Here is a 50983-nt window from a genome sequence, read left to right on the forward strand (position 1 = left end):
GGCGGGGTGGGTCCGGTTGCGGGGGACGCCGTAAATACGTCCCTGTAGGCTTGGCCGGCGGGGTGGGTCCGGTTGCGGGGGACGCCGTAAATACGTCCCTGTAGGCTTGGCCGCGGCATCCATGCCGCGGACACCCCCGCAACCGGACCCACCCCGCCTTCGACAGATCTCCGCAATCTGTTGGGATGGCATGACTTGCTCTTGGTGGGTGTCGACCTTGGTCGACACGTAGATCCACGCCATGCGTGGATGCTCTTCAATCAATTGTCGGAATGTTCGATTTCGATGGAGATTCATCCACGCATGGCGTGGATCTACCCGATCGCGGAGATCTGTCAGAGGTGGGGTGGTGTCGGATTGCGGGGTGTCAGCCGCATGGATGCGGCTGCCAAGCCTCCATGGACGGATTCACGGCGTCCCCGCAATCCGACACCAACCCGCCATCCCACGGAATGCCCGCTGTTGCCGTTGCTGTTGAGGTTGCCGGCCAGCGGCCGGCACTACCACGGGTGCCGGGCGCAGCCCGGCCGGACCTCTTACTCTGCCGGCTTGGCCGCTGCGCTCGCGGCGACGCTCGCTGCACGCCGTGAAAGCACCGCTTCGCGATGGGCGATGTAGGCGTTGGCGGCGAGGATGATGCCGGCGCCGATGATCGTCCAGCGATCCACCGTCTCGGCGAACAACAGCCAGCCACACAAGGTCACCAGCGGCAGTTGCAGGAAGCTGATCGGGGTCAACGCGGAGACTTCGCCCAGGCGCAGTGCGCGCGTCCAAAGCAACTGGCCGATGGTGCCCAGCACGCCGGTGGCCAGCAGCCAGAGCCAGGCGATGCCGGTGGGCCAGACCCACACGAACAAGGCCGGTATCAGCGACAGCGGTACCCAGAACACGTAGGTGTAGAGCACCACGGTGTCGGCACTGTCGATTCGGGTGAGCTGCTTGATCTGGATCGCCACCAGCGAGCTGAGCACGGCGGCGGCCACCGCGATCAGGCTGCCGGACGTGAAGCCGGCCGTGCCCGGCCGCACGATCACCAGCACGCCGATGAAGCCGACCACCACCGCTGCCCAGCGCCGTACGCGTACCGTTTCACCCAGCCACAGCACCGCCGCGATGGTGACGAACAACGGGGTGGAGTAGGACAGCGAAACGGCCTGTGCCAGGGGCAGGTGGCCCAATGCCCAGAACGCGCACAGCATCGACCCCAGGCCGATTGCGCTGCGCAGGAAATAGCGCGGCAGCTGCTGGGTCTTCAGCGGTGCATGGCCTGGGCGCAGCAGCATCGGCAGCAGGGCGAGCAGGCCGAAGGCATTGCGGAAGAACGCCACTTCCTGGGTCGGCACGTAGCGGGTGGCGTAGCGGATCGCCACCGCCATGAGTCCGAACGCCATGGTGCTGCCGAGCATCAGCAGCGCCGCCCGCAATGGGGTGGCGCTGGCGGGTAGGGCGGGTGTGCTCACCACTGTGCGCCGAGCAGGCGGGGCTCCGGTTCGATCGGCACGCCGAACTTCTCCAGTACCGAAGCGGAGATCCGCCGTGCCAGCGCCAGCAGTTCAGTGCCGGTGGCGTTGCCGTGGTTGACCAACACCAGCGCGTGGCTGGGCGCAACGCCGGCATCACCTTCGCGGAAGCCCTTCCAGCCACAGGATTCGATCATCCAGGCGGCCGAGACCTTGCGGCGGTCGTCGCGGTCTGCCGGGAACACCGGCAGCTCGGGGAAGTGCTGCAGCAGCACTTCCACCTGTTCCAGCGGCAGCACCGGGTTCTTGAAGAAACTGCCTGCGTTGCCCAGTACGTCGGGGTCGGGCAGCTTGCGGCGACGGATCGCGATTACTGCATTGGCCACGTCCACCGCGCTCGGCAGTTCCACGCCCTGCGCCTGCAGTTCTTCGCGGATGCCGGCGTAGCCCATGCGCAGGTCGTGCAGCAGCGGCAGTTTCAGTTCAATGGCGGTGATCAGGTAGCGGTCCGGCTGCTGCTTGAACACGCTGTCGCGGTAGGCGAAGCCACACTGTTCGTTGTCCAGCCGTACCCAGGTTTTTTCCTGGCAGTCCCAGGCCTCTACGGTCTGGATGAACTCGCCGACCTGCGCGCCATAGGCGCCGATGTTCTGGATCGGCGATGCGCCGGCGGTGCCGGGAATCAGCGCGAGGTTTTCCAGGCCGGACAGGCCTTCCTGCAGCGACCACATCACCAGCCCGTGCCAGGACACGCCGGCGCCGGCGCGGATCACCGCATGGTCCGCACGGTGTTCGAGGAAACTGATTTCGCGGTTGCCGAACACCAGCACGGTGCCGGGCAGGTCCTCTGCGATCAGCACATTGCTGCCGCTGCCGAGCACCAGCAGCGGGCCATTGGCCACTTCCGGCAATGCCAGAACCTCCGGCAGCAGCGCGGCATCGTGCAGTTCCAGCAACTGCGCTGCGCTGGCCTGCACGTGGAACGTGTTCAGGGCCTGCAGCGGCGCGTTGTGGGTGAGGGTCCAGCGCAGCGGTGCTGCAGCGTTGTTGGTGTCGTCCATGGGCGTGCTCACAGGGGTGCCACCGCGCCGCGGCTGGGCGCCTCGCGTCGGCGACGGATCGCCTCCACGCACTCGGCGACCAATGCCGGGCCCTTGAAGATCAGGCCGCTGTAGCACTGCACCAGCGCCGCACCGGCAGCCATCTTGGCCACGGCGTCGGCACCGGACAGGATGCCGCCGACACCGACCAGCGGCACCGATTCGGGCAGGCGTGCACGCAGGCGGCGCAGTACCAGGGTGGACTGTTCCAGCACCGGTGCGCCGGACAGCCCGCCGGCTTCATTGGCCAGCGGATCGCCGGCAACCCGGCTGTGGTCGATGGTGGTGTTGGTGGCGATCACGCCGTCCACCTGCAGTTCGCCAAGTACGCGCGCGGCGGCATCGATGTCGCGCTCGCTGAGGTCCGGGGCCACCTTCACCAGCATCGGCACGCGCCGGCCATGCTGCGCGGCCAGTGCTTCCTGGCGCTCACGCAGCTGGCTGACCAGCTGCCGCAGCGCGGTCTCTTCCTGCAGCTCGCGCAGGCCGGCCGTGTTGGGCGAGGAAATGTTGACGGTGATGTAGTCGGCCAGCGGGTACACCTTGTCCATGCAGGCGATGTAGTCATCGGCCGCCTGTTCGTTGGGGGTGTCCTTGTTCTTGCCGATGTTGATGCCGAGCAGGCCGCGCCGGTTGCGCGCGCGTTCGACGTTGCGCACCAGCGCATCCACGCCGGCGTTGTTGAAGCCCATGCGGTTGATGATCGCGTTGTGCGCAGGCAGCCGGAACAGGCGCGGCTTGGGGTTGCCGGCCTGCGGTCGCGGCGTGATCGTGCCGATCTCCACGAAGCCGAAGCCCAGCGCGAACAGTGCATCGATGTGCTCGCCATTCTTGTCCAGGCCGGCAGCAAGGCCGACCGGATTGGGGAACGTCAGCCCGAACACCGTGCTGGGCATCGGCGCGATGCGTGCGGCCACCAGCGGCGTGGTGCCGGTGCGATAGGCCAGGTCCAGAGCGGACAGGCCGAGGCCGTGGGCGCGTTCGGCGTCGAGCGAGAACAGGAAGGGGCGGGCAAGCGAATACATGCGTTGGTTTCAGTCCAGCGTGCCGAGGAAGGCTCGGGTTCGATATTCAAAAGCGACCTGGCCGTCGACCGCGTGGGCGGCGAACAGGTCCTGCAGCGCAGCCAGCATCGGCGCGTGGCGCGGATGGCCGGGCTGCGGCGCGTAGGAAGAAGACAGCAGGCGCCCGCGCAGGGCGTCCAGGTCCAGATGCTGCACGTTCGGCAGCTGCACCATGCCGCGCAGGCCGGAGCCGAACCAGGCCTGCATGGTGGCGTCGTCCTGGTAGCGTTCGGCCACGGCGGTGTAGTCGGTGCCGTAGTCCAGCAGCAGTTGTTCGTAGCCGACCAGGAACGGGCTGGCATCGAGCAGGCGCGAATTCCAGTAGATCAGCGCCAGCCCGCCCGGGCGCAGGATGCGCTGCCACTCGGCGCGCACGGCCACGGTGTCGAACCAGTGGAAGGCCTGCGCGGCGCCGACCAGGTCCACGCTGGCCTCGGCCAGGCCGGTGGCCTCGGCGCGGCCATCGACGGCGGAAAACTGCGGATACTGCGGCGCCAGCCAGTGCTCGGCGGCCGCGCGCATCGCCGCGTTGGGTTCGACGGCGACCAGTGGATGGCCGGCGGCCAGGAACTGCCGGCTGGAGATGCCGGTGCCGGCGCCGATGTCAGCGACACGCGCGCTGGTTGCCACGGCCATGGAGCCATGCAGCCAGTCCATCAGGGCAGGCGGATAGTCCGGGCGGTAGCGGACATAGTCCGCGACCCGGCTGCTGAAGCGTTCAGTGCTGTCGGCGGAGGTCATCGTGCTTTCACCAGCGCAGTCCAGGTTTGGCGTCGGCGCCGGCGGCCACCATTGCGAAGATCAGGATGGCCACCAGGCCCACCGCAGCGAGGATGTTGAGCCAGCCCATGATCAACCCAGCCAGGGCCATGCCATCGCCGTCCTGTTCGCCAGCGCGGCGGCGGATCTCGGCGCGGGCCAGGTGCCCGGTGATGATGGCAACGAGGGCGGCGACACCCGGCAGCACGGTCCAGCTGCAGATGCCCGCGATCAGGCTGACCACGGCCAGGGCGTTGCTCTGTCGGGGTGGCACGCTCATCGAGTCCTCCGTGGCAGTGCTTACATGATAGTGCCTCTGCCCTGGCAATCCCATGGTCCGGCCAATGCAAGGCTGCCAGGCAAGGTTGGCAACCATCGGAGCCGGGAGCGGGGTGGCTCTGGTAGGCGTCGACCTTGGTCGACGAATGCGGCGCAAACCAAGGTTGGCCGCTACCGAGGGATCGGCGCTAGCCCATCAATACCTGGCCGCCATCGACATTGAGCACGTGGCCGGTGATCCAGCGCGCCAGCGGCGAGCACAGGAACAGCGCGGCATCGGCTATCTCGCGCGGCTGCCCGAAGCGGCCGAACGGAATCTTCGCCAGGGTGCCGTGGTACAGGGCGGGATCTTCGACACGACGTCGATCCCAGAGGCCATCGGCAAATTCGATCGAGCCCGGTGCGATGGCGTTGACCCGGATACGGTCCGGCGCCAGTGCCAGGGCCTGCGACGTCGTGTAATGCGACAGCGCGGCCTTGGCCGCTGCATACGGTGCGCCGCCGGGACGCGGTTGCTGCGCGGCGATCGAGGACAGATTGAGGATGCAGGCATCGGACGAGGCACGCAGCCACGGCAGCGCAAGGCGCGAGGCGCGGACCGCCGCCATCAGGTCGATCTGCAGGCTGGCGGCCCAGCCGTCTTCGTCATCGGCCATGCCGTAGCCGGTGGCGTTGTTGACCAGCACATCGATGCCGCCGAGCGCATCGGCAGCGGCCTGCAGCCAGGCGCCGATGCGGCCGAGGTCGCCCAGATCGGTGGCGAAGGTGTGCAGCTGCGTGGCCTGGGCCTGCGCATCGGCCTGCAGGGCGTCAAGCCCCGCCTGCCCGCGGGCGCAGGCCGACACCTGCGCACCGGCGCGAGCGAAGGCCAGCGCCAGTTCGCGGCCGATGCCCTTGCTGCCACCGGCGATCAGCACCCGGCGGCCGGTGAAATCGATCACCGGCCGGCCGTCGCGCGGGGAGGCGCTCTCCGCCATCACAGGTCGAACTTGATGCCCTGTGCCAGCGGCAGCGAATCCGAATAGTTGATGGTGTTGGTCTGGCGGCGCATGTAGACCTTCCATGCGTCCGAGCCAGATTCACGACCACCGCCGGTGTCCTTCTCACCACCGAAGGCGCCACCGATTTCCGCGCCCGAGGTGCCGATGTTGACGTTGGCGATGCCGCAGTCCGAACCGGCCGCCGACAGGAAGCGCTCGGCGGTCTTCAGGTTGGTGGTGAAGATCGAGGACGACAGGCCCTGCGGCACGCCGTTCTGCATGTCGATGGCTTCGTCCAGCGTGCTGTACTTCATCACGTACAGGATCGGCGCGAAGGTCTCGTGCTGCACCACTTCATCGCTGTTCTTCAGGCCGGTGACGATGGCCGGCAGCACGAAGTTGCCGGCGCGGTCGATGCGCGTGCCGCCGGTTTCGATGGTGCCGCCGCTGGCCTTGGCCTTTTCGATGGAGGCCAGGAACTGCTGCACGGCGCCGTCGCTGTTCAGCGGGCCCATCAGGTTGGCCGGGTCGGTCGGATCGCCGATCTTGCCTTCCACCTGCTTGTACGCCTTGACCAGCGTGGCCAGCACGTCGTCATGGATGGATTCGTGCACGATCAGGCGGCGGGTGGTGGTGCAGCGCTGGCCGGCGGTGCCGACCGCACCGAACACGATGCCGGGAATCGCCAGCTTCAGGTCGGCGGTTTCGTCGAGGATGATCGCGTTGTTGCCGCCCAGTTCCAGCAGGCAGCGGCCGAGGCGGTGCGCGACCTTCTCGGCGACCGTGCGGCCGACCTGGGTGGAGCCGGTGAAGCTGATCAGCGGCACGCGCTTGTCGGCCACCATCTTTTCCGACAGCGCGGTGCCGGCGTCGTTGATCAGGAAGAACAGATCCGGGAAACCGGCATCGCGCAGCGCTTCATTGCAGATGCGCATCGAGGCGATGGCGGTCAGCGGGGTCTTGTTGGACGGCTTCCACAGGCAGATGTCGCCGCAGATCGTGGCCAGGAACGAGTTCCATGCCCACACCGCCACCGGGAAGTTGAACGCGCTGATGATGCCGACCAGGCCGAGCGGCTGGTACTGCTCGTACATGCGGTGGCCGGGGCGTTCGGAATGCATGGTGTAGCCGTACAGCATGCGGCTCTGGCCCACGGCGAAGTCGGCGATGTCGATCATCTCCTGCACTTCACCGTCGCCTTCAGGCTTGCTCTTGCCCATTTCCAGCGCGACCAGCGAACCGAGGGCGTCCTTGTTCCTGCGCAGCGCTTCGCCACACAGGCGCACGGCTTCACCGCGACGCGGGGCCGGCGTGGTGCGCCAGACCTTGAAGGCTTCCTGGGCGCGCGCGATGACGGTTTCGTACTCGGCTTCGGTGGTGGCGCGGACCTGCGCGATCGGCTCGCCCGTGGTCGGATTGATCGGGGTGATCAGTTCACCACCGGTAGCGCTCGACCACTCCCCGTTGCCCAGGTAGGTGCCAGCGTTGATCGCGTCCAGACCAAGGGACTTGAGCAGCTCGGAAGACATGCAGACTCCTGTGTTTCGTTACGTTGTGTTTGGTGCCGCCGCGGGCAGGTGGGGGCGCGACGAACTGAGCCGCCGATGGTAGCAGAGCGCCCGGACTGGCCATGGTGCGCCGCGCCAGTGGCTATGGTGTGGCAGATGAAAGCTTGGAGGGCAGGGCGGCTTGCCTGTAAACTTGGCGGCTGCATGGCCCCGTAGCTCAGCTGGATAGAGCGTCCCCCTCCTAAGGGGAAGGTCGCCCGTTCGAATCGGGCCGGGGTCACCATCCACGTCGGGTGCATCGGCTCGTGCCCGCCACAATGCCGGCGCCATGGATCACGTTCTGCAGCCCGTCCACCCTTCGCATTTCGCGGTCATCGCTGGCTGGCTCGACTCGCCAGGGGCGACCCTGCGCTGGGCCGGCCCCGGTGTGCCGTTTCCCTTGCCTGCCAACGTTTTTGCCGCTGCGCTGGCGTTGTCTGATCGCCCGGGCCGGGCACTGCTGGACGCCGACGGCACCTGCGTGGGCTTTGGCCAGTACTGGCAGACGGCCCCTGGCAGCACCCACCTTGGGCGCATCATCGTGTCGCCGCAGGCGCGCGGCCGTGGCCTGGGCCGGGTGCTGATGACCGCACTGTGCGCCGAAGCCACTCGCCGCACCGCTGCAGTGCAACTGACGTTGAAGGTCTATAGGGACAATCAGGTGGCCGTGGCGCTGTACCGCGACCTCGGCTTTGTCGCCAGCGAAGACGCATCCACGCCGGAGCTGCTGTTCATGGCCCGCCGTACAACCTGAGCGGGAAAGGGCACGGCTCTGCACTCCCGCTGCACATCCTGTGCACGCGCTGCTGCAAGCGGACTCGGCAGTCTGGTGCCGTCCCCACCGGTTGCCAAGGAGCGCCCCCATGAATACCCCCGGCACCCCCAAGCCTTCGTGGCGCCAGCGCAACGTGCTGCTGACCGTCGCCGCCGTGCTGCTGGTGATCGTGCTGATCCTGCTCTTCGTGCCTTGGTAGCAGCGCGGCACGCCAAGCCATGCCTGGCGTCGCAGCGGTGACTCAGGCCTGCCTGAGCAGCTCCACCAGCTGTCGCAACCGGTAAGGCTTGGGCAGGAATTCCACCTGCTCGGGCAACGGCGGCAACTGCGAGCGTGCGTAGCCGGAGGAAAGGATCATCCGCGCCTGCGGCTGGTCCCGTGCCACATGCTCGCTCAGCTCGATGCCCGACATGCCGTTGGGCATGCTGATGTCACTGAACACCACATCGAAACGCGTGCCGCCCTGCAGCAGGGCGACCGCTTCCTGCGCATCCGCCGTGGTCGCCACGTCGATGCCGAAGTCGCGCAGGGCCAGGCCGATCATCTCACGCAGATCGGTCTGGTCCTCCACCATCAGTACGCGGATCGGATCATCGGTCATGGGTTGGGTTCCTCTGTGGCGGGTAGCAGCAGGCTGACCGTGGTGCCAACACCGGGCGTGGTGGACACGTCTACGAAGCCGCCGCTCTGGGTGGTGAATCCGAACACCTGGCTCAGGCCCAGGCCGCTGCCCTTGCCGATGTCCTTGGTGGTGAAGAAAGGCTCGGTCGCGCGTTCGGCGATGTCCGGGGCCATGCCGTGGCCCTCATCGCAGACGCTCAACGTCACATAGGTCCGTTGCCGGGATGTGTCGGCGTCGGGGTCCATGCGGTGTTCCAGCGCGGTGGCGATCAGTACCCGACCGCCTCCAACGGTGGCATCCGCGGCGTTGCCGACCAGGTTGGTCAGCGCCGTCTGCAGCTGCACGGTATCACTGAGTATGGCAGGCAGGCCCGCAGCCAGTGCGGTTTCCAGGGTGACGCCAGCAGGGCAGGTGGCCTGAAGGGCGGGCAACCAGTCGCGGATCCGTGCATTGATATCCAGCGTTTCGCGGATCAGGGTCTGCCCGGTGCTGAAGGCCAGCAGCTGCCGGGTCAGCAGTGCGCCACGATCGCTGGCCGCCTGCGCGGTGGTGAGCAGGGCGTTGGCACGCTCGTCATCACCCATGCGTGCGGACAGCAGGTCCAGCGCGTTGACGATGGTGGTCAGCAGATTGTTGAATTCATGGGCAAGGCCGCGGCTGAGCTGGCCGACCGTCTCGAACTGCTGGGTCTGGCGCAGCGCCCGCTGCGCGTCGCGCAGGAGCCGTTGCGCCTGCCACTGTTCAGTGATGTCGCGGGTGATCTTGACGAAGCCTACGAGCTCGCTGTTCTCGACCACCGACTCGATGACCACGCTGGCACGGAACGGAGACCCGTCACGGCGCACCCGCCAGCCTTCGGCGGCATGGTGTCCGCTTTCCGCCGCCAGTCGCAGCAGGTGCTGCGGCTCGCCGGCATCGCGATCGGCTGGCAGGTAGAAGCGTCCAAAGTGGGTGCCGATGACTTCTTCCGACCGGTAGCCCTTGATGCGTTCGGCGCCGGGATTCCAGCTGCAGACGATGCCATCGGGATCCAGCAGGTAAAGCGCATGGTCGCGCACGCTGTCGATCAGCAGTCGCAGCTGTCGGGAAGGGTCCGTCAGCACGGACGGCGTCGAAGCGGCAGCGACCACGATGAAATGCGTATTACCTATGTGAGGGACGAGAACGTAGGCAGTAGAGTGTGAAGAAGGTGTGCACGAAACGCCCGTGCCATTGGTCGTATGCGGCTGAATGCGACACGGAGTAACATCAGCCCCCTTTTCCAATATGGAACCGACCTTCATGCGTCCTGGTGCGACTACGCGTGACCGCTGGATCTGGATGACGTCGGCGGTGCTGGTGGCGGCCACGGCCGCGCTGGAACTGGTGGTGCCGCTGGGCTACGCCGTGTGGCTGGCCTATTTCATGGCCATCGGGGTCACTGTGTTCCAGCGCAGCGCCCGGGTGCCGTTCGTGGTTGCCGTCAGCGCCTGCGTGCTGCTGGCGGTGGGCTACAACGTTGCGCCGGCCAGCAACAACTCATCCTTCTCGTTCGTCAACCGGTCGATCGGTGGCGCGGCTTTCCTGATGATCGCGCTGATCGCATCGCGTGCCATCCAGGCGCGGCGCGAGGCGATGCGTGCGCTGTGGTTGCAGGAAGCGGAGAACGCGGTGGCGCTGGGCCTGCGCGGCGAGCTGGCACCGGAACAGATCGCCGAAGCCGCGGTGACGGCGCTGGCGACCCACCTGCGTGCGGACGTTGGAGCGCTCTATCGGCTGGATGGTGGCCGCCTGCAGCTGACCGGTGGACTGGCATTGCCGACCGGTATCCCGGCGACACTGGGCCTGCAGGAAGGAGTGGCAGGCCAGGTGGCCCGCGACCAGCTGACGCGCCACCTGCAGGGGGGCGAAGCGGCGCCGCTGGAACTTCAGACCAGCCTGGGACGTGTGCCTGTGCGCGAGCGCATCCTCGCCCCGGTCAGCAGTGACGGTGCCGTGGTTGGCGTGATCGAGCTCGGCCGCTCGGTCGTGGGCGATCAGCGTGCACTGGATGACGAACTGCTGGAGCGCTGCGCCGAAACGATCGGCATGGCACTGCGCACCTCGATGCTGCGCGGGCAGCTGATGGTGCTGCTGGAGGAGTCACAGCGCCAGGGCGAAGAGCTGCAGGCACAGCAGGAAGAACTGCGCGTGGCCAACGAGGAGCTGGAAGAGCAGAGCCGCAGCCTAATGCAGTCGCAGACGCATCTGGAACAGCAGCAGGCCGAGCTGGAACAGAGCAATGTGCAGCTGGAAGAACGCACCCACGAGCTGGAGGCGCAGAAGCAGGCGCTGCTGGTGGCGCAGGGGCAGCTGGTGCGCAACAGCAATGAACTGGCCGCCACCTCGCGCTACAAGTCCGAGTTCCTGGCCAACATGTCGCACGAGCTGCGCACCCCGCTGAACAGTTCGCTGATCCTGGCCAAGCTGCTGGCCGACAACAAGGACGGCTCGCTCAGCGACGAGCAGGTCAAGTACGCCCGCGCCATCCTGTCGTCGAACAACGACCTGCTGGCGCTGATCAACGACATCCTGGACCTGTCGCGCATCGAAGCAGGGCACGTCGAACTGGCCGATGAAGTGGTGGTGGTCGACAGCGTGCTGCAGCGGCTGCGTGAGACCTTCGAGCCGATGGCGCGGCAGAAGGGCCTGGCGCTGCAGATCGAGGCCGATGGCCTGGCCCCCAGCCAGCTGGTGGCCGACAACCAGCGCCTGCAGCAGATCCTGAAGAACCTGCTGGCCAACGCGGTCAAGTTCACCGAGCACGGCAAGGTGAGCCTGCACGTTCGCAGCGGTGGCAATGGCCGGATCCGATTCGAAGTGGCCGACAGCGGCATCGGCATCGCACGCGACCAGCTGCAGCTGATCTTCGAAGCGTTCCGCCAGGCCGATGGCAGCACCCGCCGCCGTTACGGTGGCACCGGCCTGGGCCTTTCGATCTCGCGTGACCTTGCGGTGCGCATGGGCGGTGACATCCAGGTGGACAGCGAGCCGGGCCGGGGCAGCTGTTTCATTCTGGAATTGCCACTGCAGGGCGCGCCGACAGCCGAGGCCGCGGCAGGCGCCGCAGCACCGGTGCCCGTGCAGCCGGTACCCGCGACCACCGCGGCACCAGCCCCCCTTGCCCAGCGGTCCAGTGGCGCGCCGGTGGCAGCGGTGGCCGATGACCGCGGCCGCCGCCGTCATGCGGGGCGCTTGATCCTGGCCGTGGAGGACGATGCGGTCTTCGCAGAAGCCCTGGTGACGCTTGCGCACGAACTTGATTTCGACTGCGTGGTGGCTACCACGGCGGAAGAGGCGCTGGCGCTGGCGGCAGACCTGCGTCCCAACGGCATCCTGCTGGACATCGGCCTGCCGGACGTCTCCGGCCTGACCGTGCTTGAACGACTCAAGCGCAACCCTGACACCCGGCACATTCCGGTGCACGTGGTCTCGGGCATGGACCGCGGCCAGGTGGCGCGCGAACTGGGCGCGATCGGCTTTGCGATCAAACCGACCACGCGCGAGCGCCTGGTGGCTGCCATCGAACAGCTTGAACAGACCAGCCAGCGCGACGTGCGGCGCCTGCTGATCGTGGAGGACGACAACGATCTGCGCCGCAACCTGGAACTGCTGCTGGGCCGCGATCAGCTGCAGATCGCCGCTGTCGGTACGCTTGCCGCAGCGGTGGAGCAGCTGAGCACGGTCACCTTCGACTGCATGGTGATGGACCTGTCGCTGCCCGACGGCAGTGGCTACGACCTGCTCGAGCACATGGCAGGCAATGATGAGGTGGGCTTCCCGCCGGTCATCGTCTACACCGGCCGTGCCCTCAGCCGCGAAGAAGAGCAGCGCCTGCGCCGCTACTCCAAGAGCATCATCATCAAGGGTGCGCGCTCGCCCGAGCGCCTGCTCGACGAGGTGACGCTGTTCCTGCACAGCGTGGAGGCCAACCTGCCCAGCGACCAGCAGCGCCTGCTGCGCGAAGCGCGCCGCCGCGACACCGTGCTCGATGGACGCACCGTGCTGCTGGCCGAGGACGACGTGCGCAACATCTTCGCGCTGTCCAGCGTGCTGGAGCCGCTGGGGGTGACGCTGGAGATCGCCCGCAACGGCCAGGAGGCCGTCRACCGCCTTGCCCAGCGCGAGGTGGACCTGGTGCTGATGGACATCATGATGCCGGAGAAGGATGGCCTGCAGGCGATGCGCGAGATTCGCGCGCAGCGCCACCTGCAGGACCTGCCGATCATCGCGCTGACCGCCAAGGCCATGCCCGATGACCGTGAGCGCTGCCTGCAGGCCGGTGCCAACGACTACATCGCCAAGCCCATCGACGTGGACAAGCTGGTGTCGCTGTGCCGGGTCTGGTGCTCGCGGCAATGAACGAGCAGGCGCTGTTCGACCTGGAGCTGAAGGTACTGCTGGAAGCGCTGTACCAGCGCTACCACTACGACTTCCGCAGCTATGCGGTGTCCTCGCTGCGCCGTCGCGTCAGCCAGGCCATGCAGCGCTACGAGTGCGAGCGCCTGTCGGACCTGCAGCATCGGCTGCTGCACGAGCCGGAGCTGTTCGCGCAGGCGATGCAGTTCTTCACCGTGCAGGTCTCGGAGATGTTCCGTGACCCGGAGTATTTCCGGCAGATGCGCGAACAGGTGGTACCGGTGTTGCGCACCTACCCCTCGGTGAAGCTGTGGGTGGCCGGCTGCAGTACCGGCGAGGAAGTGTGGTCGCTGGCGATCCTGCTGCACGAGGAAGGCCTGCTTGAGCGCAGCATCGTCTACGCCACCGACATCAACCCCGCTGCACTGGCCACGGCTGAGGCCGGCGCCTATGGCATCGACCGCCTCGCCCAGTTCAGCCGGAACTACCTCGCCGCCGGCGGCACCGCTTCATTGTCGGACTATTACAGCACCGCTTACGACGGCGCGGTCTTCGACCGCCAGCTGCGCCGCAACGTGGTGTTTGCCGACCACAGCCTGGCCACCGACACGGTGTTTTCGGAAGTGCACCTGGTGTCTTGCCGCAACGTGCTGATCTATTTCAACCGCGACCTGCAGGATCGGGCGGTGGGCCTGTTCCGCGAAGCCCTGGTGCATCGCGGCTTCCTCGGCCTGGGCAGCAAGGAGTCGCTGCAGTTCGGTCGCCATCACGATGCCTTCGAAGCCTGTTCGCGGGAGCACCGCCTGTACCGGAAGGTGGCCTGATGGCGGCGATGTTCCGCCCTGACGTGGTGGTGATCGGCGCATCGGCCGGTGGTGTGGCCGCCCTGCAGATCGTGCTGGGTGCGTTGCCGGCCACCCTGCCGGTGCCGGTGCTGGTGGTGCTGCACCTGCCGCGCGACCGTTCCAGCCGCATCGCCGAGGTGCTGGCGCCGTACTGCACGTTGGTCCTGCGCGAAGCGGAGGACAAGCAGCCCCTGCAGGCCGGAACGGTGACGTTCGCACCGCCGGACTACCACCTGCTGGTGGAGGACACGCAGGCCATCGCACTATCGATGGACGAACCGGTGCTGTTCTCGCGGCCGGCCATTGATCCGCTGTTCGAATCGGCCGCAGCCGCGTTCGGCATGGGCGTGCTGGCGATCCTGCTGACCGGTGCCAGCAGCGATGGCAGCGATGGCGTGGCCGCGGTGCGCGCCGCTGGCGGCCAGGCGTGGTTGCAATGTCCCGAGGAGGCCGAGGCATCGATGATGCCGGCCTCTGCCCTGCAGCATGCCGGCGCCGACGCCGTGCTGCCCCTTGAACTGATGTGTCGTCGCCTGAAGGAGTTGTTTGCATGAACCTGCTGCCGCCGGACCCTGCCCAGTCGCAGGCGCCGGTCAACCTGCTGATCGTCGACGACGTGCCGCAGAACCTGGTGGCCATGCAGGCGCTGCTGCGCCGCGAGGGCGTCAACCTGTTGCTGGCGGACTCTGGCGCGCAGGCGCTGGAGCTGCTGCTGGAGCACGAGGTAGCGCTGGCGCTGCTGGACGTGCACATGCCGGAGATCGACGGTTTCATGCTGGCCGAGCTGATGCGCGGCTCGCAGCGCAGCCGGGATGTGCCGATCATCTTCCTGACCGCCTCGCCGGATGATCCGCTGCGGGTGTTCAAGGGCTACGAGACCGGCGCGGTGGATTTCCTGCACAAGCCGGTGGCGCCGCAAGTGATCCTCAGCAAGGTCAACGTGTTCATCGAGCTCTACCAGCAGCGGCAGCTGCTGAAGGCGCGCAACGAAGCGCTGGAGCGCGCGTTGAAGCTCAACGAGACCATGGCCGCGGTGCTCACCCACGACCTGCGCACGCCGCTGTCGGCCATCCTGCTGTGTGCCGACAAGCTGTCGCTGGAACTGCCGGACGACAATGCCGGTGCGCAGCAGACACTGAGCTACCTGGAAGCCAGCACGCTGCGGATGGCACGCATGGTCGAGCAGCTGCTGGACTTTTCGCGGATCCGCAGCGGTGGCCTTCGCCTGCAGACAGGTGCATGTGACCTGGCCGAGGTGACACGTGCGGTGCTGGTGGAGGCCGGTGCCGGCCATCGAACCGATCGTATCGCCCTGGATGTCCGTGGCGATTCGACGCTGCAGGGCGACATGGATCGCCTTGGTCAGATCGTCGCCAACCTGGTCGGCAACGCACTCACCCATGGCGCCGACGCGACGGTGCAGGTGCAGGTCGATGGTGGCGATGCACGTGTGGTCGCGCTGCGCGTGCGCAACAACGGCCATGTCGATGAGGCGTTGCTGCCGCGCCTGTTCGAACCCTTCAAGGCCAGCTTCCATCAGAGCAACGGGCTCGGACTGGGGTTGTACATCGTTGACCAGTTCGTGCGTGCCCATGGTGGACGGTTGAGCGCGCGCAACGAGGCGGGGCACGTGGTGTTCGAGGCGCTGCTGCCTCGTCGTTCCGATTTGCGTAGTCCGGCGGTTTCCTGAATTCTTCAGCTGGCGCGTGAGCGAACTGAGACGGGCTCGTCCGCAACTGCTACCGTGGCACCATTCTTGCAAAGGAAGCTCCATGCCACTGCGTGCCATCGCCTATGTCAGCCAGGCCAAGCCGGATCTGTCCGCCGAGCGTTTGCAGACGCTGGTCGAGGATGCCGCGCGCTTCAACAAGATGGCAGGGGTGACCGGTGTGCTGCTGCATGACAGCGAGCGCTTCCTGCAGTACATCGAAGGCCCGCCTGATGGCATCGATTCGGTATACGAGCGCATCCTGCAGGCCGGCAGCCATGTCGACATCGTCGAACTGGCGCGCGGCCGGGTAGGCCAGCGTCAGTTTCCGTACTGGGCGATGCGCGTGTTGCCGGTGGACGCTGCGCTGCTGCGCCAGCTTTCCGCAGGTGACTGGTCGGGGTTCGCCCGCACGGTGAACGGTGACAGTGCATTGCTTACCGCGGTGGATCTGTTGACCGAAGTCGTGCGGCCAGCGCTCAGCGCGGGCTGATCGCTAGCGCTGCGGTGCGCAGTACGCCGCGTGCAATGCCTGCAATACGCCCAGCGCCGGGCCTTCCAGCAGCCGATAGTGCAGTGTCTGTGCCTGCCGCCGCGTTGCCACTACATCCAGATTGCGCAGCACGGCCAGATGCTGTGACAGCGCCGATGCGCTCAGGCCAGTCACGGCCTGCAGTTCCGGCACCGGTGCTTCGCCTTCCACCAGACGACACAACACACGCAACCGCGCCGGGTGTGCCAGCGATTTCAGCAGGGCGGCCGCCTGTGCGGCATGCGTGGCCATCGCGGCACTGTCGGTGGTGATGCTGGGCACGGCTTGACCCGGTAGTTCAGGAAAGTCTAATTTAGAGAAATCTAAATTGAAGGGCAAGCCGATGCGCGCGATGCAGAGGGGCAGGGCATGAACCTGCCATGGGCGGCAATTGCAGGCGGCGGCCTGATCGGTGCGTCGGCGGTGCTGCTGCTCGCCACGCTCGGTCGGGTAGCGGGCATCAGCGGTATCACCGCCGGCGCCGCGGCCGCACCGCGTGGTGATCGTGGTTGGCGCTGGGCCTTCCTGCTCGGACTGATGCTGGCTGCTGCGGCGGTGTTGCGCTGGCAGGCGGGCACGGGGCAACCACCAAGCGCCTTGCTGCGTGACGCACTGCCGGCCTGGCAATTGATCGGTGCCGGTGTGCTGGTGGGCTTCGGTACGCGGCTGGGCAATGGCTGCACCAGCGGCCACGGTGTCTGTGGCCTCGCCCGTGGTTCACGACGATCCCTGATGGCGGTGCTGGTGTTCATGGCCTGCGCGATGCTCACCACGTTCCTGGTACGCCACGGCGGAGGCCTGGCATGAGCCGCAGCGTCTGGTTCGCAGGCGCGGCCGGTGGCCTGTTCGGTGCCGGCCTCGCGCTGGCCGGCATGACCGACCCGCGTCGCGTGCTCGGTTTCCTCGATGTGGCTGGCGACTTCGATCCCACGCTGGCCTGGGTGCTGGCGTCGGCGCTGCTGGTCAGTGCACTGGGTCAATTCTGGCTGCGGCGGCGGCAGCGGCCATGCTGCGCCGAGCGCTTTCAGCTGCCGACGACGCAGACTGTCGACGCGCGTTTGCTGTTGGGGGCTGCAGTGTTCGGCATCGGCTGGGGCTGGGTCGGCTATTGCCCCGGGCCAGCGCTGGCCGCATTGGCGGTGGGGGCGCGCGAAGCCCTGTGGTTCGTGCCAGCAATGGCCGCCGGTTTCTGGCTGCATGATCGCTGGTGGCGTTGAGGCTTCACGTTCATCTCACCGTTGCGGGGTTCAGATCACCCTTCCCGGGGAACGGAGCACGACATGGCACGGAAGAAATGGAAAGGCAGCGCATTGCTGGCGGCGGCGCTGGCGACGGCGGCAATGCCGGCGATGGCCTGCACGCGCGCGGTGTATCTGGGCGACAACGGTGATGTCATCACCGCCCGCTCGATGGACTGGAAAGTGGACGTGGCCACCAATCTCTACGTGTTGCCGCGTGGCATTGCGCGCACCGGAAAGGCGGGGCCGGGGTCGATCGCCTGGACTGCACGCTACGGCAGCGTGGTAGCCACCGGCTATGACATTTCCACCACCGATGGCATGAACGAGAAGGGCCTGGTCGCCAACCTGCTGTGGCTGGTGGAGTCGGAATATCCGGCCCAGCGCAGCGGCAAGCCCGGCTTGTCCATCTCGTTGTGGGCGCAGTACGTGCTGGATAATTTCGCGACGGTGGAAGAGGCGGTGACCGCCCTGCAGCGCGAGCCGTATTCGATCGTCACCGACAAGGTGCCTGGCGAGGACCGCCAGGCAACGCTGCACCTGTCGCTGTCCGATGCGACGGGTGACAGCGCGATCGTCGAATACATCGGCGGGCGCCAGGTGATCCACCACGATCGCCGCTACCAGGTGATGACCAATTCGCCGATCTTCGACCAGCAGTTGGCGTTGAACAGCTACTGGCAGCAGATCGGTGGCACCGTGATGCTGCCGGGCACCAACCGTTCGGCCGACCGCTTCGCGCGCGCGTCGTTCTACATCAACGCGATTCCGAAAGCGGAAGATCCGGTGGAGGCGCTGGCCAGTGTGTTCAGCGTGATTCGCAACGTATCGGTACCGTTCGGCATCACCACGCCGGGCGAGCCCAACATCTCGTCCACCCGCTGGCGCACGGTCGCCGACCACAAGCGGCGCCTGTACTTCTTCGAGTCGGCGCTGACCCCGAACACGTTCTGGGTCGATCTGACCAAGGTCGATTTCGGCGGCAAGGTGCTCAAGCTTGATCTGGGCCGCGACCAGCGCAATACGTTTGCCGGGGATGCGCTGCAGCACTTCGTGCCCAGCGCACCGTTTACCTTCCTCGGCGTGGAGGGTTAGCGCAACATTGCGGCCCGGCAGCGGCGCGCGCACACTGGGCGAATGGGCGCCATTTTCCATCTACGGCACTACGGTCAGGCCACCGGCCTGGATCGCCACGACTATGCGCAGTGGGTGCTGCCACTGCTGGGTGAGCTGCAGTTCGAGACGGAGGGCAGGGGCGGCCGTCTTGACCTTCTGCAGGGGGCATTCGTGGCTGCCGGCGAGGCGCACGACCAGATGGCCGATGGTCCCAACGGTTTCGTGATTGTCGACTGCGGGCCGAGTGTGCTCGATGACGCGACCCAGGAGTATCTGTGCCGGCAGCGCTGGCTGCATCTACCTGCGTCACTGCGGCAGCGGCTTGCCCGGGTGCAGGCAGGGCAGCCGGTGCCTGCGCTGTTGCCGGAACTGCTGCGGACCTTCGCGCCTGCCGGTAGTGGTGCCCGCCTGCAGGGCCTGTGCGCTGCGGTCGAGGCGATGCCGGGGCAGGCGTGGTCGGTGGCGCGCATGGCTGCCTTTGTCGGCATCAGTGAAAGCCGCCTGCATGCGGTGTTCCGGCGTGAGTTCGGGCTCAGCCCGCAGGCGTGGCTCAGTGCCAGTCGCCTGCGCTGGGCCAAGCACCAGTTGCGGGTCAGCCCGGCATCGATCAGCGATATCGCACTGGCCGCAGGGTATTCCGAGCAGAGTGCACTGACCCGTGCGCTGCGCCGCGAATGCGGGCAGACGCCGGCGGCATGGCGGCGAGCCACACCCAACGCTGCGCAAGCGAACCGGCAGTAGCCTCGGTCAAGACCGGCCGGCAAGGGGCCGCTTACACTGCGCGGCCCGTTCTTGCTGTGATCCTGCAATGCGCAACAACCCGATTGCCCTGGGCATCGCCAATGGCATCGCCGCCGGTGCGCTGTGGGGCGTGGTCTTCCTCGCGCCCGCCGTGTTGAGCACGTTCAATGCCCTGCAGCTTTCCGCCGGCCGCTATCTGGTCTATGGCCTGATCGCCGTGGTCCTGCTGCTGCCGCGCTGGAAGCGGCTGGCGCCGAAGCTCGGTCGCGCCGAGTGGATCGGCCTGTTGTGGCTGAGCCTGGCCGGCAACCTGGTGTACTTCCTGCTGTTGGCCACGGCGGTGCAGTGGGCCGGTGGCGCCGCTGCTTCGTTGATTGTCGGCCTGATTCCGGTCGTGGTCACCCTGGTGGGCGTGCGCGAGCAGGGTGCGGTGCCGTTGAAGCAGCTGCTGCCGGCGCTGGCGCTGTGCGTGCTCGGCGTAGCGATGGTCGGCTGGGAGGCGCTGATGTCCGAGCATCTGGGCACGCCTTGGCGGCAACGCCTGATCGGCCTGCTGTGCGCGTTCGGTGCGTTGTTCTCGTGGGCGCTGTATTCCATCGGCAACAGCCGCTGGCTGTCGCGGCGGCCCGACCTTTCCAGCCACGACTGGTCACTGCTCACCGGCGTCACCACCGGCGGGTTGTCGCTGCTGCTGGTGCCGATGGCGTTCAGTGGACACAACCAGGCGCATACCGCTGCGCAATGGGGTGGGTTCTGGGCCATCAGCGCCGGCGTGGCGGTGGTCGCCTCGATCCTCGGCAATGCGTTCTGGAACCGGGCCAGTCGCCTGCTGCCGCTGACCCTGACCGGGCAGATGATCGTGTTCGAGACCCTGTTCGCGCTGCTGTACGCCTTCGCCTGGCAGCGGCGCTGGCCCAGCCTGCTGGAACTGCTGGCGATCGTGCTGCTGGTGGGCGGGGTGCTGTTGTGCGCGCATGCGCATCGCACGCCGCGCGCAATCACCGAACATGTCGGCTGAATCGACGCATTGAGGCCGACGATCACTGTTTTGTCTCATTTGCAACCAAATGCCGGCACGTTGGCCGATGATCGCCGCAAAGAAATATTGCGCCGCAACACTTGACAGCGGCCATCGCGGCGGTGTTTTCTGTACGCCATGGTCCTTGATGCCGCCACTGCCCGCCTGATCGACTCCGCTGCTGCGGGCCGTTCGACTGCGCCGGTCGCCATCACCACCACCATTACCACCACCACCGTCACCACTGCCCTGGTGCGGCCCGTCGTCTTCGTGTAACTCCCGAAAACAACGGCCCCGCACCATCCAGGTGACGGGGAAACTCGACCACCTGCATGCGACGGGGCCTCCAACCGAGGTCTGCATGTCTTCCATCGCCCCCGCCCATTCGCCTGCCGCGTCCGCACTGGCCGCACCGTCCACTGTCGTGCACAAGTTCGGCGGCACCTCGGTGGCCGACGCCGAGCGCTATCGCCATGTCGCCGGCCTGCTGCTGGCCCGCCCCGAGTCGTTGCAGGTCAGCGTGGTCTCGGCCATGAAGGGGGTTACCGATGCGCTGATTGAACTGGCGCACCTGGCAGCCCAGGGCGATGCCGGCTGGCAGGAGGCGTGGCATGCGCTGCGCGCGCGGCATCGGGGTGCCGCGGTAGCGCTGCTGGGTGAGCAGGTGGGCGATACCGTGGACTGGATCGATGCACGCTTCGATCAGTTGGCCGAGGTGCTGGCCGCGCTGGCGGTGATCGGCGAACTGCCACGCGAGGTGCTCGACCGCGTGCAGGGCCTGGGCGAAGTGTTCTCCGCACAGTTGCTCGGTACCCACCTGCGCGCGCTGGGCGAGGACTGCGCGGTGCTGGATGCACGCGATGTGCTGGTGGTCGGCCACGGCGAACTGGGCGTGGATGTCGACTGGGATGCCAGTGCCGGCCGCCTTGCCGCGTGGCGGCTGCAGCACCCGCAGTCGCGCGTGGTCGCCACCGGTTTCGTCGCCCGCGACCGCCAGGACCGCGTCACCACGCTGGGCCGCAACGGCAGTGACTACTCCGGCGCGATCTTCGCCGCACTGTTCGCCGCCGATGAACTGCATATCTGGACCGACGTCGACGGCGTGCTGTCGGCCGACCCGCGGCTGGTGCCGGAGGCCGTGCAGCTGCACGCGCTGAGCTACGACGAGGCCTGCGAGCTGGCCTATTTCGGGGCGAAAGTGGTGCATCCGCAGACGATGTCACCGGCGATCCGGCTGGGCCTGCCGATCTTCATCCGCAATACCTTCCAGCCCAGCCATCCGGGTACGCGGATCAGCGCCGAGCGCTCGCCACGTGGCCCGGTGAAAGGGCTGACGCTGAGCACGGATCTGGCCCTGCTGAACCTGGAAGGCACCGGCCTGATCGGCGTGCCGGGTACCGCCGAACGGGTGTTCGCCGCGCTGCGCCAGGCACAGGTCTCGGTGGTGATGATCTCGCAGGGCTCTTCCGAACATTCGATCTGCTGTGTTGTCCGCGCAGGCGAAGCGGCGCGTGGTCGCGATGCCGTGGTGCAGGCGTTCTCGCACGAGCTGGCCGCCGGCCAGGTGCAGCGGGTGCAGGTCAGCGAGGGCGTCAGCGTGCTGGCCGCCGTGGGCGATGGCATGGCAGGCCAGCCGGGTGTGGCTGCACGGCTGTTCGAATCGCTGGGCCGGGCGCAGGTGAACATCCTGGCGATCGCGCAGGGGTCCTCCGAACGCAACATCTCGGTGGCGGTGGCAAGCGCCGACGCGACCCGCGCGCTGCGTGCCGCGCATGCCGGGTTCTGGCTGTCGCCGCAGACGTTCGCGGTGGGGGTGATCGGTCCGGGCAATGTTGGCGCTGCGCTGCTGGACCAGCTGCTGGCGGCGCGCCCGCAGTTGCTGGCCAAGGCCAATGTCGATCTGCGCCTGCGCGCGCTTGCGTCACGCTCGCGCATGCGCCTGGAGGCCGATGGCCTGCATGAAGACTGGCGCCAGGCGCTGCAGGACGCCGGCCAGGCCAGCGATCTGGACCACTTCACCGAGCACCTGCTGGCCGCGCATCTGCCGCACGCGGTGGTGATCGACTGCAGTGGCAGCGCCGAGGTYGCCGAGCGCTATGAAGRYTGGCTGGCCGCCGGCATCCATGTGGTGACCCCGAACAAGCAGGCTRGCGCCGGTCCGCTGGCACGCTACCAGCGCATCCGCGCGGCGGCGGCGGCCAGTGGTGCGCGCTTCCGCTACGAGGCCACGGTGGGTGCCGGCCTGCCGGTGATCACCACGCTGCGTGACCTGGTGGATACCGGAGACGAAGTGCTGGCGATCGAAGGCATCTTCTCCGGCACGCTGGCCTGGCTGTTCAATCGTTTTGACGGCAGCCAGCCGTTCTCGGAACTGGTCGCGCAGGCGCGCTCGATGGGCTACACCGAGCCGGATCCGCGCGATGACCTGTCCGGTGTGGACGTCGCGCGCAAGCTGGTGATCCTCGCCCGCGAGGCCGGTCACGCGCTCAGCCTGGAGCAGGTGCAGGTGGAGAGTCTGGTGCCGGCGCTGCTGCGCGAGGGTAGCGTGGACGACTTCATGGGCCGCCTGAGCGAATCGGACGACGCGCTGTCGGCGCGGTTGCATGAGGCCCGCGAGCGCGGTGCAGTGCTGCGCTATGTCGCGCGGCTGGGGCCGGACGGTGCCTCGGTCGGCCTGCAGGAACTGCCGGCCGACCACGCGTTCGCCAACCTGCGGTTGACCGACAACGTGGTGCAGTTCCGTACCCGCCGCTACTGCGACAACCCGCTGGTGGTGCAGGGTCCGGGCGCGGGCCCGGAAGTCACCGCTGCCGGTGTGTTCGCCGATCTGCTGCGGGTGGCGGCCGGCGAAGGAGCGCGGCTGTGATCGCACGCGCCTTCGCGCCCGCATCGGTGGCCAACGTGGCCGTGGGTTTCGACATTCTGGGACACGCCATTGCCGGTATCGGCGATACGGTGAGCGTGCGCCGCATCGACGAACCGTTGGTGCGCATCGATGCGATCCGTGGCAGTGCGGTCGAACTGCCGCTGGATGCGCCAGGCAATACAGCAGGGGCCGCGCTGATCTCGCTGCGTGCAGCGCTGGGGCTGGGCTTCGGTTTCGCCATCGAGATCGACAAGGGCATTCCGTTCGGCTCCGGCATGGGCGGATCGGCGGCTTCCTGCGTGGCCGCGCTGGTGGCAGCCAATGCACTGCTGGACGCACCACTGCCGCGCGAAGCGCTGTATCCGTTCGCACTGGATGGCGAAGCCGTGGCCAGCGGTGGCCGCCATGGTGACAACGTCGGCCCGCTGCTGCTGGGCGGCGTGGCGCTGTGCACGGCTGATCGCCTGGTGCCGATTCCGGTACCGGCCAGCTGGCACAGCCTGCTGATGCATCCGCATGCGGTGCTGGAGACCCGGCGGGCACGACAGGCGCTGCAGGGCAGCTATGCGCTGGGCGAATTCGTCGCGCAGAGTGCCCACCTGGCGCTGGTGTTGAGCGGTTGCCATCGCAGCGATGCCGCGCTGGTGCGCGCCGGCCTGCGCGATGTGCTGGTGGAACCGCGGCGGGCGGGCCTGATCGTGGGCTTCGACGCGGCACGCGACGCTGCACTGGCCGCCGGCGCGATGGGCGCAGGCATTTCCGGCGCCGGGCCCAGCGTCTTTGCCTGGTTTGAAGATGCCGACCAGGCGCGCGCGGCAGCGCAGCCGGTGCGTGCGGCGTTTGCCGCTGCCGGCTTCGACAGTGATGCCTGGATCTCGCCGCTGGATGCACCCGGAGCCTGCTTGTGCTGAATCCTTCCTCCCTACCGGATATTGACCTCATGCAATTCGTTTCGACCCGCGGCCAGTCGCCGGCCGTTGGACTCAGTGCGGCCATCGCTGCCGGTCTCGCGCCCGACGGCGGGCTGTACGTTCCGGAGGCGCTGCCGGCGCCGCGGACGCTGCAGGCCGGTGCAGCCCTGGCCGACACCGCCGCTGACCTGCTGGCGCCATTCTTCGCGGGCGATGCGCTGGCCGAGGCCTTGCCATCGATCTGCCGCGAGGCCTTCGATTTCCCCGTGCCATTGCGCGCGCTGCGCAACAGCGGTGACCATGTGCTGGAGCTGTTCCACGGGCCGACGGCGGCGTTCAAGGATATCGGCGCGCGCTTCCTCGCCGGTGTGCTGTCGCGGCTGCAGACCGGCAAGGGACGCGATCTGACCATCGTCGTGGCCACTTCCGGTGACACCGGTGCAGCCGTAGCGGCGGCCTTCCATCGGCAGACCGGTGTACGCGTGGTGGTGCTGTATCCCGATGGGCGGGTGTCGCCGCGACAGGCGCATCAGCTCGGCTGCTTCGGCGACAACATCCAGGCACTGCGGGTGGCCGGTTCGTTCGATGATTGCCAGGCGATGGTGAAGCAGGCGCTGGCCGACCGCGATCTGCAGGCACAGGTGCCGCTGAGCTCCGCCAACAGCATCAGCCTGGGCCGGCTGCTGCCGCAGATGAGCTATTACGCGCACGCGGCGCTGAGCCATCATGCGCAGCATCAGCGGCGCTTGAACCTGGTGGTGCCGACCGGCAACCTCGGCAACGCCATGGCGGCAGTGCTGGCGCGCGCGCTGGGCATGCCGATCGGGCAGATCGTGCTGGCCACCAACGCCAACGCGGTGCTGCCGCGCTATTTCAGTGGCGACCGGTACCAGCCAGCGGCCAGCATTGCGACCGTGGCCAACGCCATGGATGTCGGCGCGCCCAGCAACTTCGAGCGGCTGCGCTGGCTGTACCAGGGCGATGATGCCGAGCTGCGGGCGGCGTTCCGCGCCTTCGCAGTGGATGACGTGACCATCCGCGCGACCATCGCCAGCGCGCATGCCAGCGACGGTGAGCTGTTCTGCCCGCACACGGCCACGGCGGTGAAGGTGCTGCAGGATCTGCGCGCCGGTGGCGCCAAGGGCGACTGGGCGGTGGTTGCTACCGCGCACCCGGCCAAGTTCGAGGCGGTGGTGGAACCGTTGATCGGCGAAGCAGTGGCGGTGCCGCCGACCTTGGATGCATTGCTGCAGCGTCCGGCACATGCCGAGCCATTGGCGGCGGACTACGCGGCATTGCGTGAGGTGTTGTTGCGTTGATGGAGGCGTCTGCGTGGATGCCGGCCAGCGGCCGGCACTACCAGAAGCACGCATCACGGGTAGTGCCGGCCGCTGGCCGGCAACCGCAGATGTCACCAATCGATCGTGGTAGTGCCGGCCGCTGGCCGGCAATCCGATACCAATCGGGCGCTCAGCCCTGCACGTCACCGGCCAGCGTGCGCAGGCCATCCTCGTCGAGGATCTCAACCACGTTCAGATGGGGCAGGGCGATCAACCCCTGCTGGCGCAGCTTGGTGAAGGTGCGGCTGACCGTCTCCATCGTCAGGCCCAGATGATCGGCGATGTCGCCGCGGCCCATCGGCAGCGAAACGCGCAGGCCATCCCCACCGAGCTTGGCCTCACGCGCGGCCAGGCGAAGCAGGAAATCGGCGAGTTTTTCCGCCGGTTGCAGGCGTGCCAGCGCCAGCGCGGCATCCTGTGCGGCGTCCAGCTCCTGGCAGGCGCGCTGCAGCAGCTTGCGCTCCAGGTGCGGATAGCGGGCGCGCAGGCCCTTCATCTGCGGCAGGGCAACGCGGCACACGCGGCTGTCGGCGATGGCCTCGATGTCGTAGCGATGGTGGTCGCTGCCGCTCAGGCCCAGGTAATCGCCAGGCAGCACGAAGCCATTGATCTGGCGACGGCCATCGGCAAGCGTGCGTACCAGCCGCAGCGCGCCACCGGTCAATGTATAGACATGCTGGCGCTCTTCGCCGCTGCGGGCGAGGGTGCTGCCCATCGTCAACTGCTGCGACACGGTCACCTGTTCCAGCGCCTGCACCTCATCGGGCGACAGTGCAGAGCACACCGCCAGGTGGCGTACCGAGCAGTGCAGGCAGTCCAGCGTGGCGCAGGACGGCGCGGCGGGGTCGTTGGTGGCGGGCGGAGCGCCGGAAGGCCGGGACATGTTGCGTGGGCGTATCGCGGGCGGGGGAGGGCTTTATGATACTTCAAGCGGCCGTTGGACCCCTTATCTGCGGCTGAGCGATGCGGGGCGCTAGAATGTCGCCCCCTCCCACGTCCCCGATTCCGCAGGAGCTCCGCCCGTGATCAAGCCCCGTACCCCGCCCGGCACCCTTGAACTGCTGCCGCGCGAGCAGATTGCGTTCCAGCGCATGCTGGACGTCATCCGCCGCAACTACGAGCGCTTCGGGTTCCTGCCGGTGGAGACACCGGTGTTCGAGCTGTCCGATGTGCTGCTGACCAAGTCCGGCGGCGAGACCGAGCGCCAGGTGTATTTCGTGCAGTCCACCGGCGCGCTGGCCAACGCTGCTGAGTCCGGCGATCGTTCGCTGCCGGAGATGGCGCTGCGCTTCGACCTGACCGTGCCGCTGGCGCGTTACGTGGCCGAGCACGAACACGAGCTGACCTTCCCGTTCCGCCGTTACCAGATGCAGCGCGTGTACCGCGGCGAGCGCGCCCAGCGCGGCCGCTTCCGCGAGTTCTACCAGTGCGACATCGACGTGATCGGCAAGGACAGCCTGAGCGTGCGTTACGACGCCGAAGTGCTGGCGGTCATCCATGCGGTGTTTGCCGAACTGCGCATCGGCGACTTCAGCATCCAGTTGAACAACCGCAAGCTGCTGCGCGGCTTCTTCGAAAGCCTGGGCGTGGCCGAGGGCGAACGCCAGCTGGCAGTGCTGCGCGAAGTGGACAAGCTGGACAAGCGTGGCCCCGACTACGTGCGCGAGACGCTGGTGGGCGAGGGCTTTGGCATTCCGGCCGAACAGGTCGAGAAGATCCTGGCCTTCGTCGCCGTGCGTTCGCAGGGTCATGCCGATGCGCTGGCACAGCTGGCAGCGCTGGAAGACGGTGCGGGTTCCTCGGAGATCCTGCGTGCCGGCGTGGCCGAGCTGCGCGAAGTACTGCAGCTGGTGCAGGCACTGGGCGTGCCGGAAAGCGCCTACTGCCTGAACTTCTCCATTGCACGTGGCCTGGATTACTACACCGGCACGGTGTATGAGACCACGCTGACCGACCACCCGCAGATCGGGTCGATCTGTTCCGGTGGCCGTTATGAAGACCTGGCCAGCCACTACAGCAAGTCCAAGCTGCCGGGCGTGGGCATTTCCATCGGCCTGTCGCGCCTGTTCTGGCAGCTGCGCGAAGCCGGCCTGATCGAGGGCATCGAGGCCAGCAGCGTGCAGGCGCTGGTGGCGCTGATGGACGAGCAGGGCATGCCGCAGTCGCTGGACATCGCCCGCCGCCTGCGCGCCGGTGGCATCAACACCGAAGTGCAGATGGAGCCGAAGAAGATCGGCAAGCAGTTCCAGTACGCGGCCAAGGCCGGTATCCGTTTCGTGGTGCTGGCTGGCGAAGACGAGCTGGCGCGCGGCGTGGTGGCGGTGAAGGACCTGCTGCGCGAGCAGCAGTTCGAAATCTCGCGCGACGAACTGGCCAGCACTCTGCAGGTGGAGCTGGAGCAGTCGCGGGTCATGCCGTGACGCGTGCCGCTGCAGGAACACTGATGCTGTTCCTGCTGGCGGCATGCCAGAGCGATCCAGCGTTGCGCAGCACCCGGATCGGCCCTGCGTATTACCAGCTGGTGGCTGATCGCTGCCATGTGATGGATCGAGCGCAGCTTGAGCAGGATCTGCAGGCCCTTGCCGAGCGGGCGTGCCCGGGCCGGGCCGGAGCGCTGCAGAACCTGCAGCCTCGTCCCAGCCGGCAGGGCAGCCTGTTCGGTGAATGCTTGCGGCGCGGCGCGCTGCAGGCAGAGGTCCGCTGCCTGCCCTGATCGAAGTCCTGTCCATTGCTGCATCCGAACGCCCACCGCCCGGTGGGCGTTTTCGTTTCCGCTGCCTGGTTCAGGGGTCAGATCCGTTTTCCCCTGGAAAACGGATCTGACCCCATGGCCTCACGGTTTGACGCGGTGCGCAAGAATGCGTTAATGTACTAACACGCTATTACATTGATGCAAGAGCCACGCCCGTGAAAGCCCGCCCCGACATTGCCGCCAAAGACCCGCAAGCCGATCTGGACGCCCTGGCCCAGGCCTTTGCCGCACTGCGCGAGCCGGAGCAGGTGGTCGCCTTCCTGCGTGACCTGTGCACGCCGGCCGAGCTGGAAGCCATGGCCGACCGCTGGAAGGTGGTGCCGCTGCTGCAGCAGGGCGTGCCCTACCGCGAGATCCACGAGCGCACCGGCGTCAGCGTGACCACCACCGGACGGGTGGCACGCACGCTCGAGCATGGCCATCGAGGCTATGCCGCCGCTGTCGACCGCCTTGCTTCGCGCTGATCCGCGCCCCGTTCCAGACTTCGAGACCTCCCCCATGAGTGCAACCCAGGCAGCGCCGGCGCGAGACCGGCTGCGTATCGCCATCCAGAAGAGTGGCCGGCTGGCCGAGCCCGCCCGCAACCTGCTCAGTGCCTGTGGCCTGAGCTGGCGCGAGAGCCGCGACAAGTTGTTCTGCTACGGCGAATCGCTGCCGGTGGACCTGTTGCTGGTGCGCGATGACGACATTCCCGGCCTGATCGCCGATGGCGTCTGCGACCTGGGCATCGTCGGCCGCAACGAACTGGACGAACAGGCGGCCGCGCGTCGCCAGATCGGCCTGGCCGATGCCTACCAGGCATTGCGGGGGCTGGGCTTTGGCCAGTGCCGCTTGATGCTGGCGGTGCCGGAAGACTGGCAATGGCAGGGGCCGGCACAACTGGCCGGTACCCGCATCGCCACCAGCTACCCGGCCATCCTCAAGCAGTGGCTGGCCGCGCAGGGCGTGGATGCACAGGTGGTGGAACTGTCCGGCTCGGTGGAGATCGCGCCGCGCCTGGGCACCGCCGACCTGATCTGCGACCTGGTCTCCAGCGGCGCCACGCTGCGTGCCAACCAGCTCACCCCGGTACACAACCTGCTCGACAGCGAAGCCGTGCTGGCCGGTGCGGTACGCGTTCCCGATGATGCGCGCGGCGCGCTGCGCAGCATGCTGCTGCGCCGCCTGGACGGTGTGGTGCAGCGGCAGGACCGCAAGCTGCTGATGTTCCGCGCCAGCGAGGACCGCGTCGACGCGTTGTCGCAGCTGCTGGCCGATGCCGAACCGTTGGTGCGTTTGCCTGCCGATGGCGGTGCATTGCGCCTGCAGACCATGTGCCCCGGTCCATTGACCTGGCAGCGCATGGAAGAACTGGAGCGCGCCGGCGCCCAGGGCCTGATGGTACTGAGCGTGGAGCGGTCGCTGGCATGAATCGTCTGATCTGGTCGCAACTTGACGAGGCCGCACGCGGCGCGGCGCTGACCCGCCCGGTGCAGACCGTGGCGCAGCAGACCCGTGATGCGGTGGCCGCGCTGATCGCGCAGGTGCGCACGCAGGGCGACGCCGCGCTGCGCGCGATCACCGCGCGCTTCGATGGCGTGGATCTGCAGGATTTCGAAGTTTCCGCAGCCGAGTTCACAGCTGCCGATGCCGCGGTGCCGGCCGAGCTGCGCCAGGCCATGGTGGAAGCGGCCGAACGCATCACCCGCTTCCACGCGGCCGGCATGGGCCAGGGCTATACGGTGGAAACCGCGCCGGGCGTGGTCTGCGAGCGCATACTGCGGCCGATCGGCCGGGTTGGCCTGTACGTGCCGGCCGGTAGTGCGCCACTGCCGTCCACTGCGCTGATGCTGGGCGTGCCGGCGCAGTTGGCCGCTTGCCCACAGGTGGTGCTGTGCACCCCGCCGCGTGCCGACGGTACGGCCGATCCTGCGGTGCTGGTGGCCGCGCGCCTGACCGGTGTGCAACGCGTGTTCAAGCTGGGTGGTGCGCAGGCGATCGCGGCGATGGCCTATGGCACCGAAAGCATCCCGGCCAGCGACAAGCTGTTCGGGCCGGGCAACAGTTTCGTCACCGAAGCCAAGCAGCAGGTGGCACAGGACGGTGCCGCCGCCATCGACATGCCGGCCGGTCCCTCGGAAGTGCTGGTGATCGCCGATGCCGGTGCCAACCCTGCATTCGTTGCCGCCGACCTGCTGTCGCAGGCCGAGCACGGCCCGGATTCACAGGTGCTGCTGCTGACCGATGACGCGGCGATGCTGGCCGCCGTCGAGGCCGAAGTTGAACGCCAGGTGGCCCTGCTGCCGCGGCAGGACATCGCCCGCCAGGCCCTGTCGGCATCGCAGTTGATCCAGGTGGAGTCGCTGGCCGATGCGTTTGCGATCAGCAACCGCTACGCCCCCGAACACCTGATCCTGGCCCTGCGCGAACCGCGCGCGTGGCTGGACCAGGTGCAGGCGGCCGGTTCGGTCTTCCTCGGCGACTACACGCCGGAAGCACTGGGTGACTACTGCAGCGGCACCAACCACGTGCTGCCCACCGCCGGTGCCGCGCGCGCCTACAGTGGCGTCAGCGTGGCCAGCTTCCAGAACCTGATCAGCGTACAGAGCGCGACCGCCGCTGGCCTGGCCGCGATCGGTGGCTGCGCGCGCATCATCGCCAGCGCCGAAGGCCTGGATGCGCACGAACGTGCGGTGGCACTGCGCATGGAGGTGGCCGCATGAGCGCGGACATCGACGGCGTGCTGGCCCTGGTACGGCCGGATCTACAGGCCTTTGCCGGCTACAGTTCGGCGCGCAGCAGCGCTGTGCAGGGCGAGGTGTGGTTGAACGCGAACGAATCGGCGTGGGCCAACCCGGCCGACGCCACGGGGGGCAGCCGCCGCTACCCGGAGCCGCAGCCCGCTGCGCTGCGTGATGCGCTGGCGTCGCTGTACGGCGTGCAGCCGCAACAGCTGCTGGTAGGCCGTGGCAGCGACGAGGCGATCGATCTGCTGGTCCGCGCCCTGTGCGTGCCGGGCCGCGATGGCGTGCTGGTGACGCCGCCGGTATTCGGCATGTACGCGGTCTGCGCACGCTTGCAGGGTGCGCCGTTGATCGAGGTGCCGCTGATTGACGATGGTGAGGGGCTGCGCACGGACCTGGATGCGGTGATTGCCGCTGCGAAGGGGCAGGGCGCCAAGCTCGTTTTCCTGTGCGCGCCGTCCAATCCTGCCGGCAGTGATATCCCGCTGCCCGAGATCGAGCGCGTGGCCCTTGCCCTGCGCGGGCAGGCGCTGGTGGTGGTGGACGAGGCCTATGTCGAGTACGCGCAGCGCGCTTCGGCGACCACGCTGCTTGCCGCGCACGCTAACCTGGCGGTGCTGCGTACGTTGTCCAAGGCGCACGCACTTGCCGCCGCGCGTATCGGCACCTTGATCGCCGCGCCGGAACTGATTGCCGTGCTGCGCCGCTGCCAGGCGCCGTACCCGGTACCGACGCCGTGCGCCGAGCTGGCCGTGCAGGCGCTGCAGCCGGCCGCGCTTGCGCGCACCGCTGAGCGGGTAGCCACGGTCATCGCCGAGCGCGAGCGCCTGCACCACGGCCTGCAGGGCCTGCCTGGCATCGGCCGGGTATACGCCTCGGCCGGCAACTACCTGCTGGTCCGCTTTGCCGATGGGCAGGCGGCGTTCGACGCGCTGCTCGCTGCCGGCGTGGTGGTGCGCGACCAGCGCGCCGCACCGCAGCTGGGTGACGCACTGCGTATCAGCATCGGCAGCCCCGAAGAGAACGACCGCGTGCTTGCGGCCCTGTCGGCACGGAGGGCTGCGGCATGACGCCGATCCTGTTCATCGACCGCGACGGCACCCTCATCGAGGAGCCGGCGGATTTCCAGATCGACACCTACGAGAAGCTGCGTTTCGTGCCGCAGGTGATCCCGGCGCTGCTGAAGCTGCGCGATGCCGGCTACCAGTTCGTGATCGTCACCAACCAGGACGGTCTGGGCAGCGAGAGCTACCCGCGCGCCAGCTTCGATGGCCCGAATGACCTGATGCTGCAGATCTTCGAAAGCCAGGGCATCGTCTTCCGTGACGTGCTGGTCGACTGCAGCTGGCCGCACGACAACGCGCCGACGCGCAAGCCGGGCATCGGCCTGATGACAGCCTACCTGCAGGACCGCAGCATCGACTGGGCGCGCTCGGGCATGGTGGGCGACCGCATCACCGACCTGCAGTTCGCCGACAACCTCAACATCCGTGGCTTCCAGCTGCGCACCGAACAGTTCGGCGGCGAGTGGGACTGGCCGGGCATCGCCCACGCACTGGCCGATGCACCACGCACGGCGGTGGTCCAGCGCAATACTAAGGAGACGAAGATCCGTGTCGAGCTGGATCTGGACCGTGCCGGCGATGCGCACATCCACACCGGCCTGCCGTTCTTCGACCACATGCTGGAGCAGATCGGCAAGCACGGCGGTTTCGCCCTGGACATCCGCGCCGAGGGCGATCTGCACATCGACGAACACCACACCATCGAAGACACCGGCCTTGCGCTGGGCCAGGCCCTGCGCGAGGCGCTGGGCGACAAGCGCGGCATCGGCCGTTACGGCTTCACCCTGCCGATGGATGAAACCCTGGCCAGTGCTGCGCTGGATTTCAGCGGCCGCCCGTATTTCGTATTCGAAGGCGAGTTCAAGCGCGAGCGCGTAGGCGACATGCCGACCGAACTGGTCCCGCACTTCTTCCGTTCGCTGTGCGATGCCAGCGGGCTGAACCTCAACCTGCAGGTGCGTGGCGACAACGACCACCACAAGGTTGAAGCCTGCTTCAAGGCCCTGGCACGTGCACTGCGGCCGGCACTGGCGCGGCAGGGCACGGCCTTGCCGACCACCAAGGGGGCGCTGTGAGCGAGGTCGTGCTGATCGATGCCGGCGGTGCCAACCTGGGTTCGGTGCGCTACGCATTGGAACGGCTCGGTGCGACGGTGAAGCTGGTCCGCGATGCCGAAGGCCTGGCCGGCGCGCAACGGGTGATCCTGCCCGGCGTCGGCGCGGCCGGCCCCGGCATGCAGCGCCTGCACGCGCAGGGCCTGGTCGAGCCGCTGCGCCAGCTGCAGGTGCCCTTGATGGGCATCTGCCTGGGAATGCAGCTGTTGTTTGACCGCTCCGAAGAGGCCGGCGTGGATACGCTGGGATTGATCCCCGGCGTGGTGCGCAAGCTGGTGCCGGCCTGTGGCATCCGCGTTCCGCACATGGGCTGGAACCGGCTGCTGCCGCTGCGCCCATCGCTGCTGCTGCAGGGGGTACCCGAGCGCGCCAGCGCGTACTTCGTGCACAGCTATGCCGCGCCGCTGAACAGCCATACCGTCGCCGCCTGTGATCACGGCGGCCTTTTCACCGCCGTGGTCGAGCAGGGCCGCTACTTCGGCGCCCAGTTCCATCCCGAGCGGTCCGGCGATACCGGTTCGCTGATGCTGCGCAATTTCCTCGAGGGCACCGCTGCATGAGTTTCATCGTCTACCCCGCACTGGATATCCGCGACGGCCGCGTCGTGCGGCTGCGCCAGGGCGACTACGCGCAGGAAACCCACTATGGCGACGACCCGCTGCCGCGTGCGCAGGCGTTCGCCGCACAGGGCGCACAGTGGATGCACCTGGTGGATCTGGATGCCGCACGTGTCGGTGGCTACACGTTGGCGCCGCTGTTGGCCGCGATCCGTGCGCAGACCCCGCTGCAGGTGCAGACCGGTGGCGGCGTGCGTGGCCGTGACGACGTGGCACGCATCCTCGATGCGGGTGCAAGCCGCGTGGTGATCGGGTCACTTGCGGTGCGCGAGCCGGCGCAGGTGATCGGCTGGCTGGGCGAGTTCGGCCCGGAGCGGCTGACCATCGCCCTCGATGCACGGCAGGACGCGCAGGGACAATGGCAGCTGCCGGTGCATGGCTGGACCGAGAACGCGGGGGTGACCCTGGATGCGCTGGCCGAACGCTATGCACAGGCCGGCATGCGTCACCTGTTGTGCACCGACATCGCCCGCGATGGCATGCTGGCCGGGCCCAACATCAGCCTGTACCAGCACCTCGCAGCGTTGCTGCCGGGCGTGGCTGTACAGGCGTCAGGCGGTATCCGCGATGTGGCCGACGTGGCTGCGGCACAGGCCGCCGGTTGTGGCGGCGCGATCCTCGGCAAGGCATTGCTGGAACAGCGCATGGACCTGGCGGAGGCGCTGGCATGCTGAGCCGCCGCATCATTCCGTGCCTGGACGTGCGCGATGGCCGCGTGGTCAAGGGCGTGCGTTTCCGCGATCACGTCGACATGGGGGACATCGCCGAACTGGCGCAGCGCTATCGCGACCAGGGCGCCGACGAGCTGGTGTTCTATGACATCGGCGCCAGCCCGGAGGCACGGTCGGTGGACGTGGCCTGGATCGAGCGCATCGCGCGCCTGATCGATATCCCGTTCTGCGTGGCCGGCGGCATCGACAGCGTAGAGACCGCGCGTCGCGTGCTGTTCGCCGGCGCGGACAAGATCTCGATCAACTCACCCGCGCTGGGCCGCCCGGAACTGATCACGGAACTGGCCGAAGAATTCGGCGTGCAGTGCGTGGTGGTCGGTGTCGACTCGGTACGCGAGGACGACGGCCAGTGGCGCGTGCGCCGTTTCAGCGGCGACCCGGACAAAACCCAGGCAGTGCCGCTGCGCACGCTGGACTGGATCGTCGAGGCGCAGCGCCGGGGTGCCGGCGAGATCGTGCTGAACTGCATGGACAGCGATGGCGTGCGCCGTGGCTATGACGTCGAGCAGCTGCGCCAGGCACGTGCGCTGTGCCAGGTGCCCCTCATCGCATCGGGCGGTGCGGGTACGATGGAGCACTTCGCCCAGGCCTTTGACCAGGCCGACGTTGACGGTGCGCTGGCGGCCAGCGTATTCCACAGTGGCGCCATCGCCATTGCCGACTTGAAGCGCTACCTGCGCGAGCAGCAGATCGAGGTGCGGGATGTCTATTGATGTGCGGCCGTCGCCGCAGGCGCTGGAAACGCTGGACTGGGACAAGGGCGATGGGCTGCTGCCGGCCGTTGTGCAGGACGCCGACACCCTGCAGGTGCTGATGCTGGGTTACGTCAGCGCCGAGTCGCTGGCAGCGACGCTGGCCATCGGCCACATGACCTTCTTCAGCCGCAGCAAGCAGCGTCTTTGGACCAAGGGCGAGCAGTCCGGCAATGTGCTGGCGGTGCAGTCGATCAGCGTCGATTGCGATGCCGATACGCTGCTGGTGCTGGCGCGCCCGGCAGGTCCGACCTGCCACACCGGCGCGGAAAGCTGCTTCGACGGCGCGCCGAAGGACTTCCTCGGTGGCCTGGACCAGCTGGTCGCCGTGCGTGAGGCGCTGCGCCCCTCCGGCAGCTATACGACGTCCCTGTTCGAAGGCGGCATCCGCCGCATCGCGCAGAAGGTGGGCGAGGAAGGCGTGGAGACGGCGCTGGCCGGGGTGGCGCAGGACGATGAGGCCTTGCTGGGCGAGGCGTCGGACCTGCTGTACCACCTGCTGGTGCTGCTGCGCGCGCGCGGGCTGTCGCTGGAAGATGCCCGCGACGTGCTGGAAAAGCGCCATCGTTAGAGGTGCGGTAGTGCCGGCCGCTGGCCGGCAACCTGATGATCGTGGGACGCCTGGTGGAATGCCGGCCAGCGGCCGGCACTACAGGAAAAGCGGCAATCGCGTGCGCGATGTCATCGGCGGAATCTACAATAGGCGGTCTCTTTTTCCTGGACCGCCCCATGAAACTGCCTGCCGCCTGGCTGTGTTGCCTGTTGCTGACCTCGCCGGCCTGGGCCGCCGATACCGTGGTCAGCGGCAAGGTCTATCTGGAGCGTGACGGCAAGCCGGGCCGCGGTGCGACCGATCCGGGCCTGGCCGGCGTGCAGGTGTCCAACGGCGAAACCATCGTCAAGACCGCCGCCGACGGCAGCTACAGCCTGCCGGTGCGTGACGGGCAGACGGTCTTCATGATCAAGCCCGATGCCTATTCCTTCCCGAAGGCTGCCGACGGCCTGCCGTCGTTCTGGCGACACTACCGGCCGAATGGTTCTCCGGCGCTGAAGTACGGTGGCATCGCCGCGACCAGTGACGTGGCCCGCAACTGGGACTTCGCCCTGCAGAACGACCGGCATGACAGCCGCCGTGGTTTCCAGATGCTGGTGTTCACCGACTCGCAGACCGCCAGCCTGCAGGACATCGGCTACTACCGGCAGTCCATCGTGGCGCCGCTGGTTGGGCAGACCAAGGCCCGCCTGGGTACCACGCTGGGCGACATCGTCAACGACGACCTGACCCTGTACCCGGCGATCAACAAGGTCACCGCCGAACTCGGCGTGCCGTGGTTCCACGTACCCGGCAACCACGACCTGGATGTCGACGCGGCCAATGATGCGCATTCGCTGGACAGCTGGCGCAACATCTACGGCCCCGACACCTACGCAGTGGAAGAGGGGGGCGCCAGTTTCGTGTTCCTCGACGACGTGGTGTACGACCCCAACGCCAAGCCCAGGTATGTGGGTGGCCTGCGCGAGGATCAGTTCGCGTTCCTCGCTGCCTACCTGAAGGGCCTGCACAAGGACCGTCTGCTGGTGCTGGGCATGCACATCCCGCTGTTCGATGCGGCACCGGGGCGCGAGACCTTCCGCCATGCCGACCGCCAGCGCCTGTTCGACCTGCTGAAGGACTTCCGCAACGTGCTGGTGCTCAGTGGCCACAGCCACACCCAGCAGCACGTCTACCACGGCAAGGCTGACGGCTGGCAGGGCGCCAGGCCGCTGCACGAGTACAACGTCGGTGCCAACTGCGGTGCGTTCTGGTCGGGCGTGAAGAATGCCGCCGGCGTACCGGACAGCACCATGAGCGACGGCACGCCGAAGGGCTATGCGTTGCTGGACGTGGCCGGCAACGGCAGCTATCGCCTGCAGTACCGGGTGGCCGGTGCGGCCGCCAGCGAGCAGATCGGCCTGCATGCACCGAAGGTGCTGCGCAAGGGCGCGTACCCGGCGTGGGGCATCTATGCCAACGTGTACATGGGCGAGGACGCCAGCGTGGTCGAGTACCGCGTCGATGGCGGCGCCTGGCAGCCGATGAAGCAGGTCAGCCAGCCTGATCCGCGCCTGCTGGTGGAGAACGTGGCCGACGACCTGGCTTCCACGCTGCGCGGTTACGACCGCTCGCCGGAAGCCACCGCCTCGCCGCACCTGTGGCGTGGCGCGTTGCCGACCGACCTGGCCGTGGGCAGCCACAAGGTCGAAGTGCGCTCCACCCAGCCCGATGGTGCGGTGTTCACCGCCAGCACCAGCTACAGCCTGCAGACCGCGCAGCCCTGAGCGCGGGCCGGGCTGCCATCACCAGCTTCCATCACGAAAGGACGCAGCATGGATATCCGCTTCATGGCCGGCACCACGCCGGTCACCCTCAGCCGGCACTGGTTCACCGGCGCGATGATGCTGCAGAGCGCCAGCGAGAAGGTGTGGGTGCAGCACCCGCTGCATCCGGGCACGCACTTCTCGTTCTCGCTGGTACAGTCGTGGCAGCGCCATATCGCCGGCCATGAAGTGCTGGTGGAGCGGACCCGGCCGCTGCTGTTCGCCGGGTTCCGCCCGCAGCGCCTGCGGGTGCTGGTGGACGGCGTGCAGGTGGCCGAGCAGGAAGGCATGTGACCCCGGGCGGCGCTGTCGCCGCGCTAGGCAAAGGCCGTCCAATGCCTGAGAATCGGCACGATTCAATCGATCCAAGCAGGCCAGCGTGAACGTTGCAGCAGTGTCCCCGGCGCCATCCGAGTCCGCCCGCAGCGGCGTCCCCCGCAGCCTGGTCGTCGCCGATGTCGGCGGTACCTTCGCCCGTCTTGCGTTGGCTGAGACCCTGCCGGGGCAGGCGCCGCGGCTGGGCAGCTACCGCACCTACGCCTGCGCCGACCACCCCAGCCTGGCGGCGATCCTGGCCGATTTCACCGCCAGTCTCGGCCAGCCGATGGCCAGTGCGGTGGTCGCCATCGCCGGCCTGCTCGACGGCGATACCCTGATCAATGCCAATCTGCCGTGGACGGTGTCGCTGTCGGCAACACGCCGCGAGTCGGGCCTGCCCGACCTGCAGTTGATCAATGATTTCGAAGCAGTGGCGCTGGCCATTCCCTACCTGCAGGCCGACACGCTGGTGCCGCTGAATGGCGATGCCGATCCGGCCAAGACCTTCCCGGCGCTGGTGCTGGGGCCGGGCACCGGCCTGGGCGCCGCGTTGCGCTTCGCCGATGGCGAGCGCCCGGTGCTGGCCAGCGAGATCGGCCACGCTGCGTTGGGTGCCGGCAATGCGCTGGAACTGCATGTGCTGGGCCAGCTGCTGCAGCGCTGGCCGCATGTGGACAACGAACGCGTGCTGTCCGGCAGCGGCCTGATGAACCTCTATCCCTGCCTGTGCGAACTGCGCGGCGTGGCTCCGCAATGGACCAGCACCGAAGCGCTGATCGCGGCTGCGCGGCAGGGCGACGACGCGCTGGCAGTGGAAACCCTGCAGGTGTTCTGCGCCTGGCTGGGCAGCCTGGCCGGCGACGCGGCGATCGCCGTGGGCGCGCGCTCGGTGTACCTGGCCGGCGGCATTTCCACCCATGTGCAGGACTTCCTGGCCGACGGCCGTTTCCGTGAGCGCTTCCTCAACAAGGGGGTGCTGACCGACGTGCTGCGCCAGGTGCCGGTATGGCGGGTCGAACATGGCCAGCTGGGTGTGCTCGGTGCGGCAGCTTGGCACGCAGCGCGGACCCCCGCGCACGATTGATCGGCGCTGCCGGCATCGGGCCGGCGGGCGCAGCATGCAGACGGAGGCGAAGATGGTGGATCGCAGGCAGTTTTTGCAGGCCGGTGCACTGGCCGCAGGCGTGGCAGCGTTGCCGGTGGTGAAGGCGAGGACGCACGGCGGCGCCAAGGTGGTCTCGACCTGGGACTTCGGCGTACCGGCCAACCAGGCCGCGTGGAAGGTGCTGGCGCAGGGCGGCAGTGCGCTGGATGCGGTGGAAGCCGGTGCACGCTGGGCCGAAAGCGAGCTGTGCAATCCCACCGTCGGCCATTGTGGCAACCCGGACCGCGACGGCGTGCTGAGCCTGGACGCCAGCATCATGGATGGTGACGGCCGCTGTGGCGCGGTTGCTGCGCTGGTCGACATCCTGCACCCGGTGTCGGTGGCCCGCAGGGTGATGGAGAACAGCCCGCATGTGCTGCTGGTGGGCGAGGGCGCCCAGCAGTTCGCCGTGCAGCAGGGCTTCCAGCGCCAGCACCTGCTGACGCCGAAGGCCGAAGCGGCCTGGCGTGAGTGGCTGAAGACCGAAAAGTACGCGCCGCAGATCAATGCCGAGCGCCGCGGTCTTCCCGGCAACAGCGACAACCACGACACCATCGGCATGCTGGCACTGGACGCCAAGGGCAACCTGGCCGGTGCCTGCACCACCAGCGGCATGGCCTGGAAACTGCACGGCCGGGTCGGCGACAGCCCGATCATCGGCGCCGGCCTTTACGTGGACAACGAAGTGGGCGCGGCCACCGCCTCGGGTGTGGGCGAAGAAATGATCCGCAACGCGGCTTCGTTCCTGGTGGTCGAGCTGATGCGCCAGGGCCGTTCGCCGGCACAGGCCTGCCGCGAAGCGATCGACCGGGTGGTACGCAAGCGCCCCGAAGCCAGCCGCACGCTGCAGGTCTGCTTCCTTGCCATGAACAAGCAGGGCGAGGTGGGTGCCTATGCACTGCATCGCGGCTTCGTCTACGCGGTGTGCGATGCGCAGCGCCAGGATGACCTGCGCGACTCACCGTCGATCTATACGAGCACGCAGGCGTGAGCGCGCGCCTGACGCTGGAGATCGCCAGCAATTCGGTGGCTTCGGCGTTGGCCGCGCAGGCCGGTGGTGCAGATCGCATCGAACTGTTCGACAACCTTGCCGAAGGCGGTACCACGCCGTCGTTTGCCAGCATCGCCATCGCCCGCGAGCGCCTGGCAGTTCCGTTGTTCGTGCTGGTGCGGCCGCGTCCGGGGGATTTCCACTACGACGCGCTGGAAACCGAGCTGATGCTGCGCGACATCGCCCAGTGCCGCGCGCTGGGCTGCGAGGGCGTGGTGATCGGTGCGCTGGATGCGCAGGGCGATATCGACCTGCCGCTGTGCCGCGAACTGCTGCGCGCGGCCGGCCCGTTGCAGGTGACCTTCCACCGTGCCTTCGATGCCGCGCGCGATCTGCCGGCGGCGCTGGAGCAGGTGATCGGGCTGGGCTGCCAGCGGGTGCTGACGTCCGGCGGCCAGGCCAGCGCCGACGCCGGTGCCGATGTACTGGCCGCGCTGGTCGCGCAGGCGGCCGGCAGGATCAGCGTCATGGCCGGCGCAGGGCTGGGCCCGGACAACATCGCCGCCGTCGCGCGGCAGACCGGCTGCCTCGAACTGCATGCCTCGGCCAAGGGGAAACGACGTTCGGCCATGCAGTTCCAGAACCCGGCCCTGCGCGGGCTGGACCCGGACTGGAGCCAGACAGACACCGCCACGGTGAGTGCGCTGCGGAAGGCGCTGGACGGCTGAGCGCCGCAGGGGGCGGATCCCTTCGCTGAAGGGCTCCGACCCCGACCAGACGCTATCCGGTCAGAGCGCCTCTGCGAGAGGATCCGACCCGGCTACCAGTTCCCCACGGACAAAACCGTTCTGCGCGCGACTGTCGTGATCGTGTCATTGACATCTGTGCCGCTTCCATAAAGATGTCGTGCAACCCATTGATTCGCTTGGATGCCCTTCGGCGATAATCACGCGCGTCCGCTGGATGCTGCGTCGCCGCATGCTGGGCGTGGTTCAGCTGTGCTTTAGTTTGGATCGATCCACAGGGGAGGGCGGTCGAATCGAGATGGATCGATTCAACGCCCGGGATCGCCATCCGACCGCGCGTCCACCATCCAAGAGCAACCACCCATGGCTCAGTCCGTCCGCAACCGCCGTCATCTGCTGTCCCACGCCCTCGCCCTGGCCCTGCTGCCGTTCGCCGCTGGCGCACAGGAAGCGGCCACGTCGCCCACCAAGGATCTTGATGCGGTCACCGTCACCGGTTCGCGCATCAAGCGTGCCAGCGTCGAGGGCCCGGCCCCGGTCAACGTGATCAGCGCCGCACAGATCCAGAAGGAAGGCTTCGTCACCGTCTACGACGCCCTGAAGACCCTGACCGAAGCGACCGGCACCGTCGAAGCGGCATCGCAGTGGGGCTCGCACACGCCCAATGCGAGTGGCCTCAACCTGCGCGGCATGGGCCCCAACCGCAGCCTGCTGCTGGTCAACGGCCGCCGTGTGGCCGACTACCCGCTGCCCTATGGCGGCGAGACCAATTTCTCCAACTACAGCAACATTCCTGCCGCTGCCGTGGAGCGCATCGAAGTGCTGACCGGCGGCGCGTCGGCGATCTATGGTTCGGACGCCATCGCCGGCGTGGTCAACGTCATCCTGAAGACCAACTACGACGGCGACGAAGTGCGCGTGCGCGGCGGTACCTCCACCGAAGGCGGGCGTGATACCTGGGATCTGTCCTGGGCGGGCGGCAAGACCGGCGACAACTGGAGCGTGACCTACGCCCTGCAGTACACCAAGCGCGATCCGCTGTTCGGCCGTGACCGGCCACAGATGGACGACGCCGACGATGCGCTGTACCCGTCCTGGAACATGGAACAGCGCAAGGTCGGTTTCCGTCCCACCGCTGGTCTGGCGTTGATCGACCCCAGCAACGGCCAGCGCCTGGCGCCGCCGGACGGCACCTGCGAGAAATTCGCTGGCGAGTATTACACCGCCGACCGCCTGGTCTACAACTACAACGCCAATACGGTGAGCAACACCGGCCGCCTCTGCGGCATGAGCGCCGACTACGCCAACTGGCTGTTGACCGGAGGCTCGGAGAACCTGTCGGGCAACCTGTATGCCACCTTCGATTTCGGCAACGATCTGCAGGCCTGGAGCAACCTGGCGGTATACCGTTCCGAAGCGATCTGGGGCACCAATCCGCCGAGCGTGTCGCTGATCGACGATGCCAACGGTTACTACTGGGATGCCAACCGCAATCGACCGGTGCTCGGCGTGCGCCAGTTCACCCCGAACGAAGTCGGTGGCCTGGACACGCTGCGCAATACCAACCGCGAGTTGTCGTGGGATATCAGCGCGGGCCTGCGCGGGCGCCTGGCCGATCGCTTCGACTGGAGCGCCACGGTCGGCCGTTCCTACTACCGCGTCGAGGAGCGGCAGAACGTGGTCGACGAGCAGAAGTCGTACGACTTCTTCCTCGGCCCACGGCTGGGCACCACCGGCGATGGCGAGGCGATCTACGCCTTGAACGAGTCGCGCTGGTGGAACCCGATCACCCCGGACCAGTACTGGCAGATGGGCACGGTAGCGAAGAACCGGGCGTCGTCCTACGTCAACCAGGCCTCGGCCGACATCACCGGTGAACTGTTCCAGGGCTGGGCCGGGCCGATCTCGTTCGCAGCGGTGGCCGAAGTGGCCAAGCAGGGCTATCACCTCAGCCCGGACCCGCGCGCGGGCATCGATTTCGATCTGCAGAACGTCGATCGCGGCGGTGGCGAGCGTACCCGCTACTCGGCCGGTGTCGAATTCAAGATCCCGTTGGCCGACAGCCTGATCGCCACCGCGGCGGCACGCTACGACCGGTACGGCAGCTACAAGGCCGACGGCGGCGGCGAAGCGCTGGATATCGGCAGCCAGAAGGAAACCACCTGGAACGCCGGCCTGGAATGGCGGCCGTTCGAGTCGCTGCTGGTGCGCGGTTCCTACGCGACCAGCTTCCACGCGCCGGACATGCACTACCTGCTGGGCCAGGCCAGCAGTTCCGAAGTGCTGACCTACGATCGCCTGCGCTGCATCGAGAGCGGCGCTTATCTGGTCAACAACTGCGGCGTGGGCAATACCGATGTCTGGTACGCGTTCGATGTGAACCGTCGGGGTACGCCGCTGCTGCGCTCGGAAACCGGCGATTCGTGGACGGTGGGTTTCGTGTGGGACGTGCTGCCGAACCTGTCGATGAGCGCTGACTACTGGGCGATCAAGCTGGAAGACATGATCGTCGACGTCGGCGCGGACGAGGTGCTGGCCAGCGAGGCCGGCTGCCTGACCGGCAAGAACATGGACGGCACGCCGTGGGCGAACCCGGCAGGTGAGGCTTACTGTGCCGGCATCCTGGCCCGGGTGAACCGTGACGGCAGCGGCCGGCTGGTGTCGATCGAGCGCGGGCCGTTCAACCTGGCCAGCCGCGAAGTGCGCGGCATCGACCTGAGCGCGCGCTACCGGCTGGAGACGGCCGCATGGGGCAGCTTCCAGCTGGGGGTGAACTACACCAACCAGATTTCGACGAAAGAACAGCGTTACGCCAACGATCCGAACCCTGAGCGTCGCGACCGTGACCTGCGCAGCAAGCTGCGCGCCAGCCTGGCGTGGCAGGGCGGCAACTGGAATGCGAACGTGTATGCCGACCGCATCGGTTCGGTGCCGGGCGTGCGCTACCACTGGGGCACCGACCGCCTGGACAACCCCGGTGGCTGCCTGCCGTTCGCCGATGGTTACGTGCCCAGCGACAGCCCGTCGCTGAACTGCCTGGAACCCGCCACGCGTCCGGATGGATCGGCCAATCCGAACCCGAATGCGGGGCAGCAGACGGCGCGCTACTACGGCCGGGTCGGACCGTTCATTACCTGGAACTTCAACGTCGGCTACCAGGTGACCGAGTTCATGAAGGTCAATCTGTACGTGAACAACGCGTTCAATGCGACCAGCTGGAACCACAAGGACCCGTACAAGGTCGACTACGATTTCGCGCCGACCCGCTTGCTGGGCGCGGTGGGCCGCGAGTTCGCGCTGGAGTATGTGTTCACGTTCTGAGGGAAGGCGGCGCCGGGCATGGCCCGGCGCCAGCCGCGGGTTGACGGGCAGCCACGCATGGCGTGGCTCTACTGCGGCTTTGATGGAACATTGGCGGGATGGGGTGGATTTGACCTTCCCACGATGGCAAGGTCTAGGCTGGTCACCATCCTCCAGATGGAACCAGGGAAACCAGGCCATGAGCACCTCCAGCCCCACAGCCGTCCACGAGACGGCTTCCACCATCAGCCTGCCGATCGAAGGCATGACCTGCGCCAGCTGTGTTGGCCGCGTTGAAGCGGCCCTGGCCAAGGTCGAGGGGGTCGCCAGCGTGTCGGTCAACCTGGCCACCGAGCGCGCGGACATCCGTTCCTCTGGTCCGGTCGACCGCGATGCGCTGATCCAGGCAGTGGAGAAGGTGGGCTACGAAGTGCCCGCCGCGACCACTGAACTGGCCGTGGAAGGGATGACCTGCGCATCCTGCGTCGGCCGTGTGGAGCGCGCGCTGTTGGCGGTGCCGGGCGTCAGCCACGCCAGCGTCAACCTGGCCACCGAGCGTGCGACCGTGCGCGGCGTTGCCGGCATCGATGCACTGGTGGCGGCGATCGACAAGGTTGGATATGCGGCACGCGCGATCGATGGCGGTACCCAGGTCGACGAGGAAGCGGCGGAAAAGAAGGATGCCGAGCGGGTGGCGCTGAAGCGCGACCTGATCCTGGCCAGCGTGCTGGCGGCCCCGGTGTTCGTATTGGAAATGGGCTCGCACCTGATCCCCGGCATGCACCATTGGGTGATGTCCACGATCGGCATGCAGGCCAGCTGGTACCTGCAGTTCGTGCTGACCACGCTGGTCCTGGCCATTCCCGGCCGGCGTTTCTACCAGAAGGGCTTCCCGGCGCTGCTGCGCCTGGCACCGGACATGAACTCGCTGGTGGCGGTGGGTACCGCGGCGGCGTTCGGTTATTCGGTGGTGGCCACCTTCATCCCGCGCCTGCTGCCGGCGGGCACCGTGAATGTCTACTACGAAGCGGCGGCAGTGATCGTCGCGCTGATCCTGCTCGGCCGGTTCCTGGAGGTGCGCGCGAAAGGCCGCACCTCGGAGGCGATCAAGCGCCTGGTCAACCTGCAGGCCAAGGTGGCGCACGTCAGTCGCGAAGGGCGCATCGTCGATATCCCGATCAACGAGGTGCTGCTGGGCGACCTGCTGGAAGTGCGTCCGGGCGAGCGCGTGCCGGTGGATGGTGAGGTGACCGACGGTCGCAGCTACGTCGACGAATCGATGATCACTGGCGAGCCGATCCCGGTGGAGAAGTCGGCCGGCAGCAGCGTGGTCGGCGGCACCGTCAACCAGAAGGGCGCGCTGACCCTGCGTGCGACCGCAGTGGGTGGGCAGACCATGCTGGCGCAGATCATCCGTCTGGTTGAACAGGCACAGGGTTCCAAGCTGCCGATCCAGGCCGTGGTCGACAAGGTGACGCTGTGGTTCGTGCCGGCGGTGATGCTGGYGGCCCTGGCCACCTTCCTGGTGTGGCTGATCTTCGGGCCGTCGCCGGCGCTGACCTTCGCGCTGGTCAACGCGGTGGCCGTGCTGATCATCGCCTGCCCATGCGCGATGGGGCTGGCGACGCCGACCTCGATCATGGTCGGCACCGGCCGCGGCGCCGAGATGGGCGTGCTGTTCCGCAAGGGCGAGGCGCTGCAGCTGTTGAAGGACGCCAAGGTGGTGGCGGTGGACAAGACCGGCACCTTGACCGAAGGTCGCCCGCTGCTGACCGACCTGGAAATCGCCGACGGCTTCGATCGTGCGCACGTACTGGCGAGGGTGGCGGCGGTGGAGTCGCGCTCGGAGCATCCGATCGCCCGCGCCATTGTCGAGGCGGCGACGGAGGAGGGCATCGCGTTGCCGGCGATGGTTGATTTCGAGTCGGTGACCGGCATGGGCGTGCGTGCCAGCGTCGACGGTGCGCGGGTGGAAGTGGGTGCCGATCGCTTCATGCGTTCGCTGGGCGTGGACATCGGCATGTTCGCTGCGCTGGCCGACCGCCTCGGCAACGAAGGAAAGTCGCCGCTGTATGCCGCCATCGATGGCCGCCTGGCGGCAATCATCGCCGTCTCAGATCCGATCAAGCCGAGTACGCCGGCCGCCATTGCCGCGCTGCACCAGCTGGGTCTGAAGGTGGCCATGATTACCGGTGACAACGCCGCTACCGCGCAGGCCATCGCCCGCCAGCTCGGCATCGATGAAGTGGTGGCCGAGGTGTTGCCGGAAGGCAAGGTGGAGGCGGTGCGTCGGTTGAAGGCGGCCTACGGGCAGATTGCGTTCGTCGGTGATGGCATCAACGATGCGCCTGCGCTGGCCGAAGCTGATGTGGGCCTGGCCATCGGTACCGGCACCGACGTCGCGGTGGAATCGGCCGACGTGGTGCTGATGTCCGGCAACCTGCAGGGCGTGCCCAACGCCATCGCGCTGTCGAAGGCGACCATCGGCAACATCCGGCAGAACCTGTTCTGGGCCTTCGCCTACAACACCGCGTTGATTCCGGTCGCGGCGGGTGCGCTGTACCCGGTATGGGGCGTGCTGCTGTCGCCGGTGTTCGCCGCCGGTGCCATGGCCCTGTCCAGCGTGTTCGTGCTCGGCAATGCGCTGCGCCTGCGGCGCTTCCAGGCGCCGATGGTCGAGGCGTCCCATGCGGCCCAGTAAAGGAGTGATGGCATGAACATCGGTGAAGCATCGAAGGCATCCAGCGTGTCGGCCAAGATGATCCGCTACTACGAGCAGATCGGCCTGATTCCGCCAGCTGACCGTACCGGCGCGGGCTATCGCGCCTATTCGCAGGCCGACGTGCACCGGCTGCGTTTCATCCGTCGCGCGCGTGATCTCGGCTTTTCGGTGGCCGAGATCACCGACCTGCTGGGCCTGTGGAACGACACCTCGCGGCACAGCGCCGACGTCAAGCGCCTGGCCGAGCAGCACATTGATGATCTGGAACAGCGCATCGAGAACATGCGGCAGATGGCCGATACGCTGAAATCACTGATCAGCTGCTGCGCCGGCGATGATCGTCCCGAGTGCCCGATCCTGCAGCGGCTGGGGGAAGGCGAGGAGGGCGCTGCGCCGGTTGCGGCGCCCACCGGGGCGGTACGCAGGCGCGCGCGCAGGACCTGAAGACGACATACGGAAAAGAAAATGCCCGCCCCGGCAGTTGCACGGGGCGGGCATCGTTCATGCAGTGGGTCAGGCGATCAGGCCGGGCGCGGCGGGAAACCCGCTTCGGTCAGCGCTGCAATGATCTGCGCTTCGCTGGCCGAGGTCTGCACCTGCACGCGGCGGCTGGGCGGGTCGGCCGACACCGTCGCCGCCGGGTCGACCAGCTCGATCGCCTTGGTCACGCTACGCGCGCAGCCGCCGCAGGTCATGCCTTCCACATGGAATTCCATCTGTAGCTCCTTCGATGCACTTGGGGGTGGAGGCAGTGTGCACCTTGCAACGATGGCAGGGTCAAGGGTTCCCGCGGCGCAGGGGCCACGAAAAACGGCAGCCACCTGTACCAGCGCGGCTGCCGTGGAGGATCGTCCCCGCCCGCAGGCGGGGGTAATGCCTTAGAACTTCCAGTTCACGCCGAAGTACAGCTGGCGCCCGGCATACAGGTTGGACAGCAGTCGGGCCTGGCTGTCATTGCCGATGTAGCTGCGCAGCTCGGACTTGGTGGCGTTCAGCACTGCTGCGGTCACGGTCCAGTCCGCAGTGATGTTGTAGGCCACGTTCAGATCCAGCTGGCTGTACGGCTTGGTGTAGGTGGTCAGGCCGTTGTTGAGGCCGCCCACCACTTCGCCACGACGGTTGTACGAGGCACGGGCCAGGAACTTCTCGTTCTCGTAGAACACGGTGACGTTGGCCTGGTTCTTGGCGCTGCCGACCAGCGGCGACGAACCGATCTCTTCGCCATCAAGCACGATCGAGGCCAGGTTGGTGTCGTTGTAGGTGTAGTTGGCCTGGACACCAAAGCCCATGTCGAAGGTGTACTGGCCATACAGCTCCACGCCCTGCGACACGCCGTCGCGGCCGTTGGCTTCGGTGCTGTACTTCTGCACCACCACCGTTTCGCCACCGACGGTCATCTGCTGGTCGCGCACGACCGGCACGGTGAAGTTGTCCACGTTCTTGCGGAACAACGCCACGCCTGCAACCGAACCCGGCTTGAAGTACCACTCCAGGCCAAGGTCGAACTGCACCGCCTTGAACGGCTCCAGTGCCTTGTTGCTGCCCGAGCCGTACCAGCCGGGGGTGTCGGTGCCGCCAGCGACCCGACGATCATTGCTGTATTCCTGGCTGATGTACTGCAGGCCGCCCGGATAGGCGATGCTGGTGTAGCCCGGGCGCGCGATTACCTTCGACGCGGCACCGCGCAGCACCAGGTTGTCGGTGATGTCCCAGGCGATGTTGAAGCTCGGGAGGAAGTCCGTATAGGTCTTTTCCAGCGAGCTGAGGGTATAGACCTTGTCGCGCACCTGGTTGTCCGGCAGACGCACGAAGCCGCCCTGGCAACGCAGGTTCGGATCGGCAGCCGGGTCATCGCAGCTCATCGGCGCACCAGCGGCGTTGTCCACGAAGTAGTCGTTGAAACGTTCGACCGAATCGCTGGACTGGGCGAACTGCTTGGTACGCACCACGCGCACGCCGACGTTGCCACGCACGCGATCAGTGCGGAAGTTGGCCTGGAAGTAACCCGAGTAGATCTTCTCGTTGACGTCGTAGACGAAGTCTTCCTCGGTACGGTTGTGCGAGCCACCGTAGGTCTGGTTGAGGTAGTCGATGTAGGCCGGGTAGTTGATGCCGGGGAACACGTTGGCATTGAAGCCACCGGCGATGTTGCTGATCGGGTTGGACAGGAAGAAGCCCGGCTGCGCATTGCCTGCGGTCGGATCGCAACCGGCCTGGTAACGATTGTTGTCATAGTCGGCCGGGTCCAAGCCTTGGCAGACCCAGTAGGTGTTGCCGGTATTGCGGTGCACCTGGCCGTCGCGGTACTTGGCGCCGAACTGGATGGAATCCAGCCAGCCGGCTTCGAACATCTTGGTGACGTCGGCCTGGAAGTAGTTCTGTTTGACCTCGGTCTGCATCCACGACGAATCGGTGGAGCCGGTATCGACCTCGGCGATGCCAGCCATCAGCTGCTGCTGGATGTCCGGCGAGACGGTCAGCGACGGCGTGCCGGTCAGGTCCCATGCGGTGTACTGGTTGCCGGCCTGCCACTGGTCACCGACCTTGCGGCGGGGCTTGGCCGACATGCGGAAATTCATCGACGGGCCACCCTTGGACCAGGTGCGGCCGCCGGTGAAGCTGGCCTTCCACAGCGGGCTGATGTCCCAGTCGACGGTCAGATCGGCCGTCTGCGAAAGCGCCTTTTCCTTGCTGTAGCCACCGGTCAGCTGCGGAGTGGGGATGGTGCAGTCATCCGGACCCCAGCCACCCGGCGGCAGGCCAGCTGCGGCGGCCTGGTCTTCGCTGCAGTAATAGGTCTTGCCGGCAAGCTTCTCGTACTGCGCGCCGGTGACGATGCTGCCACTGGGATCGAAGCTCAGCCCGTTGAGCAGGCGCCCACCGGCCCAGTTGCCATCGCCGTTGTAGCGGGCCAGGTTCCACTCCGGCACCTTCAGCATGTTCTGGGTGTAGTCACCCTGCAGTTCGAAGCGGAAGTAGTTCGCGGTCAGGGTCAGGTTGTCGATCGGCTTGAACTGGAAGGTCAGCTGGCCGCCCTTGCGCTCGCGCTTCTCTTCCTTCACCGCGAAGTTCACCGAGGTCGGCATGAAGAATTCGCTGTAGTTCGTGCCGGTCTGGTTGTTGAAACCGGATTGGCCCCACCAGTAGTGGATGCCATCCTGTTCCAGCAGGTTGCCGTTGGCATCACGGGCGGTGGTGTTGTTGCCGTACCACTGGTAGTCCTCGGTGCTGGTCTCCATGGTGCGGGTGGTGCGCTTCTGCTGGGTCACGCCGACCAGCACGCCGAAGCGCTCGTCCTTGCTGTGCCAGGAATACAGCGCCGACACCTGCGGATCGACGTCGTGGCTGGTATCGGACGAAGTGCCTTCCAGGTTGACGTAGCCGGAATTGGCTTCCATCTCCAGCGGTCGGCGGGTGTGCAGGATGACCGTGCCGCCGATGCCGCCTTCGTCGATGCGCGCCTCCGGCGACTTGAACAGCTCGGCGCTGGACAGCATGTTCGACGGCAGCAGGGTGTAGTTGAACGAGCGGGTAGCTTCGTTGTTGGTTTCCGACGAGGCAACGTAGTTGCCGTTCAACTGGGTCAGGGTCAGGTCGGGCGCGAGGCCGCGCACGCTGACCGACTTGCCTTCGCCACCGCTGCGGGTGATGACCACGCCGGGCACGCGCTGCAGCGCATCGGCCACGTTCTTGTCGGGGAACTTGCCAACGTCCTCGGCGGTGATCACTTCGACCACGGCGTTGGCGTCGCGCTTCTGCTGCAGGCTCTTTTCGATCGCGTAGCGATAGCCGGTGACCTGGACGCTGTCCAGGGTGGTGGCGTCCTGCGTGCCGGTCGTTGCTGACGCCTGCTGGGCGGAAGCGCCAAGCGGGGCGACGGCGGCGGCCAGGGCCAGCGCGATGGCCAGCGACAACGCGTCGTGGCCCTGCGTACGTGTTGAATGCTTCATTGCCATCTCTCCCTCTCTCCTGGATTGATCCGGTGACTGACTGACGCGGAAACTTGAATCGATCTAATTCGTGATGCCGATCTTGCCTTCGCCCTGCAGATGCAACGAGCGCCTGGCGGATGGCGCGGCACGTCCTGTCTTGCTCCCCAACTCCCGGGCCATCGCGATGTCGTCTTGGATCGATCTAAGCGATGGGCGGGGCGATTTTTAGCACGGCAACGGCGCCGACGCATGTTGCTGCGCAATATGGCAGCGACGTGTCGTGCAAATGACCCTTTGCGCAAAAACGCTGTAAGCGTTTACATGCGCAGACGGGGTGGGCCGGCCGGGCTGCGCCGCAGAATGCATTGGGCGAAATTCCCATGCTCTACTTGAATCGATCTAAATCCGCCGGGGTGCGGATTTGTACCGATGGAAACGAG

Annotated in this window: 47 protein-coding genes and 1 tRNA gene; 35 read left to right on the forward strand and 13 right to left on the reverse strand. The window is 67.2% G+C overall.

Features of this window, described 5'->3' with window-relative positions; genetic code table 11:
* Positions 1-536: 536 nt before the first annotated feature.
* The 7 genes from AB4Y98_RS17080 to amaB all read right to left on the reverse strand — a co-directional run bounded on the left by AB4Y98_RS17080 (position 537) and on the right by amaB (position 7171).
* Complete coding sequence (locus tag AB4Y98_RS17080) at positions 537-1424, reverse strand: DMT family transporter (RefSeq protein ID WP_032976099.1); 888 nt, start codon at positions 1422-1424, stop codon at positions 537-539.
* Positions 1425-1456: 32 nt separating this feature from the next.
* Positions 1457-2521, reverse strand: coding sequence for a UDP-N-acetylmuramate dehydrogenase (gene murB, locus AB4Y98_RS17085; protein WP_051584982.1), 1065 nt, complete (start codon positions 2519-2521; stop codon positions 1457-1459).
* Positions 2522-2529: 8 nt separating this feature from the next.
* Positions 2530-3585: a quinone-dependent dihydroorotate dehydrogenase gene (locus AB4Y98_RS17090; protein ID WP_312111879.1), complete on the reverse strand. Its 1056-nt coding sequence runs from the start codon at positions 3583-3585 to the stop codon at positions 2530-2532.
* 9 nt (positions 3586-3594) lie between these two features.
* Positions 3595-4365, reverse strand: a complete 771-nt coding sequence (locus tag AB4Y98_RS17095) for a class I SAM-dependent methyltransferase (RefSeq protein WP_442244776.1) — start codon at positions 4363-4365, stop codon at positions 3595-3597.
* 7 nt (positions 4366-4372) lie between these two features.
* On the reverse strand, positions 4373-4663 hold the full coding sequence (locus AB4Y98_RS17100; RefSeq protein ID WP_025874887.1) for a DUF4190 domain-containing protein: 291 nt from the start codon (positions 4661-4663) through the stop codon (positions 4373-4375).
* Between the two features lie 187 nt (positions 4664-4850).
* Complete coding sequence (locus tag AB4Y98_RS17105; protein ID WP_442244777.1) at positions 4851-5639, reverse strand: SDR family NAD(P)-dependent oxidoreductase; 789 nt, start codon at positions 5637-5639, stop codon at positions 4851-4853.
* The gene (gene amaB / locus AB4Y98_RS17110) at positions 5639-7171 is read right to left on the reverse strand and encodes an L-piperidine-6-carboxylate dehydrogenase (protein ID WP_248148690.1); all 1533 of its coding nucleotides are present in this window, start codon (positions 7169-7171) and stop codon (positions 5639-5641) included. Before amaB ends, AB4Y98_RS17105 begins: the two co-directional genes overlap by 1 nt.
* Before the next feature lie 185 nt (positions 7172-7356).
* Here amaB and AB4Y98_RS17115 point away from each other — a divergent pair.
* Positions 7357-7433 (forward strand) — tRNA-Arg (locus AB4Y98_RS17115).
* 45 nt (positions 7434-7478) lie between these two features.
* Positions 7479-7943 carry a GNAT family N-acetyltransferase gene (locus tag AB4Y98_RS17120; protein WP_312786624.1) on the forward strand — a complete coding sequence of 155 codons (465 nt, stop codon included), beginning with the start codon at positions 7479-7481 and terminating at the stop codon, positions 7941-7943.
* 262 nt (positions 7944-8205) lie between these two features.
* On the opposite strand, the gene AB4Y98_RS17125 is transcribed toward AB4Y98_RS17120, so the two are convergent.
* Together AB4Y98_RS17125 and AB4Y98_RS17130 are read right to left on the reverse strand one after the other, a co-directional pair.
* Positions 8206-8565, reverse strand: coding sequence for a response regulator (locus AB4Y98_RS17125; protein ID WP_394196354.1), 360 nt, complete (start codon positions 8563-8565; stop codon positions 8206-8208).
* Entirely contained in the window at positions 8562-9716 is a 1155-nt protein-coding gene (locus AB4Y98_RS17130) for a two-component system sensor histidine kinase NtrB (RefSeq protein ID WP_442244778.1), read from the reverse strand. The genes AB4Y98_RS17125 and AB4Y98_RS17130 overlap by 4 nt, the downstream gene beginning before the upstream one ends.
* Positions 9717-9867: 151 nt before the next feature.
* Between AB4Y98_RS17130 and AB4Y98_RS17135 the strand changes: the two genes are divergently transcribed.
* The 5 genes from AB4Y98_RS17135 (at position 9868) to AB4Y98_RS17155 (ending at position 16009) form a co-directional block, all read left to right on the forward strand.
* The gene (locus tag AB4Y98_RS17135) at positions 9868-12966 is read left to right on the forward strand and encodes a response regulator (protein WP_442244779.1); all 3099 of its coding nucleotides are present in this window, start codon (positions 9868-9870) and stop codon (positions 12964-12966) included.
* The gene (locus tag AB4Y98_RS17140; RefSeq protein ID WP_032951761.1) at positions 12963-13787 is read left to right on the forward strand and encodes a CheR family methyltransferase; all 825 of its coding nucleotides are present in this window, start codon (positions 12963-12965) and stop codon (positions 13785-13787) included. Before AB4Y98_RS17135 ends, AB4Y98_RS17140 begins: the two co-directional genes overlap by 4 nt.
* A complete protein-coding gene (locus AB4Y98_RS17145) occupies positions 13787-14362 on the forward strand; it encodes a chemotaxis protein CheB (protein ID WP_442244780.1) in 576 nt (191 codons plus the stop codon). The genes AB4Y98_RS17140 and AB4Y98_RS17145 overlap by 1 nt, the downstream gene beginning before the upstream one ends.
* Complete coding sequence (locus AB4Y98_RS17150) at positions 14359-15498, forward strand: hybrid sensor histidine kinase/response regulator (protein WP_312786774.1); 1140 nt, start codon at positions 14359-14361, stop codon at positions 15496-15498. The genes AB4Y98_RS17145 and AB4Y98_RS17150 overlap by 4 nt, the downstream gene beginning before the upstream one ends.
* Before the next feature lie 82 nt (positions 15499-15580).
* Positions 15581-16009 carry a BLUF domain-containing protein gene (locus AB4Y98_RS17155; protein WP_312786773.1) on the forward strand — a complete coding sequence of 143 codons (429 nt, stop codon included), beginning with the start codon at positions 15581-15583 and terminating at the stop codon, positions 16007-16009.
* Positions 16010-16012: 3 nt separating this feature from the next.
* On the opposite strand, the gene AB4Y98_RS17160 is transcribed toward AB4Y98_RS17155, so the two are convergent.
* The gene (locus AB4Y98_RS17160; protein ID WP_312786777.1) at positions 16013-16300 is read right to left on the reverse strand and encodes an ArsR/SmtB family transcription factor; all 288 of its coding nucleotides are present in this window, start codon (positions 16298-16300) and stop codon (positions 16013-16015) included.
* 117 nt (positions 16301-16417) lie between these two features.
* Here AB4Y98_RS17160 and AB4Y98_RS17165 point away from each other — a divergent pair, with 117 nt between their 5' ends.
* The 9 genes from AB4Y98_RS17165 to thrC all read left to right on the forward strand — a co-directional run bounded on the left by AB4Y98_RS17165 (position 16418) and on the right by thrC (position 25257).
* Entirely contained in the window at positions 16418-16855 is a 438-nt protein-coding gene (locus tag AB4Y98_RS17165) for a YeeE/YedE family protein (RefSeq protein ID WP_312786772.1), read from the forward strand.
* Positions 16852-17265 carry a DUF6691 family protein gene (locus AB4Y98_RS17170; RefSeq protein ID WP_336027675.1) on the forward strand — a complete coding sequence of 138 codons (414 nt, stop codon included), beginning with the start codon at positions 16852-16854 and terminating at the stop codon, positions 17263-17265. The genes AB4Y98_RS17165 and AB4Y98_RS17170 overlap by 4 nt, the downstream gene beginning before the upstream one ends.
* 63 nt (positions 17266-17328) lie before the next feature.
* The gene (locus AB4Y98_RS17175; RefSeq protein WP_442244781.1) at positions 17329-18381 is read left to right on the forward strand and encodes a linear amide C-N hydrolase; all 1053 of its coding nucleotides are present in this window, start codon (positions 17329-17331) and stop codon (positions 18379-18381) included.
* A gap of 42 nt (positions 18382-18423) precedes the next feature.
* Entirely contained in the window at positions 18424-19143 is a 720-nt protein-coding gene (locus AB4Y98_RS17180; protein WP_442244782.1) for a helix-turn-helix domain-containing protein, read from the forward strand.
* Between the two features lie 67 nt (positions 19144-19210).
* A complete protein-coding gene (locus AB4Y98_RS17185; protein WP_025874852.1) occupies positions 19211-20161 on the forward strand; it encodes a DMT family transporter in 951 nt (316 codons plus the stop codon).
* 138 nt (positions 20162-20299) lie between these two features.
* Complete coding sequence (locus AB4Y98_RS17190; RefSeq protein WP_442244783.1) at positions 20300-20437, forward strand: hypothetical protein; 138 nt, start codon at positions 20300-20302, stop codon at positions 20435-20437.
* Between the two features lie 85 nt (positions 20438-20522).
* Positions 20523-23027: a bifunctional aspartate kinase/homoserine dehydrogenase I gene (gene thrA, locus AB4Y98_RS17195; protein WP_442244784.1), complete on the forward strand. Its 2505-nt coding sequence runs from the start codon at positions 20523-20525 to the stop codon at positions 23025-23027.
* Positions 23024-23938: a homoserine kinase gene (locus tag AB4Y98_RS17200; protein ID WP_442244785.1), complete on the forward strand. Its 915-nt coding sequence runs from the start codon at positions 23024-23026 to the stop codon at positions 23936-23938. Before thrA ends, AB4Y98_RS17200 begins: the two co-directional genes overlap by 4 nt.
* Positions 23939-23967: 29 nt before the next feature.
* Complete coding sequence (gene thrC, locus AB4Y98_RS17205) at positions 23968-25257, forward strand: threonine synthase (RefSeq protein ID WP_442244786.1); 1290 nt, start codon at positions 23968-23970, stop codon at positions 25255-25257.
* Positions 25258-25408: 151 nt separating this feature from the next.
* Here the strand turns inward: thrC and AB4Y98_RS17210 are convergent, their stop codons facing one another.
* On the reverse strand, positions 25409-26161 hold the full coding sequence (locus AB4Y98_RS17210) for a Crp/Fnr family transcriptional regulator (RefSeq protein ID WP_049464442.1): 753 nt from the start codon (positions 26159-26161) through the stop codon (positions 25409-25411).
* A 139-nt stretch (positions 26162-26300) separates the two neighbouring features.
* On the opposite strand from AB4Y98_RS17210, the gene hisS reads away from it, so the two are divergent.
* From hisS to cueR, 19 genes are all read left to right on the forward strand, one after another.
* Entirely contained in the window at positions 26301-27698 is a 1398-nt protein-coding gene (gene hisS / locus AB4Y98_RS17215) for a histidine--tRNA ligase (protein ID WP_428704268.1), read from the forward strand.
* 23 nt (positions 27699-27721) lie between these two features.
* Positions 27722-27991 carry a hypothetical protein gene (locus tag AB4Y98_RS17220; RefSeq protein WP_089240823.1) on the forward strand — a complete coding sequence of 90 codons (270 nt, stop codon included), beginning with the start codon at positions 27722-27724 and terminating at the stop codon, positions 27989-27991.
* A 194-nt stretch (positions 27992-28185) separates the two neighbouring features.
* The gene (locus tag AB4Y98_RS17225; protein ID WP_025874839.1) at positions 28186-28494 is read left to right on the forward strand and encodes a YerC/YecD family TrpR-related protein; all 309 of its coding nucleotides are present in this window, start codon (positions 28186-28188) and stop codon (positions 28492-28494) included.
* A gap of 34 nt (positions 28495-28528) precedes the next feature.
* Positions 28529-29440: an ATP phosphoribosyltransferase gene (hisG, locus tag AB4Y98_RS17230; protein ID WP_033830971.1), complete on the forward strand. Its 912-nt coding sequence runs from the start codon at positions 28529-28531 to the stop codon at positions 29438-29440.
* Entirely contained in the window at positions 29437-30732 is a 1296-nt protein-coding gene (hisD, locus tag AB4Y98_RS17235) for a histidinol dehydrogenase (protein WP_442244787.1), read from the forward strand. Before hisG ends, hisD begins: the two co-directional genes overlap by 4 nt.
* The gene (hisC, locus tag AB4Y98_RS17240; RefSeq protein WP_442244788.1) at positions 30729-31823 is read left to right on the forward strand and encodes a histidinol-phosphate transaminase; all 1095 of its coding nucleotides are present in this window, start codon (positions 30729-30731) and stop codon (positions 31821-31823) included. The genes hisD and hisC overlap by 4 nt, the downstream gene beginning before the upstream one ends.
* Positions 31820-32893: a bifunctional histidinol-phosphatase/imidazoleglycerol-phosphate dehydratase HisB gene (gene hisB / locus AB4Y98_RS17245; protein ID WP_394196331.1), complete on the forward strand. Its 1074-nt coding sequence runs from the start codon at positions 31820-31822 to the stop codon at positions 32891-32893. The genes hisC and hisB overlap by 4 nt, the downstream gene beginning before the upstream one ends.
* Positions 32890-33492 (forward strand): imidazole glycerol phosphate synthase subunit HisH, encoded by a 603-nt coding sequence (gene hisH, locus AB4Y98_RS17250; protein WP_025874829.1) that lies wholly within the window; start codon positions 32890-32892, stop codon positions 33490-33492. Before hisB ends, hisH begins: the two co-directional genes overlap by 4 nt.
* Positions 33489-34223 carry a 1-(5-phosphoribosyl)-5-[(5-phosphoribosylamino)methylideneamino]imidazole-4-carboxamide isomerase gene (hisA, locus tag AB4Y98_RS17255; RefSeq protein ID WP_442244789.1) on the forward strand — a complete coding sequence of 245 codons (735 nt, stop codon included), beginning with the start codon at positions 33489-33491 and terminating at the stop codon, positions 34221-34223. Before hisH ends, hisA begins: the two co-directional genes overlap by 4 nt.
* Positions 34217-34993: an imidazole glycerol phosphate synthase subunit HisF gene (hisF, locus tag AB4Y98_RS17260; RefSeq protein WP_049464459.1), complete on the forward strand. Its 777-nt coding sequence runs from the start codon at positions 34217-34219 to the stop codon at positions 34991-34993. Before hisA ends, hisF begins: the two co-directional genes overlap by 7 nt.
* The gene (gene hisIE / locus AB4Y98_RS17265; protein ID WP_099818309.1) at positions 34983-35603 is read left to right on the forward strand and encodes a bifunctional phosphoribosyl-AMP cyclohydrolase/phosphoribosyl-ATP diphosphatase HisIE; all 621 of its coding nucleotides are present in this window, start codon (positions 34983-34985) and stop codon (positions 35601-35603) included. Before hisF ends, hisIE begins: the two co-directional genes overlap by 11 nt.
* Before the next feature lie 158 nt (positions 35604-35761).
* Positions 35762-37351: a calcineurin-like phosphoesterase C-terminal domain-containing protein gene (locus AB4Y98_RS17270; protein ID WP_442244790.1), complete on the forward strand. Its 1590-nt coding sequence runs from the start codon at positions 35762-35764 to the stop codon at positions 37349-37351.
* A 48-nt stretch (positions 37352-37399) separates the two neighbouring features.
* The gene (locus AB4Y98_RS17275) at positions 37400-37684 is read left to right on the forward strand and encodes a hypothetical protein (RefSeq protein WP_025874818.1); all 285 of its coding nucleotides are present in this window, start codon (positions 37400-37402) and stop codon (positions 37682-37684) included.
* 85 nt (positions 37685-37769) lie between these two features.
* A complete protein-coding gene (locus AB4Y98_RS17280; protein WP_032975527.1) occupies positions 37770-38792 on the forward strand; it encodes a glucokinase in 1023 nt (340 codons plus the stop codon).
* A 52-nt stretch (positions 38793-38844) separates the two neighbouring features.
* Positions 38845-39843: a N(4)-(beta-N-acetylglucosaminyl)-L-asparaginase gene (locus AB4Y98_RS17285; RefSeq protein WP_312788201.1), complete on the forward strand. Its 999-nt coding sequence runs from the start codon at positions 38845-38847 to the stop codon at positions 39841-39843.
* Positions 39840-40571, forward strand: a complete 732-nt coding sequence (locus AB4Y98_RS17290) for a copper homeostasis protein CutC (RefSeq protein WP_363733106.1) — start codon at positions 39840-39842, stop codon at positions 40569-40571. The genes AB4Y98_RS17285 and AB4Y98_RS17290 overlap by 4 nt, the downstream gene beginning before the upstream one ends.
* A 381-nt stretch (positions 40572-40952) precedes the next feature.
* Positions 40953-43910: a TonB-dependent receptor plug domain-containing protein gene (locus tag AB4Y98_RS17295; protein ID WP_394196327.1), complete on the forward strand. Its 2958-nt coding sequence runs from the start codon at positions 40953-40955 to the stop codon at positions 43908-43910.
* Positions 43911-44088: 178 nt separating this feature from the next.
* Positions 44089-46590: a heavy metal translocating P-type ATPase gene (locus tag AB4Y98_RS17300; protein ID WP_442244791.1), complete on the forward strand. Its 2502-nt coding sequence runs from the start codon at positions 44089-44091 to the stop codon at positions 46588-46590.
* 12 nt (positions 46591-46602) lie between these two features.
* A complete protein-coding gene (cueR, locus tag AB4Y98_RS17305; RefSeq protein WP_025874806.1) occupies positions 46603-47055 on the forward strand; it encodes a Cu(I)-responsive transcriptional regulator in 453 nt (150 codons plus the stop codon).
* A 77-nt stretch (positions 47056-47132) separates the two neighbouring features.
* On the opposite strand, the gene AB4Y98_RS17310 is transcribed toward cueR, so the two are convergent.
* A complete protein-coding gene (locus tag AB4Y98_RS17310; RefSeq protein ID WP_025874804.1) occupies positions 47133-47327 on the reverse strand; it encodes a heavy-metal-associated domain-containing protein in 195 nt (64 codons plus the stop codon).
* Between the two features lie 162 nt (positions 47328-47489).
* Positions 47490-50567 carry a TonB-dependent receptor gene (locus tag AB4Y98_RS17315; protein WP_312107277.1) on the reverse strand — a complete coding sequence of 1026 codons (3078 nt, stop codon included), beginning with the start codon at positions 50565-50567 and terminating at the stop codon, positions 47490-47492.
* Positions 50568-50983 lie beyond the last annotated feature (416 nt).

The sequence above is a fragment of the Stenotrophomonas sp. 2YAF26 genome, assembly GCF_052114625.1.
Taxonomy (GTDB): domain Bacteria; phylum Pseudomonadota; class Gammaproteobacteria; order Xanthomonadales; family Xanthomonadaceae; genus Stenotrophomonas; species Stenotrophomonas indicatrix.

Bases quoted from the DNA above. Each gene is read 5' to 3' on its own strand.
- murB (WP_051584982.1), bottom strand. From the start codon at position 2,521: ATGGACGACACCAACAACGCTGCAGCACCGCTGCGCTGGACCCTCACC.
- AB4Y98_RS17090 (WP_312111879.1), bottom strand. From the start codon at position 3,585: ATGTATTCGCTTGCCCGCCCCTTCCTGTTCTCGCTCGACGCCGAACGC.
- AB4Y98_RS17095 (WP_442244776.1), bottom strand. From the start codon at position 4,365: ATGACCTCCGCCGACAGCACTGAACGCTTCAGCAGCCGGGTCGCGGAC.
- AB4Y98_RS17100 (WP_025874887.1), bottom strand. From the start codon at position 4,663: ATGAGCGTGCCACCCCGACAGAGCAACGCCCTGGCCGTGGTCAGCCTG.
- AB4Y98_RS17105 (WP_442244777.1), bottom strand. From the start codon at position 5,639: ATGGCGGAGAGCGCCTCCCCGCGCGACGGCCGGCCGGTGATCGATTTC.
- amaB (WP_248148690.1), bottom strand. From the start codon at position 7,171: ATGTCTTCCGAGCTGCTCAAGTCCCTTGGTCTGGACGCGATCAACGCT.
- AB4Y98_RS17120 (WP_312786624.1), top strand. From the start codon at position 7,479: ATGGATCACGTTCTGCAGCCCGTCCACCCTTCGCATTTCGCGGTCATC.
- AB4Y98_RS17125 (WP_394196354.1), bottom strand. From the start codon at position 8,565: ATGACCGATGATCCGATCCGCGTACTGATGGTGGAGGACCAGACCGAT.
- AB4Y98_RS17140 (WP_032951761.1), top strand. From the start codon at position 12,963: ATGAACGAGCAGGCGCTGTTCGACCTGGAGCTGAAGGTACTGCTGGAA.
- AB4Y98_RS17145 (WP_442244780.1), top strand. From the start codon at position 13,787: ATGGCGGCGATGTTCCGCCCTGACGTGGTGGTGATCGGCGCATCGGCC.
- AB4Y98_RS17150 (WP_312786774.1), top strand. From the start codon at position 14,359: ATGAACCTGCTGCCGCCGGACCCTGCCCAGTCGCAGGCGCCGGTCAAC.
- AB4Y98_RS17155 (WP_312786773.1), top strand. From the start codon at position 15,581: ATGCCACTGCGTGCCATCGCCTATGTCAGCCAGGCCAAGCCGGATCTG.
- AB4Y98_RS17160 (WP_312786777.1), bottom strand. From the start codon at position 16,300: ATGGCCACGCATGCCGCACAGGCGGCCGCCCTGCTGAAATCGCTGGCA.
- AB4Y98_RS17165 (WP_312786772.1), top strand. From the start codon at position 16,418: ATGAACCTGCCATGGGCGGCAATTGCAGGCGGCGGCCTGATCGGTGCG.
- AB4Y98_RS17170 (WP_336027675.1), top strand. From the start codon at position 16,852: ATGAGCCGCAGCGTCTGGTTCGCAGGCGCGGCCGGTGGCCTGTTCGGT.
- AB4Y98_RS17175 (WP_442244781.1), top strand. From the start codon at position 17,329: ATGGCACGGAAGAAATGGAAAGGCAGCGCATTGCTGGCGGCGGCGCTG.
- AB4Y98_RS17180 (WP_442244782.1), top strand. From the start codon at position 18,424: ATGGGCGCCATTTTCCATCTACGGCACTACGGTCAGGCCACCGGCCTG.
- AB4Y98_RS17185 (WP_025874852.1), top strand. From the start codon at position 19,211: ATGCGCAACAACCCGATTGCCCTGGGCATCGCCAATGGCATCGCCGCC.
- AB4Y98_RS17190 (WP_442244783.1), top strand. From the start codon at position 20,300: ATGGTCCTTGATGCCGCCACTGCCCGCCTGATCGACTCCGCTGCTGCG.
- thrC (WP_442244786.1), top strand. From the start codon at position 23,968: ATGCAATTCGTTTCGACCCGCGGCCAGTCGCCGGCCGTTGGACTCAGT.
- AB4Y98_RS17210 (WP_049464442.1), bottom strand. From the start codon at position 26,161: ATGTCCCGGCCTTCCGGCGCTCCGCCCGCCACCAACGACCCCGCCGCG.
- AB4Y98_RS17220 (WP_089240823.1), top strand. From the start codon at position 27,722: ATGCTGTTCCTGCTGGCGGCATGCCAGAGCGATCCAGCGTTGCGCAGC.
- hisG (WP_033830971.1), top strand. From the start codon at position 28,529: ATGAGTGCAACCCAGGCAGCGCCGGCGCGAGACCGGCTGCGTATCGCC.
- hisD (WP_442244787.1), top strand. From the start codon at position 29,437: ATGAATCGTCTGATCTGGTCGCAACTTGACGAGGCCGCACGCGGCGCG.
- hisC (WP_442244788.1), top strand. From the start codon at position 30,729: ATGAGCGCGGACATCGACGGCGTGCTGGCCCTGGTACGGCCGGATCTA.
- hisB (WP_394196331.1), top strand. From the start codon at position 31,820: ATGACGCCGATCCTGTTCATCGACCGCGACGGCACCCTCATCGAGGAG.
- hisA (WP_442244789.1), top strand. From the start codon at position 33,489: ATGAGTTTCATCGTCTACCCCGCACTGGATATCCGCGACGGCCGCGTC.
- hisF (WP_049464459.1), top strand. From the start codon at position 34,217: ATGCTGAGCCGCCGCATCATTCCGTGCCTGGACGTGCGCGATGGCCGC.
- hisIE (WP_099818309.1), top strand. From the start codon at position 34,983: ATGTCTATTGATGTGCGGCCGTCGCCGCAGGCGCTGGAAACGCTGGAC.
- AB4Y98_RS17270 (WP_442244790.1), top strand. From the start codon at position 35,762: ATGAAACTGCCTGCCGCCTGGCTGTGTTGCCTGTTGCTGACCTCGCCG.
- AB4Y98_RS17275 (WP_025874818.1), top strand. From the start codon at position 37,400: ATGGATATCCGCTTCATGGCCGGCACCACGCCGGTCACCCTCAGCCGG.
- AB4Y98_RS17285 (WP_312788201.1), top strand. From the start codon at position 38,845: ATGGTGGATCGCAGGCAGTTTTTGCAGGCCGGTGCACTGGCCGCAGGC.
- AB4Y98_RS17295 (WP_394196327.1), top strand. From the start codon at position 40,953: ATGGCTCAGTCCGTCCGCAACCGCCGTCATCTGCTGTCCCACGCCCTC.
- cueR (WP_025874806.1), top strand. From the start codon at position 46,603: ATGAACATCGGTGAAGCATCGAAGGCATCCAGCGTGTCGGCCAAGATG.
- AB4Y98_RS17310 (WP_025874804.1), bottom strand. From the start codon at position 47,327: ATGGAATTCCATGTGGAAGGCATGACCTGCGGCGGCTGCGCGCGTAGC.
- AB4Y98_RS17315 (WP_312107277.1), bottom strand. From the start codon at position 50,567: ATGGCAATGAAGCATTCAACACGTACGCAGGGCCACGACGCGTTGTCG.